At 53.7% G+C, this 57,671-nt stretch carries 42 protein-coding genes (1 of these 42 only partly in view); 18 read left to right on the forward strand and 24 right to left on the reverse strand.

Annotated elements, in window-relative coordinates:
- Positions 1 to 81 precede the first annotated feature (81 nt).
- The 4 genes from JMJ16_RS23700 to JMJ16_RS23715 all read right to left on the reverse strand — a co-directional run bounded on the left by JMJ16_RS23700 (position 82) and on the right by JMJ16_RS23715 (position 5,004).
- Positions 82 to 1,074, reverse strand: coding sequence for an MBL fold metallo-hydrolase (locus JMJ16_RS23700; protein ID WP_201385506.1), 993 nt, complete (start codon positions 1,072 to 1,074; stop codon positions 82 to 84).
- Between the two features lie 18 nt (positions 1,075 to 1,092).
- Positions 1,093 to 2,271, reverse strand: a complete 1,179-nt coding sequence (locus JMJ16_RS23705) for a PAS domain-containing sensor histidine kinase (protein WP_201385507.1) — start codon at positions 2,269 to 2,271, stop codon at positions 1,093 to 1,095.
- Positions 2,226 to 2,432 carry a hypothetical protein gene (locus JMJ16_RS23710; RefSeq protein WP_201385509.1) on the reverse strand — a complete coding sequence of 69 codons (207 nt, stop codon included), beginning with the start codon at positions 2,430 to 2,432 and terminating at the stop codon, positions 2,226 to 2,228. The genes JMJ16_RS23705 and JMJ16_RS23710 overlap by 46 nt, the downstream gene beginning before the upstream one ends.
- Positions 2,433 to 2,763: 331 nt before the next feature.
- Positions 2,764 to 5,004: an ATP-dependent Clp protease ATP-binding subunit gene (locus tag JMJ16_RS23715; RefSeq protein WP_201385511.1), complete on the reverse strand. Its 2,241-nt coding sequence runs from the start codon at positions 5,002 to 5,004 to the stop codon at positions 2,764 to 2,766.
- Positions 5,005 to 5,610: 606 nt separating this feature from the next.
- Between JMJ16_RS23715 and JMJ16_RS23720 the strand changes: the two genes are divergently transcribed.
- Complete coding sequence (locus JMJ16_RS23720; RefSeq protein WP_201385513.1) at positions 5,611 to 6,822, forward strand: acyl-CoA dehydrogenase family protein; 1,212 nt, start codon at positions 5,611 to 5,613, stop codon at positions 6,820 to 6,822.
- 32 nt (positions 6,823 to 6,854) lie between these two features.
- Positions 6,855 to 7,562 (forward strand): histidine phosphatase family protein, encoded by a 708-nt coding sequence (locus tag JMJ16_RS23725; RefSeq protein ID WP_201385515.1) that lies wholly within the window; start codon positions 6,855 to 6,857, stop codon positions 7,560 to 7,562.
- A gap of 1,406 nt (positions 7,563 to 8,968) precedes the next feature.
- Here the strand turns inward: JMJ16_RS23725 and JMJ16_RS56090 are convergent.
- The gene (locus JMJ16_RS56090; protein WP_255552902.1) at positions 8,969 to 9,100 is read right to left on the reverse strand and encodes a hypothetical protein; all 132 of its coding nucleotides are present in this window, start codon (positions 9,098 to 9,100) and stop codon (positions 8,969 to 8,971) included.
- Positions 9,101 to 9,271: 171 nt separating this feature from the next.
- Between JMJ16_RS56090 and prfA the strand changes: the two genes are divergently transcribed.
- Positions 9,272 to 10,348 carry a peptide chain release factor 1 gene (prfA, locus tag JMJ16_RS23730; RefSeq protein WP_201369417.1) on the forward strand — a complete coding sequence of 359 codons (1,077 nt, stop codon included), beginning with the start codon at positions 9,272 to 9,274 and terminating at the stop codon, positions 10,346 to 10,348.
- 101 nt (positions 10,349 to 10,449) lie between these two features.
- Here prfA and JMJ16_RS23735 read toward each other — a convergent pair whose 3' ends face one another.
- From JMJ16_RS23735 to JMJ16_RS23755, 5 genes are all read right to left on the reverse strand, one after another.
- Positions 10,450 to 11,535 (reverse strand): ABC transporter ATP-binding protein, encoded by a 1,086-nt coding sequence (locus JMJ16_RS23735; RefSeq protein ID WP_201385518.1) that lies wholly within the window; start codon positions 11,533 to 11,535, stop codon positions 10,450 to 10,452.
- Positions 11,535 to 12,701 carry an ABC transporter ATP-binding protein gene (locus tag JMJ16_RS56095; protein WP_201385520.1) on the reverse strand — a complete coding sequence of 389 codons (1,167 nt, stop codon included), beginning with the start codon at positions 12,699 to 12,701 and terminating at the stop codon, positions 11,535 to 11,537. Before JMJ16_RS56095 ends, JMJ16_RS23735 begins: the two co-directional genes overlap by 1 nt.
- On the reverse strand, positions 12,701 to 13,747 hold the full coding sequence (locus tag JMJ16_RS23745; protein ID WP_201385522.1) for an ABC transporter permease: 1,047 nt from the start codon (positions 13,745 to 13,747) through the stop codon (positions 12,701 to 12,703). Before JMJ16_RS23745 ends, JMJ16_RS56095 begins: the two co-directional genes overlap by 1 nt.
- Positions 13,748 to 13,750: 3 nt before the next feature.
- On the reverse strand, positions 13,751 to 14,746 hold the full coding sequence (locus tag JMJ16_RS23750; RefSeq protein WP_201385524.1) for an ABC transporter permease: 996 nt from the start codon (positions 14,744 to 14,746) through the stop codon (positions 13,751 to 13,753).
- Positions 14,747 to 15,041: 295 nt separating this feature from the next.
- A complete protein-coding gene (locus JMJ16_RS23755; RefSeq protein WP_236601665.1) occupies positions 15,042 to 16,742 on the reverse strand; it encodes an ABC transporter substrate-binding protein in 1,701 nt (566 codons plus the stop codon).
- 769 nt (positions 16,743 to 17,511) lie between these two features.
- On the opposite strand from JMJ16_RS23755, the gene JMJ16_RS23760 reads away from it, so the two are divergent.
- Positions 17,512 to 18,546, forward strand: coding sequence for an SIS domain-containing protein (locus JMJ16_RS23760; RefSeq protein ID WP_201385526.1), 1,035 nt, complete (start codon positions 17,512 to 17,514; stop codon positions 18,544 to 18,546).
- Positions 18,547 to 18,605: 59 nt separating this feature from the next.
- On the opposite strand, the gene nagA is transcribed toward JMJ16_RS23760, so the two are convergent.
- Positions 18,606 to 19,814: an N-acetylglucosamine-6-phosphate deacetylase gene (gene nagA / locus JMJ16_RS23765; RefSeq protein ID WP_201385528.1), complete on the reverse strand. Its 1,209-nt coding sequence runs from the start codon at positions 19,812 to 19,814 to the stop codon at positions 18,606 to 18,608.
- A gap of 457 nt (positions 19,815 to 20,271) precedes the next feature.
- Between nagA and JMJ16_RS23770 the strand changes: the two genes are divergently transcribed.
- Both JMJ16_RS23770 and JMJ16_RS23775 read left to right on the forward strand, forming a co-directional pair.
- On the forward strand, positions 20,272 to 21,012 hold the full coding sequence (locus JMJ16_RS23770) for a GntR family transcriptional regulator (protein WP_201385529.1): 741 nt from the start codon (positions 20,272 to 20,274) through the stop codon (positions 21,010 to 21,012).
- Between the two features lie 35 nt (positions 21,013 to 21,047).
- Entirely contained in the window at positions 21,048 to 21,998 is a 951-nt protein-coding gene (locus tag JMJ16_RS23775) for a BadF/BadG/BcrA/BcrD ATPase family protein (RefSeq protein WP_201385530.1), read from the forward strand.
- A 159-nt stretch (positions 21,999 to 22,157) separates the two neighbouring features.
- Here JMJ16_RS23775 and JMJ16_RS23780 read toward each other — a convergent pair whose 3' ends face one another.
- Positions 22,158 to 22,940 carry a sugar isomerase domain-containing protein gene (locus JMJ16_RS23780; RefSeq protein WP_201383142.1) on the reverse strand — a complete coding sequence of 261 codons (783 nt, stop codon included), beginning with the start codon at positions 22,938 to 22,940 and terminating at the stop codon, positions 22,158 to 22,160.
- A gap of 255 nt (positions 22,941 to 23,195) precedes the next feature.
- Between JMJ16_RS23780 and JMJ16_RS23785 the strand changes: the two genes are divergently transcribed.
- Complete coding sequence (locus JMJ16_RS23785) at positions 23,196 to 24,062, forward strand: DUF1206 domain-containing protein (RefSeq protein ID WP_201385531.1); 867 nt, start codon at positions 23,196 to 23,198, stop codon at positions 24,060 to 24,062.
- Positions 24,063 to 24,157: 95 nt separating this feature from the next.
- Here the strand turns inward: JMJ16_RS23785 and JMJ16_RS23790 are convergent, their stop codons facing one another.
- Both JMJ16_RS23790 and JMJ16_RS23795 read right to left on the reverse strand, forming a co-directional pair.
- Positions 24,158 to 25,072, reverse strand: a complete 915-nt coding sequence (locus tag JMJ16_RS23790) for a hypothetical protein (RefSeq protein ID WP_201385532.1) — start codon at positions 25,070 to 25,072, stop codon at positions 24,158 to 24,160.
- A gap of 20 nt (positions 25,073 to 25,092) precedes the next feature.
- Entirely contained in the window at positions 25,093 to 27,477 is a 2,385-nt protein-coding gene (locus JMJ16_RS23795) for a hypothetical protein (RefSeq protein ID WP_201385533.1), read from the reverse strand.
- Positions 27,478 to 27,766: 289 nt separating this feature from the next.
- Here JMJ16_RS23795 and JMJ16_RS23800 point away from each other — a divergent pair, with 289 nt between their 5' ends.
- Positions 27,767 to 29,344, forward strand: coding sequence for an acyl--CoA ligase family protein (locus tag JMJ16_RS23800; RefSeq protein ID WP_201385534.1), 1,578 nt, complete (start codon positions 27,767 to 27,769; stop codon positions 29,342 to 29,344).
- A 130-nt stretch (positions 29,345 to 29,474) separates the two neighbouring features.
- Here JMJ16_RS23800 and JMJ16_RS23805 read toward each other — a convergent pair whose 3' ends face one another.
- The 3 genes from JMJ16_RS23805 to JMJ16_RS23815 form a co-directional block, all read right to left on the reverse strand.
- Positions 29,475 to 30,506: a hypothetical protein gene (locus JMJ16_RS23805; RefSeq protein ID WP_201385535.1), complete on the reverse strand. Its 1,032-nt coding sequence runs from the start codon at positions 30,504 to 30,506 to the stop codon at positions 29,475 to 29,477.
- A 221-nt stretch (positions 30,507 to 30,727) separates the two neighbouring features.
- On the reverse strand, positions 30,728 to 32,476 hold the full coding sequence (locus JMJ16_RS23810; RefSeq protein WP_236601666.1) for an AMP-binding protein: 1,749 nt from the start codon (positions 32,474 to 32,476) through the stop codon (positions 30,728 to 30,730).
- 243 nt (positions 32,477 to 32,719) lie between these two features.
- A complete protein-coding gene (locus JMJ16_RS23815) occupies positions 32,720 to 33,955 on the reverse strand; it encodes a hybrid sensor histidine kinase/response regulator (protein ID WP_201385536.1) in 1,236 nt (411 codons plus the stop codon).
- Positions 33,956 to 34,633: 678 nt separating this feature from the next.
- Here JMJ16_RS23815 and pdhA point away from each other — a divergent pair.
- The 5 genes from pdhA (at position 34,634) to JMJ16_RS23840 (ending at position 39,388) form a co-directional block, all read left to right on the forward strand.
- Positions 34,634 to 35,689, forward strand: coding sequence for a pyruvate dehydrogenase (acetyl-transferring) E1 component subunit alpha (gene pdhA / locus JMJ16_RS23820; RefSeq protein ID WP_201383127.1), 1,056 nt, complete (start codon positions 34,634 to 34,636; stop codon positions 35,687 to 35,689).
- 24 nt (positions 35,690 to 35,713) lie between these two features.
- Positions 35,714 to 36,706, forward strand: a complete 993-nt coding sequence (locus tag JMJ16_RS23825; RefSeq protein WP_201385537.1) for an alpha-ketoacid dehydrogenase subunit beta — start codon at positions 35,714 to 35,716, stop codon at positions 36,704 to 36,706.
- A gap of 6 nt (positions 36,707 to 36,712) precedes the next feature.
- Positions 36,713 to 38,026, forward strand: a complete 1,314-nt coding sequence (locus JMJ16_RS23830; protein ID WP_201385538.1) for a dihydrolipoamide acetyltransferase family protein — start codon at positions 36,713 to 36,715, stop codon at positions 38,024 to 38,026.
- A gap of 222 nt (positions 38,027 to 38,248) precedes the next feature.
- Entirely contained in the window at positions 38,249 to 38,641 is a 393-nt protein-coding gene (locus tag JMJ16_RS23835) for a phage holin, LLH family (RefSeq protein WP_201385539.1), read from the forward strand.
- Positions 38,642 to 38,782: 141 nt separating this feature from the next.
- Complete coding sequence (locus JMJ16_RS23840) at positions 38,783 to 39,388, forward strand: DUF4870 domain-containing protein (RefSeq protein ID WP_201385540.1); 606 nt, start codon at positions 38,783 to 38,785, stop codon at positions 39,386 to 39,388.
- Between the two features lie 103 nt (positions 39,389 to 39,491).
- Here the strand turns inward: JMJ16_RS23840 and JMJ16_RS23845 are convergent, their stop codons facing one another.
- From JMJ16_RS23845 to JMJ16_RS23855, 3 genes are all read right to left on the reverse strand, one after another.
- Complete coding sequence (locus JMJ16_RS23845; protein ID WP_201385541.1) at positions 39,492 to 41,159, reverse strand: serine/threonine-protein kinase; 1,668 nt, start codon at positions 41,157 to 41,159, stop codon at positions 39,492 to 39,494.
- A 460-nt stretch (positions 41,160 to 41,619) separates the two neighbouring features.
- Positions 41,620 to 43,125, reverse strand: a complete 1,506-nt coding sequence (locus JMJ16_RS23850) for an aldehyde dehydrogenase family protein (RefSeq protein ID WP_201385542.1) — start codon at positions 43,123 to 43,125, stop codon at positions 41,620 to 41,622.
- 76 nt (positions 43,126 to 43,201) lie between these two features.
- Entirely contained in the window at positions 43,202 to 44,281 is a 1,080-nt protein-coding gene (locus tag JMJ16_RS23855; RefSeq protein WP_201385543.1) for a phosphotransferase family protein, read from the reverse strand.
- A 506-nt stretch (positions 44,282 to 44,787) separates the two neighbouring features.
- Between JMJ16_RS23855 and JMJ16_RS23860 the strand changes: the two genes are divergently transcribed.
- The 4 genes from JMJ16_RS23860 to JMJ16_RS23875 all read left to right on the forward strand — a co-directional run bounded on the left by JMJ16_RS23860 (position 44,788) and on the right by JMJ16_RS23875 (position 50,392).
- Positions 44,788 to 47,037: a protease pro-enzyme activation domain-containing protein gene (locus JMJ16_RS23860; protein ID WP_201385544.1), complete on the forward strand. Its 2,250-nt coding sequence runs from the start codon at positions 44,788 to 44,790 to the stop codon at positions 47,035 to 47,037.
- A 220-nt stretch (positions 47,038 to 47,257) separates the two neighbouring features.
- Positions 47,258 to 48,376, forward strand: a complete 1,119-nt coding sequence (locus JMJ16_RS23865; protein ID WP_201385545.1) for an NADH:flavin oxidoreductase/NADH oxidase — start codon at positions 47,258 to 47,260, stop codon at positions 48,374 to 48,376.
- A 123-nt stretch (positions 48,377 to 48,499) separates the two neighbouring features.
- Positions 48,500 to 49,327, forward strand: a complete 828-nt coding sequence (locus JMJ16_RS23870) for an aminoglycoside N(3)-acetyltransferase (RefSeq protein WP_305068163.1) — start codon at positions 48,500 to 48,502, stop codon at positions 49,325 to 49,327.
- Positions 49,328 to 49,393: 66 nt separating this feature from the next.
- Positions 49,394 to 50,392 carry a D-2-hydroxyacid dehydrogenase gene (locus JMJ16_RS23875; RefSeq protein WP_201385547.1) on the forward strand — a complete coding sequence of 333 codons (999 nt, stop codon included), beginning with the start codon at positions 49,394 to 49,396 and terminating at the stop codon, positions 50,390 to 50,392.
- Positions 50,393 to 50,455: 63 nt separating this feature from the next.
- Here the strand turns inward: JMJ16_RS23875 and JMJ16_RS23880 are convergent, their stop codons facing one another.
- Complete coding sequence (locus JMJ16_RS23880; protein ID WP_201385548.1) at positions 50,456 to 52,432, reverse strand: hypothetical protein; 1,977 nt, start codon at positions 52,430 to 52,432, stop codon at positions 50,456 to 50,458.
- 427 nt (positions 52,433 to 52,859) lie between these two features.
- On the opposite strand from JMJ16_RS23880, the gene JMJ16_RS23885 reads away from it, so the two are divergent.
- Positions 52,860 to 53,462, forward strand: a complete 603-nt coding sequence (locus JMJ16_RS23885) for a sulfite oxidase-like oxidoreductase (protein ID WP_201385549.1) — start codon at positions 52,860 to 52,862, stop codon at positions 53,460 to 53,462.
- A gap of 133 nt (positions 53,463 to 53,595) precedes the next feature.
- On the opposite strand, the gene JMJ16_RS23890 is transcribed toward JMJ16_RS23885, so the two are convergent.
- The 3 genes from JMJ16_RS23890 to JMJ16_RS23900 all read right to left on the reverse strand — a co-directional run.
- Complete coding sequence (locus tag JMJ16_RS23890) at positions 53,596 to 55,041, reverse strand: SpoVR family protein (protein ID WP_201385550.1); 1,446 nt, start codon at positions 55,039 to 55,041, stop codon at positions 53,596 to 53,598.
- A gap of 14 nt (positions 55,042 to 55,055) precedes the next feature.
- Positions 55,056 to 56,198 (reverse strand): sporulation protein YhbH, encoded by a 1,143-nt coding sequence (yhbH, locus tag JMJ16_RS23895; RefSeq protein ID WP_201385557.1) that lies wholly within the window; start codon positions 56,196 to 56,198, stop codon positions 55,056 to 55,058.
- 206 nt (positions 56,199 to 56,404) lie between these two features.
- Positions 56,405 to 57,671 carry the 3' portion of a PrkA family serine protein kinase gene (locus tag JMJ16_RS23900; protein ID WP_201369445.1) on the reverse strand. It continues 629 nt past the right edge of the window, so only the last 1,267 of its 1,896 coding nucleotides appear in the window; the start codon falls outside the window, past its right edge; it ends in the stop codon at positions 56,405 to 56,407.

Below are 57,671 nucleotides of genomic sequence, written 5' to 3' on the forward strand. Positions count from 1 at the left end.
TATCCCTATTGGAACGCCTCTGCTCTTCTCAATTATCAACTTCTGAAAGTCATTTTCCAGGAGTTGGACTGCGTTGCTTTATTATATCCTTGCCAGGCGCTCATTTTCTACCTGCATACTTGCCTCTTGCATGCGCGCATCGTGCATCGCAATTAAAGGTACCTCTGGATGAGAACGTGCAAAGTGATGAAGCTCTAACAATGTCTGTAAGGCTGTAGCTTTATCGCTCGTCACACCATTCCAGAAGAGCGGGTGGGGCGTCGTTGGATAGAGGTAATTTTCGGCCACATGTGCGGCATCGCCCAGGAAAAAGAGGCGAGCACCATTGGCACGATTGATGAACATACCGGTATTGCCAGGAGTGTGGCCTGGCAATGAGATGAGCACGATAGAGCCATCGCCAAACACATCCAGACTGGAACGGAAACCTTCATACGAGGGCCCCTCCAGGTCAAAGCAGGTAAGGGGGCTACCCTCCATCAGACGCCATACCAGACCCTTATGGAGGGGAATCACACCTTGTTTGGCTGCATCAAACTCGACGCGATTGACGCGCAGCGGCACACCTACGATATCGGGAACACCGCTGACATGATCCCAGTGCAGGTGCGAGAGCAACACAAAGTCCAGGTCTTCCGGTTTTAGGTCCTGCTCATGTAAGGCCCCACGCAGTGTCTGTTCTACTTTGAAGCGGGCCAGCGTCTGGCGAAAAGTCAATGGCTGATCCTTCAGGTGCTGATAGATATCGCCACTCAAGCCTGTATCGTAGAGGAAGGTACCCTGGGGGTGCCGGACCAGGACCGAACTGTAAGCAATCTTTCTCGGCTTAAGCGAGAGCGAACCACGAACCATGACCAGCTCGGGCCAGAAGACGCTTCCACAGCGCAAAATATGAACATCCACGTCTGGTAGCTGCTGGTCCCGCTGTTGCTTCTCAGTACCACTCTCTCCGGCGGGCAACAATTGCATGTTAAAACGAGGAGGCATCAAACTTTTGATCGCCGCCCCAACACCGAGCGCTGTCAGCGATACTGCTCCCCAGGCTAACCACTTATTCACTCGCTTTGGCTGCATTCTTTTCTCCTGGCATAGCTAGATTAACTCCTGGTGTGCCAGTGGAAGCTCAAACCAGAACGTTGATCCTTGACCGGGAATACTCTCTACACCTACATGCCCATGATGGTGTTCTATAACTGTCTGGCTGATGTAGAGTCCCAGTCCCAGCCCAACGCCAGAACCACCTAACACCCGGATCTTTGGACATTGATAGAAACACTCCCAGACACGCTGCTGCTCTTCCACAGTAAGACCCTGCCCTTGATCGCGCACCTCCAGGCGCACGCACGCTCCTGCTCGCTGAAGAGATAGAGTAATCTCCTTGTCGGCAGCCGAATACTTTAAGGCATTGCGTAGATAGCTATTTATTACCTGGGAGATTCTTCCCGCGTCAGCAATAACTGTCAGGGTATCGTCTGAAGAGAGTTCTTTATGTATTGTACGTTCAGAGTTGACCTTTTGTTGCTCACTAACAACCTGCTCCACTATTACGCGCACATCGCATTCATCTTGCCGCAGGTAGGACGCAAAGCGCCCAGACTGAATCCGCGAGATATCTACCATGTCACTTACCAGGTTGGAAAGCACACCGATCTGGCGCTCGGCACGCTCCATCAGGTCGCTGGCCATCTTAATCTTATCAAATGTCTCTGCCTCATGTACATTCAACTGTTTCATAGCCGTCTTGAGGCGTCGCATCGCCAGTTGAACGTTGACTTTAATCGCAGTCAATGGAGTACGTAACTCGTGGCTGGCGACACCAATGAACTCTTCCAGGCGTTGGGTCGTGGCATGCAAAGTCACGACCTGATGCCGTGTCTCCTCACGCGTACGCAAGAGATACTGCCGCTCGCTAATCAGTGCAGACGTCTCTCGTGCCAGATCACTCTCTTGTATATCAGGAAGGGCAGACTCTACGCGCTGGGACATTTCTAACTCTTCACGCTTACGCTCATCAATGTCGGTGCCAATAAAGATCCACTCCCGCACCTTGCCATACTCACCCAGAACGGGAATGGCACGTACACCAAAGGGGTGGTAGATACCATCAAAGCGCTGGATACGATATGCAAGCTCATACGGCCTCCCGCTGAGAGAGGCGCATTGCCAGGCATGCTCCACCCACTGTCGATCCTCGGGATGAACCATCGCTTGCAGATCTTGATGGCTCAACCGCTTGCCGTACTGCCCGGTATAAGCATGCCAGGCTTCCATCTGGCGCTCCATAACCCTTCAGCATCCACTATCCACACCATTTGCGCTAATGCCGCGACCAGAGAACGATAGCGCGCTTCGCTCTCGCGGAGTTGCCGCTGCAAATCGTTTACTTCCACGCTTTTATATTGTCCCCGTTCAGGACTTTTGTCTGCCATCATACGATGCTGCCTTTATTCTTCAACTTCAAAAGTTTTGATATAGACATTTTTACCACCGCCCTGACCCGCTTATGGCCACCCTCACCTACTCCTCCAGGCACCTCCCAGGCCCAACAAAACCTCCCAATTTTATAGAGACGTACAGATTATCATGCCTAAATTTTCTGCCAAAAAAAGGGAAGTTTCTTTCACTTGCTCTTTACACGGCTGAGTTCTCAGAATAGATGCAAGCAACCTCTTTTCCCCAGGGATAGAACTCTGTGCCAAAAAGCCAGGCGACCGGGAATCCTCCCGGTCGCCTGGCTTTTTCTTATCTGCGGCTTCGCCTGTGCTAGGCGTTATTTTTCACCGCCTCGTAGGGGCGAACAACGATTTTCTTATCTTCCACATCGACGTATACCGCCTGGCCACTGACGATTTCACCTGCCAGCAAGGCGTCTGCCAGCGCGTCATCGACATAAGACTGGATGGCCCGACGCAATGGGCGAGCACCATACTCCTCGTCGAAGCCTTCCTCAAGCAGGAAGTCACGGGCGGCATCACTGACCACCAGCTCGATCCGCTGCTCGCTCAAGCGTGAGCGAACCTGGTCCAGCAAGAGTTCAACGATGCTGTAGAGCTCTTTCTTGGCCAGCGAGTTAAAGACAACGATCTGGTCGATACGGTTGATGAACTCAGGGCGGAAGACCCGCTTGAGACCCTCAAACGCCTTCGAGCGCATGGCCTCTTTCTGCTCCTCGCGCAGAGACTCACCCTTCTTGATGGTGAAGCCAATGTTCGCAGCCTTCTTCAGGTCTGAACCGCCTACGTTACTGGTCATGATCACAACAGTGTTCTTAAAGTCGACCGTGCGACCCTGACCATCGGTCAGGCGACCATCATCCATGATCTGCAACAGGGCATTGAAGACCTCAGGATGCGCCTTCTCAACCTCGTCAAAGAGGATGACACTGTAGGGGCGACGGCGTACCTGCTCCGTCAGCTGACCACCCTCGTCATGCCCCACATATCCGGGAGGGCTACCAAACAGGCGCGAGACGGTATGCGGCTCCATATACTCCGACATATCGAAGCGAATGATGTGGTCGGCACCACCGAAGAGTTCAGCGGCCAGAGCCTTCGCCAGCTCGGTCTTACCAACACCAGTTGGACCCAGGAAGAGGAAGGACCCAATCGGGCGCTTCGGATCTTTGAGGCCCGCACGCGAGCGGCGAATCGCACGCGCCACGGCTGAAATGGCCTCATCCTGGCCGATAACATGCTTGCGCAGGTCCTGCTCCAGGTGACGCAGATTCTGACGCTCGCTCTCCAGCATCTGGCTCACCGGGACGCCGGTCCAGGTCTCTACGACCCTGGCGATATGCTCGGGGGTCACGATGAGTGAGACTTCATCCTGAGACTTACCACGCGCCTCGCTCAGCTTCTCCAGCACCAGGAGTTCTTGCTGGCGCATCAAAGCCGCATGCTCGTAGTCTTCCGCGTTCGCCGCAGCCTCTTTCTGCGCCTGAATCTCTGCCAACTCCTTCTCCAGGTCAGCGATCAAAGTTGGACTCAAGATGCCCTTCTCGGTCGCCTCCAGGCGCAGGGCGGAACCGGCCTCGTCCATGACGTCGATAGCCTTATCAGGCAGGAAGCGATCATTGATATAGCGATCAGACAGCTTTACCGCGGCCTCGATAGCCTCATCTGATATACCGATGCCATGGTGGGCCTCATAATTGGCCCGCACGATATGCAGCATGTCGATAGCTTCCTCGACATTGGGCTCGCTCACCATAATTGGCTGGAAGCGGCGCTCCAGGGCAGCATCCTTCTCAATATGCTTGCGGTACTCGTCCAGGGTAGTGGCACCAATACAGCGCAACTCACCGCGTGCCAGGGCAGGCTTGATCATATCACCCGCGCCAACCGCGCCCTCAGCCGCGCCAGCACCAACAACAGTATGCAATTCATCAATAAAGACGATTGTATCGGGATTATCGCGCAGTTCTTCCAGAATAGATTTGATACGCTGTTCAAACTGACCACGGAACATCGCACCTGCGACCATACCGCCAATGTTGAGCGAGACGATGCGCTTGCCACTCAGATTGGGTGGAATATCGCCCGATTGAATACGGCGCGCCAGGCCCTCAACGATTGCGGTTTTACCAACACCTGGCTCACCAATCAGGACAGGATTATTCTTCTGCCTGCGACCCAGGACAGTAATCATGCGGCGTAGCTCTTTCGCACGCCCGGCGGCAGGATCAAGTTTCCCCTCAGCCGCTTCAGCCGTCAGATCGCGACCATATTGATCAAGCGTGGGAGTCTTGCTCTGCTTCGGCTGCCGTTCAGCCGTCGCAGTATTGACACTCCCCTGACCACCCGAAGCTTTCTGTGAACCGCCCGAGAAACCAAATGGGAAGGGAGCACCTGCAATATCCATATTGTCAATGCCACCCATCTGGCCCATCGCGTTCATCAGTTCGTCAACACACGACTGGCACAGGTAGTGCGATTCGCGTCGCCCGTCGACCATCTGATCTACACGAACACGCGCGGGATTCTTTCGACAACGCTCACATTTCATTATTTATATGCTCCTCATCTTTTCTCAAGATAGGGGGGATGATTCCCTTCGGTTAGTAGTTAGCAATTGGTTCGTCTGACTGCTAAAAGTATAGCATATTCTTTTTGCTCTGTCTAGCACTCTTGCGACTTGATTGCTAACTCACCATTTATAACAGCGGCTCCGTTGGTATTATTCCCGGTATAGCGTTCACTTCCAGCAATGTTCCTGACACGCTCTTTGGGATGCTATTTCAAGGTGTCGCAAAACATTTCACAGGTGTACCCACAATAACGCCAGACTTACTATGCTTATTCCCTTCCATGATGGCTCTCCGCACGTGCCCACCGCCAGATTCGTCTACTTCAGTAAAACGAGACCGATAAAAGTTACTTTCTTCTTTTACGAACATAGAGATGGAAAAGATACGCACCTATTCCCTCTAGTAAGAAAGACGCTGCTCACACCAAATATATGCGGCTGCTCCTGAGAGCTATTACATCAGAATATTATCGGCATATCTCTTTCCTTCAACATCCTACGCCCTTCTCACAAGAGACGCATAGGATGTGATATATTCAAAAAGTATGGTAATGTCGCCAAGCAAGACAAAGGAGATCAAGGGTTATGGATTTCGCCTATTCGGAGAAGGTCAACGCTCTACGACAGCGCCTGACTGACTTTATGGAACACGCTATTTATCCCAACCAGCAACGCTATAAAGAGCAGATCGCGGCCTCAGGCAATCCTCACCATCACGCGGAGATTGTTGATGAACTGAAAGAACGTGCGAAGGCAGAGGGTCTCTGGAACCTCTTTCTGCCCGATACTGAATACGGAGCTGGCCTGAGCAACCTGGAGTATGCGCCCCTGGCTGAGATTATGGGTCGTGTCACCTGGGCATCGGAGGTCTTCAATTGCGCGGCCCCTGATACTGGAAATATGGAAATTCTTGCTCAGTTTGGCACAGAGGAGCAACAACAACGCTGGCTGCGTCCCCTCCTTGATGGCGAGATTCGCTCGGCCTTTGCCATGACGGAGCCAGATGTGGCCAGCTCTGACGCGACCAATATTCAACTGACCATCATGCGCGATGGAGACGACTATGTACTCAATGGGCGCAAATGGTGGATCTCGGGGGCGGCTCGCGAACGCTGCAAAATCTTCATCGTCATGGGAAAGACCGATCCCCAGAATCCGGCCCGCCATAAGCAGCAAAGTATGATCCTGGTGCCACGCGACACCCCTGGACTGACCGTGGTTCGCAATCTGCCTGTCATGGGCTATATCGATAACGAAGGCCACTGCGAACTGCGTTTTGAGAACGTGCGCGTTCCTGCCAGCAACCTCCTCGGTGAGGAGGGGAGCGGCTTTGCTATCGCTCAGGCACGCCTGGGACCCGGTCGCATTCATCATTGTATGCGCTCCATTGGTACAGCCCAGTACGCGCTTGAACTCCTCTGCCAGCGCGCGACACAGCGCATCGCCTTTGGCAAACCGCTGGTCGAGCAGGGAGTTATTCAGGAATGGATCGCGCAGTCGCAGTTGGAGATCGAGCAGGCGCGGCTGCTCACGCTGAAAGCGGCCTGGCTCATCGATACCCAGGGCAAGAAGGCCGCGAAAGATGCCATTGCCATGATCAAAATCGTGGCACCCGAGGTACATACCAATGTCGTCAGCAGAGCCATGCAGGTCTTTGGGGCTGCAGGCTTCAGCGATGATTTTCCGCTGGCCTCCCTCTGGGCGCATGGACGCACGTTACACATTGTGGATGGGCCAGATGAGGTTCATAAGCGCACCCTGGCACGCTCCATCATCCAGCAGCTCACACAAGACTAATTTATCCATCTACACCGTAATAAAGGACCGTTATGGAGAGCAAAGTACAGCAAGACCCGTTTCTTGTCCATCGCCAGCACGCAGCAGAGCTCTTTCTGATCCGCCATGGGGATGCGATCCCCGAGGCGGACGAAATTATTCCCAGTGGCGTGTATGATAATCTGCCCTTGAGCAAGATCGGGCGTCAGCAGGCCCAGGCACTGGCCACCCGCCTGAAGAACAGCCATTTTGACGCGGCCTATAGCAGTCCTTTGCGCCGCTGCCAGGAGACTGGCGCGCCGCTTCTGGCTGAGCTAGGGCTACAGGCTACCATCGTAGAACAGCTCAAAGAGATTCGCCTCGACGACCTGGTTCCCATTCCAGAGATCCCCGAAGGGGCTGATCTCGCCATGCTGACCCAGGCACTACATGAGCGCCAGGACAAGATCGTGCGTATTGCAGGTTCCTCGGGCAACTGGGATGCCTTCGCGCACAGCGAGTCCTCAAAGGCCTTTCGCCAGCGCGTCGCCCAGGCACTTGACGAGATCGCGAGTCGCCATCTTGGGCAGCGCGTGCTCATCTTCGCCCATGGGGGCGTCATCAACGCCTACGTCGCCGAGGTCCTGGGACTGGAGAAAGAGTTCTTTTTCCCCTGCGCTAATACCTCGCTCACCCTCGTACGCGCCTCAGGAGACACACGTGTTCTCTACATAATGAACGACATTGCCCACCTGAGTCTCCCCTCCGCCCAAAACTCCTAGTAAAAATAACAACGCAAGAGCAACATAAAGAGGCTGCTGAGGAAATAGAACGTCACTTTGGGGAGGAAGAATAGCAGAGTTATATCGACACCTTAACCGATATCTGGCTACGTCCGATATCGGTTATTTTTGGATTCGCCAACAGTAATTCATGCGCCAGAAGCGCACCACTGCGCATGAAAAAGTGTTACACTGTACCCGAGAGAGGGCCATGTCAGAGATCGGATTGATACTCGCGCTACGAGCCGGACCAACAGTATGATTGAGGATGCCGCACAAGCACCACTGTCTGTCGCTCGCCGACCTCGGCGAAGCACGTATGGAAGAATTTGATCACGCTTGGCATCCCATCGCCCTCTCTCTAGATCTCATCCGATGGCGCCGACGCATCACCGGCCTCTTTCTTTTACCCTTTTTTCCCTCGTTTCGTTTCTTTCAGCACGTCACATCAGCGCACACTTTTTCATGGAAGCATCAGGATACATGTAAAATTCTATCACTAGGATCTCGCTTCTGATAGAATTTTACATGTATCCTGGCCTTACCTTAGAGGGACCTGTTGCAACCCAGATTATCCCGAGAACGAGAAGCGCGAGAAAACAGCCCGTCGAGGTCAGAAACCCTATGAGTGAGGGCCAGAAACCTATACCGAAATCACCTTCCAGGATACAGTTGCGAGGGTCATTTGCTACGCACAAGCTTGCCATTGCAACAGAAGCGAAGCTCAAATACACAAATACCAAGCATCCGAGTCCAGCAAAGATAAATCCCACGCAAGCCAAGATGACCCCTGAGAGATGCATCCGCAAGAAAGAGCGAGGCTGTTTTCTACGTTCTATGATCAATGCAACGCACGCTAGGATCGCGGAAACAAGAATGGTTGTGAGTATGAAGAGGGACAAATCTATTGCGAAACTAGACGGAGGATTTCCCCTCACGAAGATGAGCTGGGCCAGAGGGGCCCAATGCGAATCCGCTTCGATCGTGGTATGAGTGGTAGTATCGATAATCACGCTATATGGGAAAAAGAACCCAACGAGTTGGAGGACATCGCCTAGCAGCACCAGCAAACAGAGAAGACGCCAGATGAAGATACGAAACATAAGCAACTCCTTTCGCAAAACACCCCTCTCCCAAGGATTGTTTCCTTCATTCTCTTGTGACCTCCTCCAGTGTATTCGACAAGCAAGGATTGCGCTGTGACCCTGCTCACAGCCTGGCGCCCTATTCCTCAAAGGCTGTAACAAAAGAGTCGACGCGCTGGGCATGTGTAGATGAGATCTGTTTGGTATTGAAGAGGGAATAGGCTTGTGAGGCTCGTTTAGTGGGGTGGGTTGAATTGTGCATTTGGTTACTGCTATAATGAAGCTATGAAACCTGCCGTGCTTCACCATATACGCCTGTCGTTACCGACAACTCTTGCGCGTCATATTTGCCTGATTACCATTGAGCGTTACCTGCTTACAGCCGGGTAGCGACGCCTCATTCTGCCTTCCACCATGCCATGAGTAGAGAGCAATCGGGACCCCTGATTGCATGGCACACCCCTCATTGCAGACCTTAATAGAACCTATAATTATTAGCTGTCTTTTTCACGAAAAAACAAAGCATTTTACCTTCCCTGTCTGCGCATGACTTATGCCCCTGGCTGCAACGAGTATGCCAGGCGTACAGAGAAGAGATAGAGAAGCGAGAGGAACCCGGTCACTATGGATCTAATGGACAAATTGGCCACACTGGCTACACGCTACGAAGAACTAAACAATTTGATGGCACAGCCCGATGTGCTTACCGATATATCGCTCTTGCAGCGCTATGGTCGCGAGCAGTCTGAGCTGTCGACTGTGGTTGAAAAATACCACGAGCTGATTGATACGGATAAGCAGATCAAGGAAGCTCAGGAGATGTACGACAGCGAGGAAGGCGAGCTACGCGACATGGCATTTGAAGAGCTAGAGCAGCTCAAGGCCAGGAAAGAGCAACTCCTGGAGGATGTCCAGGTCGCCCTCCTCCCCAAAGATATCATGGACGAGAAGAACGCCGTCGTGACCATCCAGGGTGGAGCGGGTGGCGACGAAGCCGCGCTCTTTGCCGCGGACCTCTTCCGTATGTACAGTCGCTACGCCGATGGCCGTCGTTGGAAGATCGAGATTCTTGACGGGAACGATACTGAACAAGGCGGCTTCAAAGACATTACCTTTGTGATTAGAGGGAAGGGAGCCTATAGCCGGATGAAGTACGAGGGCGGCACCCATCGCGTGCAGCGCGTCCCCTCGACCGAGGCCAACGGCCGCATCCATACCTCAACGGCCAAGGTCATCGTCCTGCCAGAGGCCGACGATGATATCCAGATCGAGGTAAAGGACTCGGATATCCGCGTCGACGTCTATCGCTCCACAGGCCATGGTGGTCAGAGCGTCAACACCACCGACTCGGCGGTACGTATCACGCACCTGCCAACTGGCCTGGTTGTCACCTGTCAGGATGAAAAGTCGCAGTTGAAGAATAAGCAGAAAGCCCTCAACGTGCTGAAGTCACGCCTGTGGGACCTGGAAGAGGCCAAACGCCAGGAAGAGCTAGGAAAAGCACGCCGCTCACAGGTACAGACGGGCGACCGCAGCGAGAAGATTCGCACCTATAACTTCCCCCAGGACCGCGTCACGGACCACCGTATTGGCCTGACGCGCCACAACTTGCCGGGCATTCTCGATGGTAGCCTCGATGAATTCATCGATAATCTGATCACCGTCGACCAGGCCGAGAAGCTCCAGGGCATGTTCGTCTAAGTGGTAGTTCAGTAAAAAAGAGGGGAGGTGCAGGAGGGTTCCCTCCTGCACCTCCCCTCTTTTTTACTAAACACACTACTCTGTTGCGTAACGGGAAAGGCTTATTCCCCTCTGGCTGTGGTTCCCGTTGTGCCAGTATACGGTATCGGCTGAGCACCATCACCATAAAGGAAACAATTGGTCCAGTGACCATTCCCCAGGTCGGTGCGGCCAGGGAAGCGCTCCTTACAGACAGGCATGGCATGGGGACAACGTGGATGGAAGCGGCAGCCAGTCGGCGGGTTGATCAGGCTTGGAATCTCGCCACGTGCGGGGAGCTGACCCTTATCCTTGTTCTTCACGCGGGTAGGATCGGGCGCGGCCGAGAGCAGCAAGCGGGTATAGGGATGCTTGGGCTGCTGCGTGACCTCTTCGCTTGGCCCCCCCTCAACCATCTGGCCTGCGTACATCACCAGCGTCTCTTCGGCGAAGTAGCGGGCACTAGCTATATCATGCGTGATATAGAGGAGAGCCAGTTGCTCCTCATCCTTCAAGCGACGCAGGAGGTTAAGAATATCCAGGCGAATCGAGACATCAAGCATGGAGACAGGCTCGTCTGCCAGCAAGACCTCGGGCTGCACAGCCAGGGCGCGCGCGATGGCGATACGCTGACGCTGACCGCCGCTCAGTTGGTGCGGGAACTTCTCGATGAACTGCTCGGCAGGCGTCAGGTTGACGCGCCGCAGCAGAGACAAAATCTGCTCTGTCTCCTGGATGCGGTTGCGGGCATGACCGTAAATACGTAACGGGCGACTCAGGTGATAGCGCACGCTATGCACGGGGTTGAGCGAGGCAAAGGGATCCTGGAAGACCAGCTGCACATGGCTGCGATAGGCATTTAAATTGGCGCCTCGTCCCAGCTTTACCGCCTCACCACGGAAGCGCAAGGTGCCCGATGTGGGTTCATAGAGGCGCGCCAGCATACGCGCAATGGTCGTCTTCCCGCTACCGCTCTCACCCACCAGGGCCGTGGCCCGGCCAGGATAGAGCGAGAAAGAGGCATCTTCAACCGCGCGAACCGCCTGAGCGGCTCCAAAGACCTTTATCTGGCGCAAAGGGAATTCCTTGCGCAGGTGCTCTGCCTCCATAATCGGCTGAGCGCCAGCATCCCGAACTGGCTTCGATGCAGTGACGTTTGACAAGCTCATTACGCACGGCTCCCTTCTACCAGGCTCTCATAGGCACCCGCTATCTCGGCTGCAGATGGCGCCCCCTGAGGCCGGAACTTTCTATCATAGAGATGGCAAGCCACCAGTTGCTGCTGATTCTCAAGCGATGCGGGCTGAAGCTGAGGTACAACCGCGGAGCAGGCCTCAAAGGCCAGCGGGCAGCGCTCGCGGAAGGGGCAACCCGATGGGACGAAACGCAGATCTGGCGGTGAACCGGGGATACCGACCATCTTGCGAATGGGACCATGCAAGTTGGGGAAAGCATTGAGCAAGCCATGGCTATAGGGATGGCGGGGATGCTCGTAGATCGCCACGCTGCTCGCCTTCTCCACCATTTTACCAGCATACATGATCGCGATCTGGTCAGAGAGCTCCAGCAACAGCGACAGGTCATGCGTAATGAAGAGCAGGGCGGTATTAAACTCGCGGCAGAGATCACTGATCAGCTGCAAAATCTCGCGCTGCACCACAACGTCGAGCGCCGTCGTAGGCTCGTCCATAATGATCAGCTCGGGATTGAGGGCCAGCGCAATGGCGATGACGGCGCGCTGACGCATGCCACCACTTAACTCATGAGGATAACTATTCAGACGATCAGAGGCGATACCAACCAGATTGAGCAACTCAATAGCGCGCTTTTTGCGCTGATTGGGACCCATATCGGGGCGATGAGCCTTCAACACATCCACGATCTGGTCGCCAACCGACATCACGGGGTTAAGGGCGTTCATAGCACTCTGGAAGACAATAGAGACCTCGCTCCAGCGGAAGGCACGCAGTTCGGAGGGAGAGAGTTGCAACACATCGATGGCCTCGTCACCATTACTGCCTATCTGTCTGCCTTTTTTCGGCAATTTGCTCTGTACGGCAGCAGTTGCCCCACCTTCATGTCCTCGAGGGTAGTAGAGGACCTGGCCGCCAGTGATATAGGCGGGTGGGCGCAACAGGCGCGAGATAGCATAGGCCAGCGTCGATTTACCACAGCCACTCTCGCCCGCCAGGCCCAGAATTTCGCCTCGACGCAATACAAAGCTCACGTCTCGGACAGCGTGTACAGCGCCATTGGACGCGAAATAATCCACGCAGAGATTGTTCACCTCTAGCAAAAGGTCTTTTGACTGCTTCTTTACAGCCGTGTCCTGCATTATTTCACCACTTTCTTGTGCTTGATCTCTTTGGGTGCCGGCTCATTACGCAGGCGTGGATTGGCGACCTCATCAATACCGAAGTTGATCAGAGCCAGGCCAGCCCCCAGCGCCGCGATACAGATACCAGGCGGGATAAACCACCACCAGAGACCAAGAATCAGGGCGTTTGTCTTCTGCGCCCAGTAGAACATCCAACCCCAGCTTACGGAGTTGAGATCGCCCAGGCCCAGAAATTCTAGCGATGCTGAGTATAGAATAACATAAATTGTCGTACTTACAAAGTTCGCGGCAACAATAGAGATTTCATTGGGCAAAATCTCAAGGAAGATGATGCGCCAGCTTCTCTCACCACTTGCCTTTGCCGCAGTCACAAACTCACGGCTACGCATAGAAAGAGTTTGCGCACGCAGGACACGCGCGCCCCAGGCCCAGCTGGTGAAGGTCACAATCAGGGCCACCATCTGTGGGCCACGCGGAAAGTACGACGCCAGGACAATCGCCAGGGGTAATGCAGGAAGGACCAGAAAGATATTCGTCACTAACGAAAGAATATCATCAACGATGCCACCGAAGTAACCACCCACCAGGCCAACGACCACAGAGATGAAGGTCACAGCGAATCCCGTGAAAAAGGCCCACATAATCGAGGTACGCGTACCGTAGATGAGCTGGCTAAAGATATCCTGACCCGTCACAGTTGTACCCAGCCAGTGCTGGGCCGAGGGAGGAGACTTCGAGAGATCAGTGAGCAGCGTGGGATCTGTATGCACGAATAATGGGCCAAAGATCGCCACCAGGATAAAGAGGCCCACGATACTACTGCCTACCGTCACCTTCTTATTCACTGTGATGGCGTGCCAGAAGCCGCGCAAGCCATTCAACACCTGCACATGAAAGGGATTGCCCAGGGGCAACGCCACGGAGGTTGCCGTAGTCACATTTGTGCTGGCATGCGCGCCAACATCCACCGCTGCCGTCGCGGCGACAGGCTCATTCAAATTCTTAGGCGCTGGAGGCCATTGAGAAGAGGAGGTATTGGACATTGTTTACGCGCTCCTTTCCTGGCGGACACGTGGATCAAGCAGGGTATAGACCAGGTCGGCGAGGAAATTGGCAGCCAGAATAGCCAGAGCAATAATCAAAAAGATGCCCTGGATAAGTGCATAATCCTGGCCTTGCACCGCCTGCAAGAGGGTATAGCCAATACCCGGATACGAGAAGACAATCTCGGTAAGAAGCTGGCCGCCAACAATCGTACCCAGCGAGAGGGCGAAGCCCGCGACATTGGGCAGAATAGCATTGCGCGCGGCATAAGAGAACATCACACGCCTGGGCGCCAGGCCCTTAGCATTTGCCATCAAGACATAATCTTCAGAGAGCGTCGTAATCATCGAGTTACGCATCACCAGCAGCCAGCCGGAGACGGAGGAGAGCACGATTGTCAGGGCGGGCAGAATACCGTGGTAGAGCGCGCTAAAAATGAAGTCAGGCGACCAGCCTATATCCAGCGCTGTATCAAAGCCATCCGAGAAGGGGAACCAGCCAAGCGTGTACCCAAAGATATACACAATAATCAGGGCCAGCCAGAAATAGGGGATCGAAGACAGAAACGTCGTCGCCGGAGCCAGGAATGTATCCAGGAACGAGCCACGCTTCCAGGCCATAATAATACCGAGCAAACAGCCAAGGATAAAGCTGATGATGACCGCAATGCCGCCCAGGATCAGCGTCCACTGGATGCCTTGTGCGATAACATCTTTCACGGGGGTAGGATAGTTGGTAAGCGAGGTGCCCAGACGTCCCTGGAGCAGATCGCCCAGATACCTAAAGTATTGTACATACAGAGGATCGGTCGTATTGAGACCAAAGGCAGCCTGGAGCGCCTTCTCCGTCTCTGGCGCCAGATGCCCCTGCCGTTCGAAGCGTAGCATCATAGCCTCAGCGGGGTTACCGGGTGCCAGACGAGGGATAAAGAAATTGAGCGTGACCGAAGCCCAGAGAGCGACAAGATAAAACAGAATGCGACGTAACAGGTGACGCATAACGGTACTCCTTATAGCGTGCAAGCCAGTTCTACCAAGCCAGGGTAGAAGCTACAAATCCTGGGCTTATCTTTACCGGATCGTAATAGTAGCATAGCACGATAGAGATACAGAAAGAATGCAAACCAGTATCTGCCTATTCGGAAACCTGAGCGCGAAGCACTAGTCGCAGGAGCGGGCGCTGCGCCCCCAAATGGGGGTTGGTTTCCGCATAAGGTCTATAAGGCACTGGTGGAGGCAGGGAAAATGGAGATGGCCCTTGTGAGGCCATCTCCACCGGATTTCGGATAGAAACTTACGATGCAGGAGTCAGATTCAGTACAATCTGGAGGTTGTCAGGCGACGAGTAGGCGGCACCGACAGCGTAAGCATTGTCTTTGTCAGGCCAACCAGTGAAGTTCTTGCTGCTGTACTCATACCAGGCAGCGGCATTCACCAGAGGCACGACTGGCAGCTGTGTAGCGAAGATCTTCTCCAGAGCCTGGATGTCGCTCTTCTGCTTCGCCTGATCCGTTGTGGATGCATAGTCATTCAGCAAGGAATCACTCTGCTTATCATTCCACTTTTCCCAGTTGAAGCCATTGGGGGAGAGGTTTGCGCTATTCAAATGGGTGTTGTAGAGGTAGAAGGGATTCGGGCCACCGAAGAGGCCACCGATCAGCATCTGGTACTTGCCGTTGTTACGGGCATCGAAGTATGCAGTATCCTGAATGGCATTGATGTTGACATCGATACCGATATCTTTCAGGTTCTGCTTGATGACCTGGCACATCTGCTCCCAGTCTGTCCAACCGGAGACCACCGTCAGGTTGAAGGACATCTTCTTGCCACTCTTGTCTTTGAAGAAGCCATCGGAACCCTTGGTGTAACCGGCATCCTGAAGCAGCTTGGTGGCCTTATCGGCCTGGGCTGTCTTCTGCACGTCGGAGTAGGTGGGATCCAGGTAGTCTTTGTTGTTGGGTAGGATCAAGCCAGTGGTGCTGGCGGGCTCCACATAACCGCTCTCAGCCTGCTTCGACAACTGCTGGCGATCCAGCGCGGCACTGATAGCCTGGCGGACGGCGACATCATTGAAAGGCGCCTGGCCCAGGTTGAGGTAAAGCGCGAAGATGTCGGTTGGCGTCATCCAGTAGTGGTTGTGCGCGGGATCCTTGGCAACAAAGGTGCTGTCCAGGTCGGGAGCGAAGAAGCTACCCCAGTCGATCTGACCCTTGGCCAGCTCGAGCTGCAAGGTGGTGTTGTCCTTCACGGATGGGTAGTGCAGCTCATCAACCTTGACCTTGTCGGCCTGCCAGTAGCTGGAGCTCTTGGCGTAGACCAGCAACTGAGCTGAGAACTTCTTCAGGGTGTAGGGACCGGTACCAACCGGCTTCTCGTTCGCAAAGGTGGTAGGATCGCCCGCACCCTCAAAGATATGCTTGGGAACGATGAAGGTCTGGCCAGCAATATACCAGAACAGGGGAGGATAGGGCTTCGTGAAGTTGATAACAACGGTCTTGCTATCAGGCGCGGTCACGCTCTGTAAATAACCACCTGTCCACAGGCCCTGCGCATCGGCAGCTTTGTACTGCTTGAGCATGTTGAACGTGAAGGCTACGTCATCGGCGCTAAAGTCTTTACCATCGTTCCACTTGACGCCATCGCGAATGGTAAAGGTAAGCTGTTTGCTGTCGCTGCTCCACTTGTAATCTGTGGCCAGCCAGGGCTTGTTGGTGTTATCAATTTTGTTGATGTAGTACAGCGTTTCATAAACCATGCCCTTGACACCCTCGTTAGCATTGGGGTTATAAGGGCTAAGCGCCTTGGTGAAATCGCCACCAACATGCGCACCAATGTTGAGTACCGCCTTTTTGCTGCTATTACCAGAGGATGTAGAGTTGCCGCCACAGGCGACCAGCAGCATAGTGAGGATGACCAGCAAGGAACAGAGCCACATGCCGGCGCCCGTCTTTTTACGGAACATCACTGTCCGCAAGCTAGAAGAGACAGAAGACACGAAAGACCTCCTGACGCTGAAATGGCAAAGCATATGAAAATATCGAAAATATCGAAAATATCTATATACTTGCCTCTTCAATACACATAAAACGTTATTGGTTGAACAGGACCTCTCCAACGAGATACACAGACACCCATTGTCTGTCAGCGCGGGGGGATAGCGTCTAAATAATCAAGTCGTTTGCCTGGCGCGAAAGACAAGAACAGCAAGCATATACTATAGAACCTTCCACAGGGCAAACGGCGCCGAGCCTTCTTTAATGAGAGAAGGTCAACCCGACAAACTCATCTCTATGCAAGCTACCACTTAGCATAAGCGTAAAACGCTGCTTCTTCTCCTTTGCTCCTTTCTCCTCAGAGGACGCTACTAGACTTGAATTCTCCCAGACCCTCAATACAAGCAATCCAACTAATGGGTCTTTTTGGGAGTGAAGACTTGAATATCTTAGTAGTACTTTAACTCTTCTTTCTACAAATGTCAAGTCATCTAGACCACTAGACCAAAAATTCTGTTAATTCCTGTAAAATTCTCCTTTGCACTTCTGGGCCTGACTCTTTGTTAGCTGTTTCTTCGCTGTAATCAATACTACGTTCGATTACCGGACAAAATCTCATCCTTTCCCTTACAAAGAAGCAAAGGAATCGTTCTCCAGCAGAGGCAATGCCTAGTCATCTAGACCTCTAGACCATATTGTATGTTATAGTTAAAAGGACTGGAAAGTCGGTCTGTTTATTCACCGCAAGGCTACTCAACGAAGGAGTTCTCAATGTCCTCGCTACTCGAACAAGAAATATACAGCCAGCCCGAGGTCATCACCCACTTACTCGAGCAAGAGACAGAGCATATTACGAACGTGGTTGCCCAGTTGCCACCATTTGATTATGTTCTGATCGCGGCCCGCGGCTCGTCTGATCATGCTGCAACATACGCCAAGTACGCCTGGCCGATCATGGCTGGCTATCCTATTGCGCTCGCGGCCCCTTCGCTCCATACGCTCTATCATAAAGCCCCTCATATGCGCAACGCCCTGATAGTTGGTATTTCGCAATCGGGACAGTCACCCGACATTGTCGCCGTGCTTGAAGAGGGGAAACGCCAGGGACGTCCCACGCTTGCCATCACAAACGACGGTAGCTCTCCCCTGGCCGCTACTGCCGATCATGTCATCGAATTGCACGCGGGCCGTGAGCGTAGCGTGGCCGCGACAAAAACCTATACCGCGCAGCTCGCGGTGATGATGCTCTTCGCCGCGGCTTGGAGCGGGAACCCTCAGCGCATGACGGAGCTACAACGCCTGCCAGAGATCATGCGCCAAACACTTGAGATGTCTGCCCCCCTGGCCCAGCGTGCTGAGCGCTATCGCTACATGGACCAGTGTGTGGTTATTGGTCGCGGCTATAACTATGCTACTGCGTTTGAGTTCGGCCTCAAGCTGAAGGAGCTGACCTACGTCATGGCCACATCATACTCCTCGGCTGACTTCCGCCATGGCCCAATCGCCACCGTGGATACTGGCCTACCCGTCTTCCTGGTGGCCCCCAGAGACGCCACGTATGATGACATGCTTGATCTCGCCAGAGATTTAAAGCAACGCGGAGCCGAACTCCTGGTGATCTCAGAGGAGCAGGAAATTCTCTCCCAGGCGACAACACCACTGGCGCTTCCACCAGCGGTGCCTGAGTGGCTCAGCCCCATCACCGCCATCCTGCCTGGACAGGTCCTGGCGCTTCATCTTACGCTGGCAAAGGGGCTGGATCCCGATGTTCCGCGCGGCTTACAGAAAGTGACGCGCACGCTGTAAAGTCACATGCGTGAGTGCTGTTTCAGGCTCGCAACGAAACGGAGAGGGAGGCGCTTCGTTTAAAGCGCCTCTTCTTGCTGCTTCAAGAGGGCTAAACGCTCCTCCCAGGCTGGCTGATTATAGATGACGCGCCCCTGGCGCACCGTGGCTTGCAGTTCCAGCGCCTGGTTGAGGATGACAAAGTCGGCATCATAGCCTGGTCGCAGAAGCCCCTTATGATCCGCGACCTTGATCGAGCGTGCGGCGTTATAGGACAGCATGCCAGACGCCTCTTGCAGGTTCACCGGCGTCATCTCCAGAATATTTCTCAACCCCTGGTCAAGTGTCAGGATACTCCCCGCCAGTGTGCCATCCTCAAGGCGTGCCGCGCCACAGATCGCACGCGCGACCTGGCCCGCGAACTCAAAGGTGCTATCCGGAACGCCCGCCCCCGCCTGGGCATCCGTAATCACGATGGTGCGCTGGGGACCCAGCAACTTCACCAGCACATACATCATTGAGGGATGCACATGTACACCATCGGCAATCAACTCGCCCATGACATGCTCAAGAGGGGCGATAGCGGCCAGTGGACCAGGGTTGCGGTGGTGCAGGGGTTGCATGGCATTAAAGCAGTGCGTCACATGCGAGACGCCGTGTTTGACCGCCTCCAGCGTCTGCTCATAGCTGGCCTCGGTATGGCCCATGCTAATAGTCACTCCCTCAGCCAGCAGGCGCGCCATCATCTCATTGGCCCCCACCAGTTCCGGGGCAAGCGTAACCAGCTTTAAATAGCCTTCAGTCAGCTCAAGAACCCGCTCAGTCTCTTCCAGGCTAGGCCTGCGTAACCAGATGGGAGGATGGGCGCCTCGCTTCTTCTCATTGATATACGGTCCCTCAAGAAATATCCCCAGGGGTTGAGCACCCTCGGACCTGTGTTGCCAGTCCTTAATCGCTGACACTGCGGTTTGCAGCTGCGCCTCTGGCATACAGTTTGGCGTGCCGACCACGGTAACCAGGTATGATGTCACCCCGGTGGAGGCGACCCAGCGATTATAGGCCAGGATCTCCTCTAGCTTAGTGGTATGGAGATTATGACCACCACCGCCATGGGTGTGAACATCAATAAAGCCGGGCAAAATAATCGCGTCCGTGGCATCAATCACCACTTCAGGCTGGCTATCAGCCTGATTCACCGTTTGAATTGTCCCCTGGGCAATAGTCATATTGCCCTCAGCTACATCCATTGTAGCATCGACTAAGCGAGCACCACTAAGTGTAAAACGCATTGACCTCTCCTTCAAGGCGAAACCTAAAAAATACGATAACGACGTAACATCTTTTGTACGGCTTCCCCTGCTATTGATACGTAACACACAGCACGGTTAAATTGTACAATTTTCTTTCTGGACATGTACGTACCTTGTATATCCAGATCTGCTTTATTGCTAGCTTCACCGTCCTTCATTTCTCATTGTCTTCCCAGTCTCTCCCTTGACGCCATCCTGCATTTATGAGATTATGACAGTGCAAGCTGGTATATACAACATACCAATTATACCATCTCTCTTTTCACAGCAGAAGAATAGCAAGCAAACTGGCACAAATACGTCATAGAGAAGGTCTCACTTCGGGGCAGAAAAGGCTAGCCACTGCCCTATAGAACGCTGTACCATTTAGCAATGTCGCTAGCATCGTGCTTGTACGCTGGAGAGCATCCACGGAAAGAGGTATGGAACCTATTTTATGCAAAGCCGAAAAAGCCCCCTACCACGTTACTATCAACTCAAGGAGATCATGCGCGAGAAGGTAACTTCTGGCGATTGGAAGCCAGGTGATCTCATTCCTTCTGAGCGCGAGCTTGGCGAACAATATGGCATTAGTCGTATGACCGCGCGCCAGGCGCTCACCGAACTGGTGAACGAGGGTCTCTTTTATCGCGAACAGGGCAAAGGCACCTTTGTCAGTCGCAACAAGATTACACAGCAGTTAATTCGCCTGACTGGCTTTACCGAGGATATCAGTGCGCGGGGTCAGGCCCCGGCAACACGCGTCCTCAGCATGCATATGATTCCCGCCACAGAAGACCTTGCCGAACGCCTGCGCCTGCACGTTGGTCAACCTATCTTCCGCCTGCAACGCCTGCGGCTCGCCGACAACGAGCCGCTCGCAATTGAGCGCTCCCACCTCTCATTTATTGGCTGTGAAAGGCTGCTGGATGAGGACCTGGAGACACAATCGCTCTACCGCATTCTGGAAAGCAGGTATGGCATCCAACTCATCCAGGCAGAACAGGAACTTGAGGCGGGTCTCACCAATGAAGAAGATGCAAAGCTGCTGAATCTTCCCATGGGAAGCCCCGCCCTCTATACGCGTCGCACCACCTATACCAATCGTGATCTACCCATTGAGTATGCACGCTCGGTCTACTGTGGGCATAAATACACATTCTACACCCATATGCTACGGAATCAGTTAGTTCCATAAGTGTGCACAGGGTATATGTCTCGCAAGGAGCAAGTATGACAGAAGAACAGACCCTTTCAGCTCCCCTCGGCTTTCTGGGCATCGATGGTGGTGGAAGCAAAACGCTGGCCATCCTGATTGATGAACAGGGTCGCGAACTTGGGCGTGGGCAGGCTGGCAGCGCGAACTATGCCAATGTCGGGCTTGAGCAAGCCAAAGCAAGCATCTACCAGGCTGCGGCAGCGGCTCGTGCCCAGGCGCTAGGTCCAGTTGAGGTGCGCAACGCCTGGATTGGGCTCGCGGGCATCGATACCCCCCAGGCGCGCCACGACTTCACACCTCACCTGCGCGCACTGGCTCCCCACGTGCTCCTGACCAACGATGCTGAGTTGGGGCTAAGTGCCCTGCCTCAGGCCGTTGGCATCGTCCTCATCGCTGGTACAGGCTCCATCGCGCTTGGACGTGACCTGCATGGCAACATACAACGTAGTGGGGGCTGGGGGCACATCCTTGGAGATGAAGGGAGCGGTTACGCGCTGGGGCAGCAAGCTCTACAGGCCGCTGTACGCGCCGCAGACGGGCGTGGACCCGCCACCACCTTAATGCACCGCGTCCTGGAGCACTGGCAACTCACCAATCCCTATGATCTGATTTCCCACATTTACCCTCTGAGTGATAAAGCCATGATTGCTCAACTCTCTACCTGTGTCCTGCAAGCTGCACGCGAAGGAGATGCCGTGGCCAACGAGATCGTTCACCACGCCGCTGAAGAACTCGCGCTGGCAGTTAGTGCTGTCTATAGGAAAATGAATTTCGCGGGACAGCCGCTGGCCCTAGCCCTGTGTGGTGGCTTACTTATACACGAAGGGGCATTTCGGCAGCAGGTCATAGAGCAGCTCGACCGATGCCTCACGCTTGGTGAGATCGCGCTTGTGGATGAGCCTGCACGCAGCGCGGCTCAGGGGGCAAGTAATCTTACGAGCATCACTCATTGGCAACAGGCCTAAATGCTGAGTAGCGTGGCCAACGCTGCTAAATGGTGGATTCTCGTAGCTTTTAGTCTTTTAAAACGGCAGGTGTGAGCTGGTTTTCTCAACCGTTTGTGCTCACCGCATTGTGCTACGGACTACGTGAATTCACCATTTAGCAGCGTCGCCTACCTAGCTCTATACTGGGCGGATACGGTCGGCGTAGTACTGGACCAGGCGGTTATTGCGTTCCATTCCTCCTGGTACATTGGCGGAGAGATAGACTGGGGCCTCCAGTCCTTGTTCAAGCAAGAGGGCAATAATACCTGCGGTCAACATCTGGGCGATAAGCGCACCCGTGACAGAAGAAATAGCGCAGGCGGTACTGCCATCGGGTAAGGCCAGCAAGGCATCGCCGAAGGGTGCCTGATTATCGATGACGAGGTCGGCAAGCTCATAGAGCTTCTTGCCAGAGGGATGACGAGCTGGGGACTGATGCGTATGGGCCAGCGAGGTGACTGCCAGCAAGGTGTGGCCTCGCTGCTTCACCTGTTGCGCCACTTCAACAATAGCGGCATTCCCACCAGAATTTGAACAAATAAGAAATAGATCCTCAGGCTCAATATGGTAACATCCAAGCAACTCTTTTCCAGCCTGGAGATCGCGCTCAATATCAGGATGCATCACCACCGCAGGGGACCACCCCGCGCGCAAGGCCAGGTCCTCCAGGTCCAGCCGATTCACAGGGACCAGCCCCCCAGCCCGGCCAGCCAGTTCCATAGCAAAGGCGCGTGAATGACCCGTGCCATAGGTATGTATCACGCCACCACGCGCCAGGCAGGCGGCACACAGGCGCGCCGCCTCCCGCAAACCCTCCATCTGCGTTTGCTGTAAGCGTGTAACAGTCCGCATCGCCTCCTGCCAGTAACGCTCCATGCTCACGCCAGTCAAAGCATCATTGACTTCTCTCTGTTGACTCATACATTGTCCTTCTCTTCCGTGTAGTAAGGGAACCTACAGCATACTGCTCTCAGTATACGTCATCCTTCCCAGCTTAGCGCATCCTTTCGCGCTGCTAGCACGTGGTAAGAGTAGCGTAATAGATTGCACTTGCCTTAGAAGGAATACTTTCAACATTTAGACATCAATGTATCTTTTCAGAAATTCTCGCTTATAAACATTTCCCTTAGGCATAGAGAGAACTTATGAAATGATATTAATAAAGGAGTGACTCTCATGACACAGATGAAGGGGCATATCAACCAGGCAAGCCAGGATATGGGTGACGCCGCCAAAGACGTGGCCTACAGCAAAAGCATGACTATCTTCGCCCGTATTGGCTACGCCGTGCGCGGTATTGTGTATGTCTTGATTGGCCTACTTGCCATTGAGCTGTCGGTTGGACACGGTGGCAAAACAACTGATCAGACAGGAGCTCTTCAAACCATCAACCAGCAGCCATTTGGCGGATTCTTGCTGGCGGTGGTTGCCATCGGCCTCTTTGGTTATGCCATCTGGTCTCTCTTTCAGGCCATTCTAGACACAGAGCACAAAGGGAAAAAGACCATGGGCATCATTGGCCGCATTGGCTACGCCATTACCGGCATCTCGTATGGCCTGCTTGCCTACGGCGGGATCCAGACAGTAATGAGCGGATCCAGCCACCAGTCCAGCTCTACCAAGAACACCCAGGACTGGACAGCGCGCCTGCTGCATACAAGCTTTGGCGTGCCTCTGCTCGTGCTTGTTGGTATCATTGTGATAGGCCTGGGAGGGTACCTCTGTTTCAGGGCCTATAAAGCGGATTTCGTCAAACATCTCTCGCTCTACGAAATTCAGCCAAATATCCGCAAAATGGCGGTGTTCGCGGGGCGCTTTGGCTATGCCGCGCTGGGTATTGTCTTTGTGATTATCGGCATCTTCTTATTCGTCGCCGCGGTCCAGCATAACGCCTACGAGGCCAAAGGTCTGGATGGGGCCTTACAGGTACTCTCTCAGCAACCATTTGGCGCCTTTATGCTGGGTGTTGTCGCGCTGGGCATGCTCTCCTATGGCGTCTATTCCTTTGTTGAAGCACGCTATCGCCGCATTGGCGTAAGGTAAGCCACCAAACCAACGCTGCAAAAGCACACGTCTACATATAACTATCATATGTAGACGTGTGCTTTTGCAGCATCGTACCTAGTATGCCCTCCAGGTTAGAGATCTGGATGCACCAGTGCGCCCACAGCCCCTTCATAGCTCGCCAAAAGCTGGGACAAATCCTGCAATAAGCGTCCCACCCGGTTCATTTGTGCAATGATTTCACTCCGCTTCTGCAAATCATTGCGCAAATTTTCTTCGAGAAATTTTAAAAAGACCATTGCATCCTTAACATGCAAATAGAGCACACCTTTTTTAGCATTCATTTGCAGGTGCTTCTCATACACCTGGGCCAGTTGTGCCAATTGTGGGCTGGCGGGTAATCTGGGCATGGCTTCAATGTTCTCCATGGTATCCTGTCGTGGAAGCGAGGAGAGTTCTTCGGTGTGGGACTGAGGCTCATGCATCTCCAGGGTTTCAGATAAGGCGCGCACAAACTCCAGAAACATATAATATAGGTCGGCAATAAAGCCACGAACGCGATGAAGCGCATCCTCGACAGAGTGCTGCTGGTTCTGGGGCAGTTGCCCCTCTGCTTCTGGGTCAGTGGCAGCCTGGATTTCATCCAGCGTTGCCATAACCTCATTGAAGCGTACCACGAATGCATCGAGAGTATTGCCATTGCCCATATGCAAATATGTGCTATATACGCGATAGAGCGCCTCCAGGTGAGGTTGCGCTCTGGCAGCCGTAAACGCTCCCTGGTTCTGCTGGGCAGGGATCTCCAAAGAAGGTGCCGTCATTTGAGGCGAGACAGGCATTGTGCTTGTATCCTGCTCCTTTGGTGCGTGGGTTGCGGCCAGTGGACCCCGCAAAAACTGGAGCGTCTTCTCAATATCCGAAGCCAGTTCCACACGCTGCTCCTCTCGCAAGACAGCGTTGTATTTCACCATACTGAGGCACGCCAGGACTGTCGCGATTGCGTGCTCCAATTGTGACATTGGGGGCTGCGGTAAATTATCCCGCATCATGCAATGCTGCCCTCCCTTTTTTAACCCAGAACATTTAAGACAATAGTAATAACCTGTGGACTGCCTTTGATGCTGGCGCCGTTGCTGTCATAAGCTGTCAACGTCACATGTCCCCGGTAGGTGCCTAAGATTTTTCCCGCAGAATTCACTTCTATACTTAGCTCGTTTCCGCCACTCGTATTACTTCCCGTCGTAGAAGAGAGCGAAATCCAGGATGCATCAGTACTCGCGTTCCAGGTCCCACCACAAGCACCTGTACTGGCGAGAGCAATCTCCTGTGCCTGCGGAGTCGTATCTAACAAGGTGGCCTGGAATGTCAGTGTGCTCGGCGAGGCACTAAACGTGCAGGGTTGCGCTGTTTGCTGGGCAACGATGAGATTGATCGCGACCGTTTGTGGGCCACTCATCACGGCCTGGCCAGTGCTATCCGTCGCCGTGACCTGGACCTGGGTAGTATAGCTACCAGCGGCAAGACCCGCAGCGGTAACACGGACAGGAATATCGACAGAGCCACCTCCATCTAATGCGCCCTGAAGTGTCTGTATTAGCAGCCAGGATGCGCCACCAGTGATTTGCCAGGAGAGGCCCGCTTGCCCAGCATTAGCCAGGCTAATACTCTGTCGCGTACTACTGGCCTGACCCGGTGAAAGCGTAAACGAGAGATGGGTCGGCGTGACTGCCAAGCTGGATGTTGTCTGTGACCCCGTGGGCAGAACTGTCGCTTGCACACTGATCATCTGACTTAATTGCGCGGTCTTCAGCACAAAGGAGCCTGTATACAGGCCGGGTGCCAGCTTCGTGGCATCCACGGTCAATGCTATATCTGTCGAGCTCTGCACATCTAGAGTTCCCTGCGCCGGGCTGATCGTCAGCCAGTTGCTCTGCGAGCTGGCCTGCCAGGACAATTTCTCATGACAGCCAGTGGGGACATGTAGGCTCAACTGGTGCGGAAGAGTCATCTGTTGTCCAGCGCTCACACGCGCCATGATACTTGTCACGCTGGGCCGCACTTCACAGGGTGGGCGCACCACCAGGGAGAGCGCGATAGATTGCGGGCTGTTCAACGCCTTCTGGTCCGCCTGGAAGGAGATAATGCCGCTATAGACGTCGGTAAAGAGCGCCTGACTATGCATAGACAGGTGAACAATTTCGGCTTTACCGGGTGCGATATTCCCCATCCTTGGGTCTACATGCAACCACTCTATACGCTGCTGAAAACCAGACTCCTCAGAGAGCGAGGCCAGTTGCACCTGGCTAGCAAGCGACCAGTGAAGCGGTTTATTGCCTGTATTGGTAATCTTCAGGGTGTCTTCCACTACATCAGGCGCGCCATCAAAGGTGCTGGCTGCAATCGCTGGCGGAGATACCGTCAACACAGGACCCGGGTCGCCAGGCAGGGACTTTACCGTCATTTGCACCGTTACCTTTTGCGTGCCACCTGTACTGGCCATAATCAGCAGCGATCCCTTATATTCGCCAGGCTGTAGACCTGCACGAGAGACGGCCAGGAAGATAGTCTGGCCATCACTAAAGGTTCCAAAGGTCGGTGTAGTAAACAGCCAGGCTGGCTTGACATTGCCAATCGTCCACGAGATGGTTCCCCCACCTGTATTACGTAGACGCAGGGATTGAATAGAGTTTGAGCCTTGTAAGCTCGCTCCCATATCAAGCGTAGTCTGGCTCAGTTGCAGACTAGGTGGCTGAACCGCACCAACCACATGCAATGTGGCATAGGCAACATTACGCGTGGTGGCATCCTCAGCCTGTACAATATGCTCTCCCGCCTCCCAGTTTGCATCAATCTGCAAGTGCACCCTCGCCTTCCCGGCTTCATCGAGTTGCACATAGTTATCGGATTGATTGTGAGAGAGCGCTGGTGTCTGAAGCAGGCGCACCGCGACCTGTACATCACGCGTGATACGCACATGAGCACGAGGCGTAAAGCTGCTCAGGCGCAACTCGATTGTCTCTCCATGCGCGACCACGCTCTTCTCCAGAACCAATGCAGGCTGGGCACTTCCTCCCTGGCCCAGCCGAAAATAGAAAAAGGCCAGTGCCCCATCAGCAAGTGCCAGCAGCAGCAAGACGACTGCAATGATTTTCCAATGTCTGCGCACCCATATGCGTCGGTATGCGGGACGAGGCGTTGTCGGAACCAGGCTAGAAGGGAACATATGCTCCGCGGAGATCGGCGACAGCTCTGACAACACAGGTGTCACTGGTAGCTTCGGTAGTGCAGATACTGGCGGCTTCGCGGGCGAAAGAACATGCCCTTGTGTACCAGCCGAGAAGAATGTAGATGAACGCTCCTGCCCTGGAGAACTCTCCAGGAGAGCGATCTGGCATTTTTGACAGAACGCGACATCATTCGCACATGGATTGTTACATCGGAGACATTGATGCATCAAAACACTCCTGAAAAGGCACTATAACCACCAACCCCAATCAAGGTCTCACCTGGAAGCTCTCCGTTTTCTTGAGAGCGTGAGCAGCTTATTTTTTAATATGCAAGATAATTGCTCTTCCCTATTCTACATTGGTTAAGTGTAATTCTCGAATTTTTACCCCATTAGTCACGTTCTTGCATATGCAGTTCTACAAGATCCCTACATGCAAATATATAACATTACCTGTTACACAATGTATACTTAGAATAGTCTATTTTTGTCTGTATCGCCAGCGAAGGAGCTATATATGACAGAGAAGGTCTATCGCACAGAGTTGACACCTGTCAGTTTCCTGGAGCGTAGCGCGCTCATTTTCCCTGAAAAAGTAGCCGTTATTCATGGTCAGCGTCACTACTCCTACCTGCAATTTGCGCAGCGTGTTTACCGCCTGGCCGCGCAATTACGGGCGCATGGCCTCCATAAGCACGACCGCGTTGCCTTCTTATGTCCAAATATTCCACCCCTACTGGAGGCGCATTATGCCGTACCAGCCGCAGGCGGTATTCTTGTCGCGATCAATACGCGCCTGAGTTCCAATGAGATCAATTTTATCCTGCAACATTCTGGCGCCAGCTTTCTCTTTGTGGATGATGAGCTCTATCATCTCGTGGAGCAACTCAACCTCGACGCACTCCAGGTGATACGTATCGCCGATGATGGCACTGACGACGATCCATACGAGCAATTTCTGGCCCAGGGCGATCCACACCCCCTGCATAGCTGGCTGGCTGATGAAGAGGAGACTATCTCCATCAACTATACCTCCGGGACAACCGGCAACCCCAAAGGCGTGATGTACACCTACCGGGGCGTCTATCTCAACGCGCTTGGCGAAGTCATCGAAACAGGCTTGAATAGCGAGAGCGTCTACCTCTGGACACTGCCTATGTTTCACTGCAATGGCTGGTGCTTTACCTGGGCGGTGACAGCCGTGGGGGCCACTCATGTCTGCCTACGCAAGGTAGAGCCAGGACAGGTATGGGACCTCCTGGAGAGCCAGGGCATCACTCACTATAATGGCGCACCTACCGTCCAGATCTTTCTGGCCAACCATCCCAAAGCCCATCCGCTCTCGCATCCTGTAACGGCGACTATCGCGGGCGCGCCTCCCTCGCCCACCTTACTGGGGCAGCTCAAAAGCCTGAATATTCGCCCACTTCATGTCTATGGCCTGACCGAAACCTATGGCCCCTACACCGTCTGTGAATGGCACGAAGAATGGAATACGCGCTCAGAAGAGGAACAGGCAGCCCTCCTGGCGCGACAGGGACAGGGCTATGTGACCGCGGAGCAAGCGCGTATCGTCAATCCAAATCTGGAGGACCTGCCCAAAAATGGGAGTACCATGGGTGAAGTCGTCATGCGTGGCAATAACGTTGCCAAGGGCTACTATGGCAACGAACTGGCCACAGAGAAGGCCTTTGCTGGTGGTTGGTTCCACTCGGGAGATATCGGCGTCTGGCATGAAGATAACTATATTGAATTGCGTGATCGCGCCAAGGATGTGATTATCTCAGGCGGCGAGAATATCTCCACCATCGAGGTCGAGCAATTCATCGCCCGTCATCCAGCGGTACTTGAATGTGCAGTGGTTGCGATCCCCGACGCCACCTGGGGCGAGCGTCCCAAGGCCTTTGTAACGCTTAAACCTGAAAGAGAGGCCACAGAGGAGGAGATCATGGCCTTTTGCCGGGAACGCCTGGCCCATTTCAAATGCCCCACTGCCGTAGAATTTGGGCTCCTCCCCAAAACCTCAACTGGCAAGGTGCAGAAATATGTGCTACGCGAGAAAGCATGGCAAGGGCATAAGAAACGCATCAATTGATTAGCATATGCATGTTTTTTGGCTTGCCCCCTCGCGCCTGCGGCGCTCACGTTGGGGAGTAGTGTGAAGAGTGCTGATAGCCGCAGGCTATCAGCACTCTTCACACTACTCCCCAAAAATGATTTACTCGCTATTCAACCTGGAGAGGATGATATCCATCTTGCATCATATTGAGATCTACCGCCAACGCAAAGAGTTCTTGCTCAAGTTGGCTCCAGACGAGTGCCTCCGCTTTCCGTATATCCAGGTTCTCACCGCTACGCATGCTGGTCAGCATCACCTCGGCGACCCGCTGGCGGAAATTGAAGAGCACCTTCTCCTGATTGCTTGAGTGCGGCATAATTTGCAGGCTAATCTGCTCTAGTGGATAAAACTCTTCATAGTCGAAGACCAGCGAGAGTAGTTCGGCATACTGTTCTATCAGCTTAAGTCGGGGAGGCAGAAAATAGTTGGTGACAGCGCTTGAGACCAGGAAGCATCCAGCCACCTTTGACTCGCGGTAGATAGGATAGGCAGCCGCGCTCTTCTCCAGTTGGTCCCAATGCACAGGGCGCACCCCCTGCTGCTCCTTAGAACGATTCTGCAACACACTGGATTGGCAGGTCCCTACTACATAGCCTGAAAGCGATTCCATACCCAGAAAAATAGCATGCGGCTCCAGATTTGCGGGCCAGGGCGAATTCCCAAACCCTATACGTTCACGCAGGCTACACACCTTGCCATTTTGAGACGGTGGCATACACTGAATAAGGATCACGGCCATGCCCTGCTTTTGTGAATCCAGCTGGTCAAGGGCGTGACGTAGAATCAAGTTTGTGATACTCCAGGAGCGCTGTATGTGCGGCATAATGGTATATGTATTGAAAACCTGTGCATACAATGCTGAAGAAATAAGATCCTGTTCCTCCCCTTGCTTACTCAATTCTAAGCCCAAAGAAAAATCGGGGAATTCGACTACAATGAGTTCTTGCAATTCGGCGCGATATTGCGGCAATACAGAAAGCAGGCGACGCAGATGCTGGTAACGTGGATTTGAGGCATTGCCTGCCCAGCGCCCCAGAGTCACAACATTGACACCCAACAAACCCGCAATCCGCTGTCGCTCCTGCATATCTTGAATGATACTGCCAAGTAGTTCACGCCAAGAGGTATATTTCTCCACGTTCCTACCTTAAATCAGAGCTTTTGTAGCTACATTTTTATCATTATATCTTTCAAAATAATAACAGCCTTCGCACTATTACGTCAATTGCTTGTGTTGCTTTTGCTGTTTTTTTTAACAAAATTCTAATATGCGCTTGCTCGCATGAAGAAGAGAAAGATGTTGCATTTATGCAAAAGTGCAAATGCAACATCTTTCTCTGAAAAAGTTGGCGTGTGTGCTTATGCAGTCTCGATAGAGGCTGCGCCCTGTAAACCTAGTTCAGCGATGGCCTGCTGGCGCATTAAGTACTTCTGAATTTTACCGGAGATGGTCATAGGGTAGGCATCGACAAACTTAATATAGCGCGGGATTTTGTAGTGCGCGATCTTTCCCAGGCAGAAGGCACGCAGATCCTCTTGACTGACGGACTCGCCCGGCTTTAGCTTAATCCAGGCCGCGATCTCTTCGCCATAGAGCTCATCGGGAACCCCAATGACCTGCACATCACTAACCCGGGGATGGGTATACAAAAATTCCTCGATCTCACGGGGATAGATGTTCTCCCCTCCCCGAATGATCATATCTTTGATGCGCCCGACGATATTAATATAGCCCTCTTCATCCATCGTTGCCAGGTCACCTGTATGCATCCAGCGCGCCTGGTCAATGGCAGCCTGCGTTGCCTCGGGATTATCCCAGTAGCCCAGCATAACGCTATAACCGCGCGTACACAATTCTCCTGGTATGCCCTGAGACACAATCTGACCGCTTTCAGGATTGACAATCTTAATTTCGAGATGCGGATGAATCTGGCCCACTGTGGCAACGCGCTTCTCAAATGGCGAATCGAGCCTGCTCTGCACCGAAACGGGTGCCGTTTCTGTCATGCCGTAACAGATCTCTACTTGTGACATATGCATGCGGTTAATCACGTTGCGCATGACTTCAATGGGGCAGGGAGAGCCAGCCATGACTCCGGTCCGCAGGCTAGCCAGGTCAAAGGTATGAAAATCTGGATGCTCCAATTCGGCGATAAACATGGTCGGCACACCATAAAGCGCTGTGCACTGCTCCTCTTGCACAGCCTGTAATACGGCCAGGGGATCAAAGCTCTCGGAGGGGTAGACCATAGTTGCGCCATGCGTCACGCAGCCCAGGTTGCCCATAACCATACCAAAGCAATGGTAGAGCGGCACAGGAATACATAGTTTGTCTTCATGGGTAAAACTTTGCAGACGAGCTACAAAATAGCCATTATTGAGAATGTTGTGATGGCTCAGCGTCGCCCCCTTGGGGAATCCGGTCGTACCACTGGTATATTGCACATTGATCGGATCATCAAATTCAAGCGTGCGCTGACGAGCGTACAGTTGATCAATACCAACCTGCTCAGCTCGCTTGAGCAGCATCTCCCAACTAAACATTCCCTCAGTCGCGTCTTTTCCCATACAGATAACTGTATGTAGCGCTGGTAACCGGGCTGATTGCAACGCTCCTGGCTCACAGCTCGCAAGCTCAGGGACAAGCGCTGTAACCATTTCAGGATAGTTTGAACTCTTGAACGCGGGAGAAATAACCAGCGCGCTACAACCGGATTGCTTGAGCGCATACTCCAGTTCATGCAGGCGATAGGCTGGATTAATATTGACGAGGATAGCGCCAATTTTGGCGGTTGCGAACTGGGTCACACACCATTCGGCACGGTTGAGCGACCAGATGCCGACGCGGTCTCCCTTTTCAATTCCCAGGCTCATCAGACCCCTGGCACAGCGCTCTACCTGCTCATGCAATTCGCGATACGTCCAGCGTATCTGCTGAGCACGCGCAATCAACGCCAGGTGATCCGGATAGCTGGCAACTGTCTGGTCAAACATATCGCCAATGGTGAGCCCCAGGAGGGAAATATCACTGATGCCACTGGTATAGCTCCACTTTTGCACTACCTCCTCAGACGTTGCCTGAGGGACTGCTGTCTTACTCTCCGTCATGGCTTGCTCCTCTTAATACAACCGTTACGAATCAGGATCTCATCTTCATGAGATAACTGCCAATGCTATATCTTCATCATGTGTACAGAGAATTAGTAAAAAATCCTGAAAATTGCCATCTCTGTCCCTACAAGCCTTCTTGTCGCGATATTAGCTAAAGATTAACTCATGACGCATAAAAATACAACTCTACACAAAAGAGGGATGGACAACGTTGCCCATCCCTCTTTTGTGTATCTCTTCCTAATGAGTGAGCGTCCAGGTGGCCAGAGTGTGTCGTGCTAAATTCTCTGAATTTTGGTCGGTCGCTTCCTGATCAATAGAGATCGGCAGGATCACGGTAAAGGTGCTTCCCTGTCCGAGCGCGCTCTCTACATCCAGGCGCCCACTGTGTCGCTCTACAATTTTGCGCGCGATATACAAACCCAGACCCAGGCCGGTTTGCTCACCTGACTGCACCTCGATCCCTGGCGCGCGATAGAATTGCTCAAAGATATGTTGTTGCTCCTCCTGAGGAATGCCCACGCCCTGGTCCTCCACCTGGATCCACGCCTCATAACCAACCTGCTGTAAACGTATTGTGATAGTGCTGGGGCTGATCGAATATTTGCGTGCGTTGGAGAGCAGGTTGATGAGGACCTGGCAGATACGCTCGGCATCAATCTCTGCTTCAACCATTTCAGCAACGATCTCACTTGTGACGTCAGGCCCTGCGCCAGCTGTATATTCGCTCAGCACACGCTGGCAGAGTTGCACCAGGTTACAGCGTTTGCGATGAAGCACAAACATATTGGTATCCATCATGGAAGTATCCAGCAAGTCCTGTACCAGCACTTCAGTGCGGTCGATTGCGTGTGACATATCCTCCAATCCCTGCTTAAAGACCTGCTTGTTGACCTCTTCATCCAGTTGTTTGTAGAGGAACTGTGTCATCCCCTTCAGACCTGAGAGAGGAGCCTTCAGCTCATGGGAGACGATACGGAGAAACTTGTCTTTGAGTTCATTGGCGTTCACCAGTTCACTGGTGCGTTTCTGCACCTGCCATTCAAGCGAGCGGGCATGTTGTGAGAGAGCAATATGCTGTTCAAGCACCTGGCGGCGCAATTGATAGGCTTGAATGGCACGTTGGAGCGCCGCGACAAAGGAGTCTCGATCTATTGGCTTGAGGATATAGTCATAGGCCCCACCACGCAAGGCACGTATGGCCAGGTCATACTCGCCATGGCCTGTGATAAGCAGTGTGGGGGTCTCAGGGCGCAGCCCCTGAATACGTGCCAGGAGTTCCAGGCCATCCATCCCCGGCATCTTAATATCGCTTATAATAGCATCGTAATCATGCTCTCGAATCATAGCAAGGCCACGTTCGGCGGAATCGCATGTATCAACGTGAATATCGTCCATGCGCAGATACAGGGTTTGTGGCAAAGCGCGCAAGAGGGCGGTATCATCGTCAACGATGAGAATAGAAGGCGTTGTCATGTCTTTTGGCTACTCCCAACCCCAGATTTTAAGGAAATTCGATAGAAGTTGCTTCTGGTACGACAGCACCAACCAGGATGGATTCAAGGCGAGAGTTTTCTCCCATACACCATAGTGAGTGATCTATTCTCATTCATCTGGTACTCCTCTTTCCCTTCCACACACAAAATACGACGAAAGTAGAGAGAAAAAGCAACTGCCAATAACTTTCTTAAAAACACTATTTAATCCGATTGGCACAATGGAAAGAGGGAGGAGGGAAACGCCACCACCAGGTGGGATCGCGAGCGTGCCATAGTACTTCCCTAGTACTCCTGGTATGTGCTGGTATCTCTGGAGAGAGGGGACAGAAGGGCAGAAGAAGCTCAACTGAGCGAGCGCTAGCTCATATTCCTTGCTCTTCAGGCAAAAACCTTAAATTCTACCCTCACGTATAGACATAACCATGCATATCTTTTGTATAATAATCCTTGGACTGTCATCGGATAGATACGTTACAACCAGTTAGCACGGAGGCGTACAATCAGTTGAACGTTGAGCATACTTTCTAGGAATTTTCCAGATAGCACACCGCCATGTTTTCCACATGTAGCCTTTTCTTGTGCTACCTATCTTGCTGTTTGAAATATAGCGCCTCCCACGTTACAATCATGTAAAAAAAAGAAACCAGGAGCCGTCATGAACACGGAACAGAAAAAGCGGTCGAAGGCCTCTGAGCTTGCTGACAGTAGCAGACCAGACGCCGCGATCATCGCAAACGAAGACAAGGACACCTTACTCAAGTATTACTATGAGATGGTGCTCATCCGCCGCTTCGAAGAGAAATCGGGCGAAATGTACAACAAAGCCCGTATTGGCGGTTATTGTCACCTGAATTTGGGCGAGGAAGCCACCGTCGTCGGCTTCTGCCACGGTCTTAGTCCAGAAGACTATATCTATGCCAACTATCGAGAGCATGGATATGCCCTCAGCCGTGGCATCTCCGCGAAGGCAGTTATGGCCGAGCTATTTGGAAAGTCTACAGGCATCACCAAGGGTCGTGGCGGTTCAATGCACCTTTTCGATATCAATAGTCGCTTTATGGGTGGCTATGGCATCGTGGGTGGGCAGGTGCCCCTGGCGGTGGGTGCCGCTTATGCGATTAAATATCGCGAGGGCAAGGAGGTCGTCGCGTGTCAGATGGGCGATGGCGCGACCAATGGTGGTCCCTTCTATGAGTCACTCAACCTGGCTAAGATTTACCAGTTGCCCGTTATCTTCTTCGTCGTCAATAACCAGTATGGCATGGGCACACGTGTGGAGGCTGGTTCAGCCGTCGCTGAACTGCATCGCAAAGGCAACGCCTTCGATATGAACAATATCCGCGTCGATGGCAACGATGTCCTCGCGGTACGCGACGCCATGCGTTCGGCCGTTAAGCTGGCGCGCGAGAAGAGCGAACCGACCCTGATCGAGGCGGTCAGCTTCCGCTTCCGTGGGCACTCGGTTGTTGACCCTGACCGCTATCGCGACAGAGACGAGGTTCAGCGCTTGCGCGGTATCAATGATCCTATCGCCAAATATACCGCACGACTCAAGGATGCGGGTCTGCTAGATGACACCAGGATCAACGAGATTGCTGAGCAGGTTGAGCGGGAGGTTGAAGAGGCTGTTAACTTCGCGGAAGAGAGTCCCTTCCCCTCGCTAGATACGCTCTATGACTATATCTACGCTGATGACACAGCCGCTCACTAAGGTTCAGGGAAGGGATTGTATTCCATGGCAGAGATGACATTTAGACAGACTCTTCATGACACCTTGCGCGACGAAATGCTGCGCGACAAGGATGTCTTCTTACTTGGAGAAGAGATTGGAATCTTCGAAGGCTCCTACAAGATTACCGCGGGTCTGCTCAAAGAGTTTGGCTCCAAGCGCGTGCTCGATACACCTATCGCCGAGAATGGCTTCGTAGGTATGGCCGTTGGCGCCGCTATGCTTGGCTTGCGCCCAGTCGTCGAGATCATGACCATCAACTTTATCTTGCTCGCCATTGACGAGATCGTCAACCACGCAGCCAAGATTCACTATATGTTTGGCGGCCAGACGGCTGTGCCAATGGTCATTCGTACCCCCGGTGGTGGTGGTCAGCAGCTCTCGGCAACCCACTCCCAGAACCTGGAAGTCTGGTTCGCACATGTACCAGGCCTCAAAGTCGTCGCGCCTTCAACGCCTGAAGATGCGCGTGGCTTGCTACGCACCTCCATCCGCGACAACAACCCGGTCCTCTTCCTGGAGAACCTGGCGCTGTACAATACCAAAGGCAATGTTCCTGAGGGCGACTATACTGTCCCCTTCGGTAAGGCTCGCATCGCTAAAGAGGGGCATGATCTGACCGTCATCAGCTACTCACGCATGGCCTCCATCGCGCTTGAAGTCGCCACCCGCATGGAGCAGGAGAGCGGCCTGAGCATCGAGGTCATCGACCTGCGCTCACTGCGCCCCCTGGATACCGAAACCATTGTCAAATCGGTGCAGAAGACCAATCGCGCCGTTATCTTTGAGGAGGACTGGCGCACCTATGGCGTTGGAGCCGAAATCGCCGCCACGCTTCAGGAAGAGGCGTTCGACTACCTGGATGCTCCTATCAAGCGTGTCGCCAGCATTGAGGTTCCTCTCCCCTATTCCAAACCACTCGAACTGGCCGCGCTCACAGGAGCGAAACAGTTGATCGAGGCCATCAACGAACTCGCACCTCGCCGCAAAAGGAGATAAGATACCATGTCCGACGTAAGCATGCCCCGACTCAGCGATACCATGCAGGAAGGTACCATTACCCGCTGGCTCAAAAAGCCCGGTGATGAAATCAAACGGGGCGATATCATCGCCGAAGTCGAGACCGACAAGGCCAATATGGAGATCGAGGCCTACGACAACGGCATTCTCGAACAAATTCTCACCAAGGAGGGCGAGGTTGCCCCCATTGGTCAAACCATCGCCGTCATCGGCACGGGCGCGGGTGCAAGCAAAGGCGCAACGACCAGCGTAGCCGCGAGTGCGGAGAGCAAAGTGACTGCGAGCGCCAATGGGGCCAGCGCGCCTCAACAGGAAAGCAAACCAGAAGTCGTCGTGGCTTCAACTGTATCTACCAGCGAGGTGTCTACTACGGTCGAGGGTCGTGTCAAAGCCTCTCCCCTGGCACGCCGCATCGCTGAAGAGCATGGTATTGACCTGGGTCAAATCAAGGGCACAGGCCCCAGCGGGCGCATCGTGCGTGATGATCTGGAGGATTACCTCTCCCAGCAGCACGCGACGACCCCAGTGGCCTCGGTAGCGGCTCCTGCTCAGCCAACCCAGGCGGCTCCGCAATTCCAGGCGCCAGCCTTTGCCCAGGCAGCAATTCCTGAGGATTCCGAGGTCGTAACCATCTCGTCTGTGCAGAAGAGGATCGCCAATCGCCTGCTTGAATCCAAGCAGTTTGTGCCCCACTTCTATGTCAGCAACGAGATTGATATGACCGATGCCCTGGCACTACGCCAGGTGCTCAATAGTGCAGCTGGCGAAGAGGGCACCAAGGTCAGCGTCAATGACCTGATCATTAAGGCCTGTGCCCTGGCGCTGGAGAAATTCCCTGATGTCAATGGCTCATATCGCGATGGGCAATTCATTCGCCATAAGCACATCAATATCGGCGTAGCTGTCGATGTACCCAATGCCCTCGTCGTCCCCGTGATCAAGGATGCCAATATTAAGGGGGTACGCACAATCGCCCGCGAGGTGCGCGAGCTGATCCAGAAGGCACGCAACAATAAGCTCTCGGTCGCGGACCTGAGCGGTGGCACCTTCTCAATCTCGAACCTGGGTATGATGGACGTCAGCGGTTTCTCGGCGATTATCAATCCACCTGAAGCCGCGATCCTGGCTGTGGCCTCCACGCGCAAGACGTTTGTTCCCGTCGATGGGCAACCCGTCATTCGCGATATCATGCCACTCACACTCTCAGCCGATCATCGTATTCTCTACGGCGCAATGGTCGCGCGCTTCCTCCAGGAAGTCAAACGGCTCTTGCAAAATCCCTATGCCTTGCTCGGCTAAGATCTTATTCCGAAACCCAACGTCACTTATGTGACTAGCGCTTCCCTCATTCGGGGACAAGCGCACTAGGGTGGTTCGGAGAAGAAGTAATCTACAAAAGGAAGAAGGCGCTGGCACGTTGCCAGTGCCTTCTTCCTTTACTCTAACTCTATCACCAAAAATACTGCAGTATGAGCGTTTCTATAGTGGAACGATGTTTTTAGTTGACAGGAGGTTTCACCTATGAAAGATGCAAATTTTTATCAACTTTTAATCGTCCTCTTGCCCATCGTTTTACCACCGCTCATCTCGGTGTCCAGCGTGCTCTACAAAAAGCTTATACAAAATCTGCCTGAGCAGCGTCGCTCGATGGTCGAGCAGGTCGTCAACTCCGTAGTTTCAGCTATCGAGCAGACCGCCAACGATGTGACGACCAGCGCGGATAAAAAGCAGGCGGCTGTGACTCTGGTGCAGCAGGTGCTTAAAGAGTTAGGCATACCCGCCTCGCCCACAACCATCTCGGTCATGATCGAGGCGGCAGTATACGCGCTAAACCAGGCGCCGACCGCATCTACTCCCGGTAACAATGGCTATACGCAAGAGGGCTATGCCCCAGGATACCAACAGGCATCCTAACGTCCTATATTGTCAGAAGGAAGGGTGGCTTGGGGCGAACGCCCCCAAGCCACCCTTCCTTCTGACAATATAACCTTTTTTTGCCTGTAGCGTAATAGATGGTATAAGCATCCTTGCATAATGAATAAAGAGGAAGACTTCATGGGCACACCATCAAATCAAGATCCTAATTCCTATGGGGGCTATAGTGGCTCCACGCCGCCTTCACAACCACCATATAATCCTGACGATCCCTATGGAGCAACATTACAATCACCGTCCTCTGGTGGCTATGAGCAAAGCTATGGGGGTCAGCAGCAGCAGCAACAACAACAGCAGCAATATCAGAGTTCGACCTCCTACCAGCCACCCCGTAGCGCGGTTGAACGCCAGCAGGCTTATGGTCAAACATCGACAGGTATGAGCGCCCGCAAGGCCGCCATCTGGAGCTATGCATTGGGACCTCTGAGCGGCATCTACTTTCTCTTTCGCGAGCGTCAGAATCGTTTTGTGCGCTTCTCAGCGGCGCAGTCCACGCTCTTCTCGCTGGCAGTCCTTGCATTCATTGTAATCCTCGGCTTGCTTAAGTCTCTCCCCGTTCTCGGCTTTATTATTGGACTTTTTGGGTGCGTGTTCAACATTGTCGTTGTGGCGCTGGTCCTCGTCTGGATCTTTCTGATGCTTCAGGCATGGCGTGGAGTCAAATTCAAGATTCCCTATATCGGGGATTTTGCCGAGCGCCTCTCAGGCACACGCGGACAACCCTAACGCGCGAGGCTACTAAAGTACGCGTCTACATATCATGGTATGGCATGATATGTAGACGCGTACTTTAGTAGCCTCGCGCCCGTCCTCTTGTTGCTCTCTACACTCAGACACAATAGTTGCGAAATGCCTCGGCGAAATGTAATACCGATGCAAAACGCTCTTCAGGCCGTTTGGCTAGCGCTTTGAGCAAGACCATATTTACGGATGTCGATAAAGCGACGTTGTACGAGCTTGGCGGCTGAGGCGGCATGTTGAGATGCATATGTTTCATCGTCTGCTCAGCGGCTTTCTGGAAGGGGGGACGGCCCGTCAATAGCTCATACATCATGGCGGCCAGTCCATACTGGTCCGAGGCAGGCAGGACCCGGCCCGACCAGCGCTCAGGAGCCACATAGAGATAAGCATCCTGAGAATGAGAGAAGAACGAGCCATCCTGCGTCACGGCAAAATCTCCGAGCAAGAGATGGAGGTCGCTCAGCGTCTTCCCTTTCTTTTGTATCAATAAATTGGAGAACTTAAAGTTCTGATAGATCACGTTATTCTCATGTGCGAACTGTAGGGCCTCAGCCAGTTGCATAAGGACTGGGGCCACATCGCGTGGTGTAAAGAGCTTATTCTTCCGCTCTCGTATCCACTCATTCAGCGAGCCTTCAGAACACAATGGCATGGTTTTGAAGATAAAAGGAACGCCACTGATATAAGACTTTCCCGTATTCAAAACCGGCAGGATGTGCGCGTGCTTCACCGATTCCAGCAAGCGAAATTCTAGTTGAAAGATATTATCCTCTTCCAATGTCCTGTCCATAAGCGCGTAGGGAATGGCATCGGTTGGATAGGCTTTCAGGGCAATATCGCTCTCACGCATACGATCATAAGTACGATACACATGTTTACTAAGCGGAATACTCACACGATAGCGCCCCAGTTCCTGACCTTCTAATGAGGGCAGTTGAAGTTCAGGAGCCCGTTTGGCAGGAGAGGGCGTTTGCTCACGTGGCCAGCCCGTATTCCCGGTTTTCAAGGCGGCATCGGTATTGGTTGGCAAGGCTGGATAGGATTGAGAAGGGAAATCACGCTGAGGAACCTGAGTTATTGGCGCTTCCCTGCCAGGTCCAGGTAGTGTAGAGGGTGACTGGTGGGGAGGCACTTGCCTCTCAGCGGGAGTCTGTGTCTTACGCTCATTACCTTCCAACCAGGAGGTGCTAAAAGGCGAGAAAGGCCGAGAAATTGGTGCCTGCGGTGCAGGGGTCGTGGGTGTAGAGGCGGGAGCGTCTGGGTAGTTCAGAGGCGGTAACGTATAGGAAGGCGGGTTTGTTGTAGGCCGTGTATTCCTCTGCATACCCGTCTCCGGCCAGTTTAAAGAAGGCTTGTTAGTGGTAACATCACGTGCTTGAGAGAGCAAACGAATAATCACGACATGCTGCTGCTTCGTCTGGGTCAGAAGGCGTTGCAGAAAGAAGCGGTCATTTGTTTCTGCATGGCCAAGCACAACAGCAAATGGCAGGATGGTCCCCTGTAAAATAAGCGTAAAAGCATCTAAGGCACTGGTCGTCACCATTGACGGATACCCACTCGTTGCAAGAAGATGCTTGATGTAGCGTGAACGATTCTCATTCGGGTCAATAATGAGAACATGTTGTGGACGCATTGACATCCCGGTCGCGGTCTGTCCCTGCTTCTCAGCTTGCTGCAAAATATTCAAAAGCGGGACGCGAATGTACTCAGGTTGCTCAAACGAAAATGGTAGTTCATACCTGTCAACGTTCACCATAACACCAGCTCCTAAATCTGCGGTGACTCACAAAAAAACATGCTTTCCCCCATCCCTAGAGTACTACAAAATCCCCTCTATGAAAAGAGCTTTTATACGCTGTTTTAGCTATAAAATAACTAATTTTAATAATTTCTTTATACGCCAATGTAATAATCTATGCCCTCTGGTGTGGCTTCGCAAGAGCACTGAATATATTTTCATTTACACAAATGTCTAAAAATGCATCTTTTGTTAGCATATGTAATCACCAAAAACCGTTTTTGCTATACCATGCTATTCTTGTTTTTAACGAATCGGTACAGCCCAGCCATTTAAGGGATAGGAGGGTACAAAATTGAAGAGGGATCAAAACTGTATCCGCTAAAAACGAACGCAGGCGCGTTCTATTTGTCAGGTAAACGATAGAGTAAGGGACCGGGGGATTGTTAAGAGGGCCTTACTCTATCGTAGCACCTTCTTAGCGCAGGCCCATCCAGACGGTTTTTGTTTGTGTATACGCGTCCAGGACCGCGTGCCCCATCTCTCGGCCATACCCACTTTGTTTATACCCTCCAAAGGGGGCTGCGGCATCGAACATATTATAAGTATTAACCCAGACCACACCCGCCTTCAGGGTCGATGCCATTTTGTGCGCGATCTTCACATCGTTTGTCCAGACGCCTGCCGCCAGACCATATATGGAGGCGTTGGCACGCGCCGCCACCTCTTCGACGTTCTCAAAGGGGAGCGCCACCACTACGGGACCAAAAATCTCTTCGCGCGCGATACGCATCTCGTCCTGCACACTATCAAAAACGGTTGGACGCATAAAGTAGCCCGCCAGGTCCTGTGTGGCTACGCGCTCGCCACCAGTCACGACGCTGGCCCCCTCGTGCTTGCCGCTCTCGACATAGCCCAACACGCGCTCCAACTGTTCCTGCGACACCAGCGGTCCCAGATCGCTTGCCGGATCGATGCCCGCGCCAATCTTCATTTTCTGCGCATACTCGGCCAGGCCACTTACCACCTGCTCATAGACCGATTGATGCACAAAGAGACGGCTGCCAGCGGTGCAGACCTGGCCCTGGTTAAAGAAGATAGCGTTCATCGCTCCCCGCACGGCATATTTGAGATCGGCATCGGGGAAGATAATGTTCGGCGACTTGCCTCCCAACTCCAGCGTGACCTTCTTCAGGTTGCCCGCGCTCGCCTGGACAATCTTACGGCCAACTTCGGTCGAACCTGTAAAGGCAATCTTATCGACATCGGGGTGCGCCGCCAGGGCCGCGCCAGCCGTTTCGCCAAAGCCGGGAACAATATTGACGACACCATCGGGGAAGCCAGCCTCACAGATAAGCTCGCCCAGGCGCAGGGCCGTGAGTGGTGTCTGTTCCGCTGGTTTGAGCACAACTGTGTTGCCACAGGCCAGGGCAGGCGCAAGCTTCCAGGAGGCCATCTGAAGGGGGAAGTTCCAGGGGATGATCTGTCCCACCACGCCCAGGGGTTCGCGCAAGGTATAGGTAAACATATTGGGGATGGAGACCGGGATGGTCTCGCCCTCCAGTTTGGAGGCCCAACCCGCGAAGTAGCGGAAGTGGTCGACTGTCAGGGGGACATCCCCACCCTTCGCGTATTTGATCGGCTTGCCGTTATCAAGCGTCTCCAACGCGGCGAACTCTTCGGCATGCGCCTCCAGCAGGTCGGCCAGCTTCCAGAGCAGGCGCCCCCGTTGCGAGGGCGTCATCTTCGGCCAGGGACCACTCTCGAAGGCTTTACGGGCCGCGGCGACCGCGCGATTGATGTCTTCGCTCTCCCCCTCGGCGACCTGCGCCAGTACCTCTGTCGTGGCTGGATTTATGGTGGCAAAGGTCTTGCCACTGGCCGACTCCACCCATTGTCCGCCAATGAGCATCTTCACTGGCTGCTGGCGCAGAAACGTACTCTGAAAATCATTCGGAACCGAATTTGCGGTGTTTGTCGTCATTAGTGTGAACCTCTCTGTTCCTAATGAATCATGATAAACATCCTATGTGAGACCGTGAACACGTGGCGATGAATCTCTAAGTCAGTTGCCCTTGTTGAGATACAGCGTAGGCGTGCTGAATAAGAGTATAAACACGCTTGCCAAATCCAGCGAAGCGCGCATCTTGCGTCTGGCCTCGCTTCCAGCGAACATAGATCTGTTGCAAGATAATGGCCAGCTTAAAGTAGGCGAATGTCATATAAAAATGCATATCACTGAGATCACGACCACTCTTGCGCGCGTAGAGCTCAAGAAACTCGTTGCGCTCATAGAAACCCGGCAGGACCGTCACTGTGGGAAGAATGCTGTGCAATTCGGGGGGATCGCTCGGACGCACCCAGTAGCTGAGCGAGATAGCCAGGTCGAAGAGAGGGTCGCCCAGCGTCGCCATCTCCCAGTCCAGAACCGCCACCGGGCGCGCCGGATCATCCTCGGCGAACAGCATGTTATTCAACTTGAAGTCATTATGAATCAAGCTGGCAGTGGAACTGGTTGGGATGTGCGTACTGAGCCAGCGCAACAATGGCTCAACCTCGGGGATCTCATCGGTCTGCGCGCGTTGATAACGCTCGATCCAGCTCTTGACCTGCCGCTCTAGAAAACCTAGCGGATAGCCAAAGTGCTCCAGGCCCGCCTGCTGCCAATCGATAGCGTGGATATCCACCAGCGTCTCCACAACCGCCCGCGAGAGACGTCGTCCCAGTTCCTCTGTGCCCTCGATACCAGAAGGCAGGGCGCTATCCAGGACGATCCCTTGCCTGCGCTCCATAACATAGAAAGGCACACCCAGAATCGCCGGGTCGTCACAGAAGCAGTATGGTTCGGGAGCAAGAGGAAAGACAGGATGGATCTGGCGTAAGAGTCCAGACTCACGACCCATATCATGCGCTTTGGGTGGCACCGGTCCTAGAGGTGGGCGCCGCAAGACTCCCTCCCAGGTACCCACCTTCAGCAAGTACGTCAAATTGGAGGCCCCGGATGGAAACTGGCGTACCTCCAGTGATCCTTCAGACTGAGCGCGCACCTCGGCTATCTGCGCGCGTAAATAGTCTTCTACCACGTGAGGATCAAAGGCCTCGCCGCTGCGTACAGCAATCGTATCCTGGTCGATATTCACACACAAACCTCCCTGTAGCATTGCAATCTCAGCTTGCCTGTCCAAAGCCTCTTCGCTCCAGACAATCTATGCCATAGCATATCACACAAGCATGATGGCCTGGCCTATGCGCCTCCAATCGCCTCTTTTACATCACCTTCATTCTGTTCAGCAACGGACAGGCCAAATTCACACGTATAGGACCATTATCTTACATCTTCACCTGCCTCAGTAAAGATTTCTCAACCCTAAATGGTACTTTTCTATCTGTTTATTTAAAATGCATGGCATATCAGCATGTTTCACTATAAGCTTTGTCCTAAAGGCTGCTACACAAGTAGTACGCGGACAGCATTCAGCCACGACATGTTCTCGTGAACGCCTTTTTGCTTGCCATCTATTACTCCTTATGCGAAAACCAACCCCCATTCGGGGGCGCAGCGCCTGCTCTCGCGGCTAGCGCTCACGCGCTCAGGTTTTCGATGAGGCACTTGTAGAAAGCAAGGCATTGTATCAAAGGAGCTTACATGCAGGTTTCAAAACGTACATGGTCTCTCCCCCTGGCACTGCTCGCCCTGGTTCTCCTCATCGGGGCGATTGTAGTGGCCCAGGTGGAGGGGAACCATCTCGCGGCCTCGGCGAGTGGCCCCTACCAGGGGCGCCTGGCTGGTCAGCGCTACAAATTGCTGGGGCATATCGCACCAGCCATGAAGAGATATACCCCCATGCACGCCTCCAATGGGCAGCAAGAGATGCGCCTGGCGGTCTCGCTCAATTTGCGCAACCAGGCCCAGTTGGACGCCTTGCTCGCCGCGCAGAACAATCCCCAATCCGCGCTCTATCACCACTACCTGACCCCGCAGGATTTTATGCGTCGCTTCGCGCCAACGCAAGAGGACGTAGAGCGGGTCTCGACATATTTGCGCAGCAATGGATTGCAAATTGTCGATGTATCAACAAACAGGCAGATCATCAATGTACGTGGATCGATGGACCACGTAGAGAAGGCGTTCAGCGTCTCCATCTCGGATTACAATATCGATGACCGCGTCGCCTATGCACCTCTCAATGATCCCTCGGTGCCAGCAGACATGGCGGGTATGATCTCCAATGTGGCAGGGCTGGAGAGCGTGGCACGCTATCACCACCATGCCCAATTACAGCCCAATCCTAAGAAACCGCGCCAGGGTCCCCAGGGCGGCTTTACTCCGACTGACCTGCGCACTGCCTATGATGTGAACCCATTGCTCCAGGCAGGCAACAACGGGACCAATCAAACGGTCGCCCTCTTTGAGCTGGATGGGTACACTCCTACTGACGTTAATACATACCTACAGCAGTATAACCTCGGCGCACCTCGCTACTCCAATGTCCTGGTCGATGGCGCGACCAATACAGCGGGGCAGGGCGCAATCGAGGTTGAACTCGATATGGAGGTGGTCTCGGCCATCGCTCCTGGCGCCAACCAGAAAATCTACATCGGCCCTAATAGTAACGCTGGGGTCATCGATACTTATAATAAGATTGTTACCGATAATACCGCCAAAGTGGTCAGTATCAGTTGGGGCCTCTGTGAGACAAGCTCAGGCAATTCTATGCTTGACAGCTTGAGCAACATCTTTAAGCAGGGTGCGGCCCAGGGGCAGGCCTTTTTCGCGGCCTCGGGTGATTCGGGGGCCTATGATTGCAACGACAATCAACTGGCGGTGGACTCCCCGGCAAGCGATCCTAATGTCGTAGGCGTCGGTGGTACCGCCCTCCAGGTAGACACGAATGGGGCCTACCAGAGCGAGTCAGTCTGGAGCAATCCCAACGCTCAGGGACGTGGCCCGAAGGGTGTTGGTGGTGGTGGCGGCATCAGCAACCACTTTACTCGTCCCGCCTATCAGAATGGCGTACAGAAGAACGCCAATCGCACAGTTCCAGATGTCTCTGCCGATGCCGATCCCAATACTGGCTACTCCGTGTTTGTCACCGGGCAATGGGGAGTCGTTGGAGGCACCAGCGCGGCAGCTCCGCTCTGGGCTGGCATCGCCACGGACATCAACCAGTCTCTACAGGGACAGAATAAACCCACACTAGGCAGTGCCCACACCGCGCTCTATAGCCTCTTTACGGCGCAGCAGGCCCTGCCTCCCTACCATGACATCACAACTGGCAATAACCTACATTATCAAGCGACCCAGGGCTATGACCTTGCCAGCGGCATGGGAACGCCCGATGCCGGAAATATCGCCCAGGACCTGGCCAATGGCAACACTGGCGGCGGGGGAGGGACTGGCGGTGGTGGTGGCACCGGCGGCACCACGACACCACTCCTGAATAACGGTGACTTTGAAAAGGGTCAGACCAGCTGGCAGGAGAGTTCCACGGGAGGCTTTCAGCTCATCGATAGTACACACGTGCATGGTGGGAGTGCCAGTGGCTACCTCTGCGGCTACAACAACTGTACCGACCAGCTTTCCCAGACCATCACGCTTCCAGGCAACGTCAAGAGTATGACGCTGAGCTTCTGGCTTAGTAGCGCCACGCGCGAGAGCGCAGGCTGCAATGATACACTGACCGCCCAGATCAGTGATGCCAGGGGACAGATCATTACTAAAGTCACCACCAGTTGTAGCGCCAACAGCGACTGGCAACAGATCAGCAAGGATGTCAGCAAGGCCCTGCTTCCCTTTAAGGGCCAGCAGGTGCAGGTCGTCTGGAAAAGCCAAGGCAACGCCAGCGCTCCGAGTGCCTTTTTCATCGACGATGCGGCCTTCACTGTCTCATCCTAGCATACACCCTTCCACCACTTCCTCCGTGGACTGAATGTGCCTTCCTGTACTACACGGAAGCCTCTTCCCTGATAGGGGAGAGGCTTCTTTTCATAGCCAGGGAATAACCATTGGCAACTTCTCTGTTTGTATTCATGAGTAATTTACTCTAAACAAACCATGCAAGCTCGTTTTCTCTACTCGCTTCACATAGATTCGTTGTCAAGGAGTTGTTGTATCTATGCATATAGCTGAAGAAGCTACGCTAACGCCTGGTCAAGAGAGCAGCATTCCCCCCCTTTTCCATCCCCTTCAGCTTCGTGGCATCACGCTGCGCAACCGTGTCATGGTCGCGCCTATGTGCCAGTACTCGGCTGAAGATGGCTTCGCCAATGACTGGCACCTCGTCAACCTGGGCAGCTTTGCCGTTGGTGGAGCCGCGCTGGTCATGACGGAGGCGGCCGCGGTCGAGGCGCGGGGACGTATCTCGCCCCAGGATCTGGGTATTTATCGCGACGAGCATATCGCGCCCCTGGCACGCATTACCCGCTTTATCAAAGAGCAGGGAGCCTCGCCGGCGATCCAGTTAGCTCACGCTGGGAGAAAAGCCTCGACATATAGGCCCTGGAGTGGAAGCGGGGAGCTGGCCTCAGAAGATGGCCGCTGGCAAACCATTGGTCCCAGCGAGGTGCGCTTCTCAGAGAACTATCCCCTCCCCCAGGAGCTGACACACGAAGAAATCCAGCAGGTCGTCACCAGCTTTAAGATCGCGGCCGAGCGGGCCTTAAAGGCGGGATTTGAGATCGTCGAGATCCACGGTGCTCATGGCTATCTTGCCCACGAGTTCCTCTCGCCTCTCTCCAATAAGCGCACAGATGAGTATGGTGGCTCGCTAGAGAACCGCATGCGCTTCCTACTGGAGGTCACTGATGCCATACGCCAGGTCTGGCCCGAGCACCTGCCCCTGCTCGTACGCCTCTCCGCCAGCGACTGGACCGAGAGTGGGCTCACCATTGAGGAGACGGTTGAGGTTTCCAGGGCGCTCAAAGCGCATGGTGTCGACTTAGTCGACGTCTCCTCTGGAGGCAATGCCCTAGCAAAAATTCCGCTCAAGCCAGGCTACCAGGTCCCCTTCGCCCAGCAGGTACGGCGCGAAGCTGGCGTTCCCACCGCCGCTGTTGGCTTAATTACAGAGCCTACACATGCCAATGAGATTGTAGCCAGCGGAGAGGCGGATGTGATTGCCCTGGCGCGTGAGTTGCTACGCGATCCCCACTGGCCACTGCGCGCCGCGCATGAGCTGGGCCATGATATCGCCTGGCCCCGCCAGTATGAGCGTGCCAAGCTCCCCCTCAAATAGCCTGTGGGTCATAGAAATGGATGATGAAGGCGATTGCAGGCCATAGCTTGCAATCGCCTTCATCATCCATTTCTATGTATAATACCAAGCAGAGAGACGCAACAATGCAAAGGATATTTTCTCGTGAGCGAACACACAATAGTTCAAGAGACACCCGAGCCACGCACGCGCCAAAGCCTGGCGCACGATCTGCGCCAGCTAGGTGTACAGCCAGGCATGACGCTTCTGGTCCATTCCTCCCTTAGCTCGCTTGGCTGGGTCTGTGGCGGGGCTGTGGCAGTCGTACAGGCCTTGATGGACGTCCTGACTAGCGAGGGCACACTGGTCATGCCTACCCAGAGTGGAGACCTCTCCGACCCGACCCACTGGCAACGCCCGCCCGTACCTCGCGAATGGTGGCCAATCATTCAGGAGACGATGCCTGCCTATGACCCACATCTTACCCCGACGCGCGGCATGGGCGCGATCGTAGAGGTCTTTCGCGCCCCCCCTGACACGCTGCGTAGCGCGCACCCCAATGTCTCCTTCGCGGCCTGGGGCAAGCACGCGGAACGTATCATCGCGCATCACAGCCTGAATTACGGCTTGGGCGAGGGCTCTCCGCTGGCTCGCATGTACGAGTTGGATAGCTCCATCCTACTCCTGGGTGTAGGCTATGATAGTTGCACAACGCTACACCTGGCCGAGTATCGCGCCCCCGGAGGGAGTGAGATCGAGCGGGCCGCGCCCATTATTGAAAATGGCCAGCGGATCTGGAAAACCTATCGAGATATTGATATCGACTCCGACATCTTTCCCGAACTGGGAGCGGATTTTGAGCTTTCAAGAGCCGCTATCATCGGTCAGGTTGGCTCGGCCACGTGCCGCCTCCTGCGCCAACGCCCTCTCGTTGATTTCGGCGTCGAATGGCTCACCCACCGGCGCCAGACAAACGTCTCTACCGCCGAATAACTCTAAAACATATGTAGATGTAGGGTCCATGCTGGCATGGACCCTAAAAATTAAGGATGGTATTATATGACAGCTTATCCCCCGATTGTTAGCCGCTTTGGCTTTAGTCAGGCCTCATTGGAGAAGTTACGCGCTGCGGCGCAGACCGATATTCACGTCATAGAGGATAGAGAAGAGTTTAACCGTAGCGTTAAAGAGGCCGAAATTATCTGCGGCTTCCTGCCAAAAAACTGGCGCGAGTTGGCTCCAAAGCTTCGCTGGCTCCAGTCGCCTGCCGCTGGCATCGATAGCCTGCGCGAGAACAGCATTCTCGCCCCTGACAGTGGCGTTATCGTCACCACTGGCTCGGGTATTCATGTCACGAACATCAGCGAGTATGTCTTTGGCAGCATGATCATGTTTAATCGAGCCTGGCCTCAACTGGTCGATATGCAGAGGCGGCATGCCTGGCCGCGCAATATAGAACAGTATTTTCCCGAGACCTACCAGGTGCCTTTCCGCGAGCGTGAACTCCATGGGCAGACGCTCGCCATCATCGGCATGGGCAATATTGGGCGTCGCATCGCCCAGGTGGCGCGCGCCTTTGGCATGCGTGTACTGGCAACCCGCCACTCGGCTAAAGATGGAGAGCAAGACCCCGATGTCGATCAGCTCTTCCCCCAGAGCCGCATGCTTGAGGTATTGCAGCAGAGTGACTATATCGTCATTGCCGTTCCCCTTACTCAGGGCACAGAGAAACTGATCGGCGAGCGCGAGCTACGCGCCATGCAGGCTCATGCCTACCTGGTCAACATCGCCCGTGGCAAAGTCATTGATGAGGAGGTCTTGCTGCGCGCGCTCCAGGAGGGCTGGATCGCTGGCGCGGGCCTGGATGTCACCGCCACGGAACCCCTGCCCGCCGAAAGCCTACTCTACGATCTCCCCAACGTGATTCTGACCCCGCATATCTCTGGCGCCACCGAGCATTACGAGGCTCGCCTGGCCGATCTCTTCGCCGACAATCTGCGTCGTTACCGCGCTGATCAGCCACTGCGCAATGTCTACGAGCATCAGCGAGGCTATTAGCGGCATAATGGGTCCCGGTAGCCTGTGGCTACCGGGACCCATTATGCTACCTGCCCGGTAGGCTTATTTCTTAGGTGACGTCGTTGATGTTGGGGTTAATACTGGCGTTGGGCTGGAAGTCGGAGTCGAGGCTGGCCCGCTCTGCCCCAGGTTAATGCTGGTATCGTCAAAGGTCTTGAAGTTTACTACCTGGTTATCTGTCTTCTCAAAAGTTCCAGTGACCGTGTCACCAGGTTGGACCAGTGGTAGCTTTGACGAAAGCGAGAGATTAGCGGTAAAGATATACGGCTGCCCCTCAAGCTGGATATAGTACACGGTATTACTTCCCTGCTGCACCGCTGAGGCGCGCAAGACCTTGCCCGTGACCGTCTGTGTTTGCCCTGTGGCAGGTACATTGCCTCCACCGCCAGACTGTGTCAGCCACTGCTGATAGTCCTGCAAAGCCTGCGAGAGCGAGGTATCAAACTGCACATTGCTCCCGTTCAGGTTCCTGGCATCAACGATACCTACCGCTTGAAAGATCGCGCCCGTGGTCTGTGATCCCACATTGCTATTACCACTATTCGAGGTATCACTGATGGAAGGGCCAGTATCCTGCACATAGATCGCGACCCAGGTGGGCCTGTCATAGATCTGGTATAGCTGCACGCTTGCCACGCTATAGTTGCGAATGTTGGAGCGCGTCGACTGGAAGGTCTTAATGACGTTATCACCGATGCCAACGCCCTGTAAGGGATAGAAGGTTGCCTGATTCTTATGCGTATCAAAGAGGAAGACACCCGTGCTCGAATTATCGCTACTTGAAGACGAGGTCATTGGCACAAGCCAGACGGGACTATCCACTCTATTGTAGAGTAACTCAGGATCGCCCGCGGTCACCTGCTGACCGGCACCCGATGGGTTAAACCAGGGCGCAGCATGATAGCGTCCCCACCAGGAGAGATACTGTTGTACAGTATCGGAGGGCATGACCCGGTCCACCCAGGCCGGAACCTTGTTGGGTGCATACTTCGTAATCACCCCGGTATGCGCATCCACCAGGAGCACCTCGGAGAGGACATCACCCACATAGCCACGAATAGGCTGCATCAACGAGACCGTCCAGTACGGGTGATAGTTATCGTCCAGCTCCAACGTCGGATCGACCAGCTTGCCATAAGTATAGCCATTCAAGTAGACATGGCGCAGGAGATCCTGGTTCAGCAACGCGCCAGGCAGGTAGGCCAGCGAGGTACCTGACTGGACCTGTTCGGTGTACAGCTTAGGTACAGCCTGGGGATTCTCGGCGTCCACGACAACAAAGCCGGGCGTCCGCGGATTCGAGAGATTTACAAAGATGTTATTGTAGCTCAACGGAGCCACGTAGTAGAGGTGACCCTTGATAGACTGAAGCGTATAGCTATCTGCATCAATGCCGTAAGCGGACCCCAGGTTCTGCCCATTCGAGCCCAGCACCTGCTGCCCTTTATAGGCCGCGACACTCTTGCTCGCCAGCACGATATGATTCTGATCGGTTGGCGGCAGCTTATCGCTGGTCTGTATCGTGACCTGGGGGATTGCCGCCAGGGCCTTCGTATTGACATCAAACCAGGTTGTAAAAATGGTGATGAGCGCGGGCGCGGCGATACCAATAACGCCAACCACCACCAGGCCTAGGATGCCCGCCGCGATGGTGCCACGCGAGACACCACGAGTCGCGGCCCGCCCAATAGAGGACTGCTGAAAATTGATGCGCACACCACCCGCAGCACTCGACGCGGCCTCCATCACCGGGGCAGCAAAAGTAAAGAGGTTACCCAGGCTACTCAAAAACAGGGGCCAGAGCACCCATTGCCAGCCCCAGAAGGGACCCGTCAAGGCTGGAAGCGAGAAGTACAGGATCAAGAGGCTCAACAGAAAGTTGAAGATAGTATACCCAATGAACCAGCGCGTAAACTTACCGCGCTCAAACTTCTCGCGCCGGCCAAACACCAGGCGCCCAAGCGTTAAAATCACCATCACGATGACCGTGCCAATGAGCGCCAGCAGGAAGATAACCATAATTAGTTCTCCTAATAAAGACGATATCTGCTAACGTAGCAAAAATCTCTCTCAAATCTCTCTCTATATACGTGCTATGCTATGTGTAAGGTGCAAATAGCTTCCACTATTTCAAACGAAGAATCAAGCCTTTGCCCCAACAGTTTTATGGTTGCTCAATAAATCTTGATACAAGCCTCTCTTTATAAGGTACTCTCAACGTCTGCGACGCCTTTTAAGGGTAAGGTGATGTTGGTGGCGAGATCTAGAGGAAATAATTGCTGTTATAAAAACGTTAAAAAAGGTGACCTGAATTGACAATGCGAGTTCGTCATTCTTAGACGACATAGAGAGAAGGAAACTTCGCAGATATTTTGTCTACATAGATTGTACAAGCCAGTCATCTTTCACGATGAAAGAAGCACAGCCCAGCAAGGAGTCGTTATCAATGAATCTCTTCGGTCGCAAAACAGTCACAGAGAAGCTCCCAGATGGCAAGGATCGCTTACCATCTGGTCAATATCTCACAAAAAAATGGCCCGTACTCAGCTATGAGCGTACGCCAGCGAGCTTGCCCCCGGACTGGCGCTTTAAGGTCACGGGCCTGGTCGAAGAGCCATTTGAGCTAACATGGGAGGAGTTTCTCCAGTTGCCGCGCACGACGCTGGCCGCTGATTTTCACTGCGTGACCACCTGGAGTCGCTATGACAATACCTGGGAGGGCGTACATATCCGCGAGATTCTGCAACGCGCCCGTCCACTCGCCAGCGCGCACTATGTGATGGCCCACTCCTGGACTGGATATACCACCAATATGCCGCTTGAAGCGCTCGATGATGACGATGTTCTTATCGCGCTCAAACATGATGGGAAAGATCTGGCTGGCGATCATGGTGGCCCTATACGCCTGATTGTTCCCAAGCTCTATGCCTACAAGAGCGCCAAGTGGCTGGATGGGCTGGAGTTTATGGAGCAGGACCGCCCTGGCTTCTGGGAGGTTCGTGGCTATCACAATCATGCCGATCCCTGGGAAGAGGAGCGCTACTGGTAACCAGTAGCAGATAAGAGAGAGCGCGAGAGGCGGCACAATTATCCTCTCCAACCTCCACTTTCTCTCAAAAAGGGTCCCCTCCACGGCTGTTTTTGTGGAGGGGACTCTTTCATGCTCTGCTAGAGAACAAGCTCTACTTCTCTAACGTACTCTTACTGCTGCGCTCACCATCGTAAGAGAGCAGGATACGCTTGCCATCAAAGATGGTCTCAAGATGGACCGGGCGTCCCCACAGAACATACACATGCTGCAGGGTCTTCTCCGCGTAGTTGAGGTCGAGATCCTGGCCCTCATGCATATGTTTGATGTAGAGTTCGCGATTACCGCGATAATCGCCGTTATCCACCACCAGGTAGGGATAGCCAAAGTTGGTCAGGCTGCCAACAATCGAGTCGCGCACCTTCTGCCAGTTTTTCTCGACAACGACCCACTCATCGCCCTCTTTCTTGTAGAGATAGAGGTCCAGATCCTTGATGAGATCCTCGGTCAGGTAGTTGCGCAAGAATGAGACATCGTTATCCAGCTCACGCACCTCGAAGATTTTCTCGCGGCCCGCCCCTGGCTTGCGCCCAAACTTGTCCTGCTCCTCCTTGTTGGGAGTGTTCCAGCGCTGCTCGATATCCTCAAAGACCTTGAAACCGATATAGTAGGGGTTGAGTGAGGTCTTCGAGGGCGAGAGCACGCCTGAGTGCAGCTGCGCAAACTCGATTGTCTCCGAATCGGTAATCACGCTTCTATCGCCCAGTTCGCGCATGATACGCGAGTGCCAGATGCTGGCCCAGCCCTCGTTCATGACCTTGGTCTGCATCTGGGGGAAAAAGTAGAGCATCTCGCTGCGCACGATTTCGATAATGTCGCGCTGCCAGGTCTCCAGGTGGGGCGAATGCTGCATGAGGAAGAGGAGGATGTCCTTCTCCGGCTTCTCGGGAAACTTGACAGGCTTATTCGCACGCTCTTCATGTTCCTCTGTCGCCTGCTTCAGACGCGTGTCCAGTTCCCAGAGATCGTCGTAATCAGTCGACTGCTTGACGAACTTGCTTTCCTTGGACTCCTGATCGTGATGCAGCAGCAGATTGTAGTCGATATGTTCCTGAATGGAGAGGGCCGCATCCAGGAAACGCTCCACCTCTTGCTTACCATGATCGAATTCGTACTTGGCGATTCGCTCGGCATGAATACTGACCTTGTCGATCATGCGCCTGGACGTATGCTGAAAGTAGGCGTTATTTTTGAAAAAGTCGGTATGACCAAAGACGTGGGCTGCTACAAAGGTATTTTGTAGCATGTCATTCATCTCCATGAGAAAGGCATAGCTAGGATTGGTGTTAACCACCATCTCATAGATTTTGCTTAAGCCCAGGTCATACTGCATCTTCTGGCGATAATACGCCTTACCATGCGTCCAATGACTAAAACGTCCCGGCAGGCCATAGGAGGCGAACTCGTACATGATTGCGGCTGGAACGAGTTCAAAGTGTGTCGGGAAGGGGTCCAGGCCAAACTCGTGGGCGATCTCCCAGGCCCCTTCAATAGAATCACGCAAGCGCTCAAGGTCGCGATTGGATTCGATACCTGTCATACGAGTCCTCCTAACTACCTGGATGGCACCGGCTCTCGTTGGGCGAAGAATTTGCGCAACGCGGGATAGACCTCTTTCTTATCTGAGATGGTCACGGCGGTAAACTTCTTGTCGTTGATCTTGCCATAGGCCGACATCAAGGTACTGGGCGAGCGATAGTGGCCTTCGCGTATCTCGCCATAGCCAAAGATGTTGCACTGCTCCATCAGCTTATTTACCAGTTGGACACAACGGTCGTTATCCCACGGCAGGTTATCGCCATCGGAGAAATGGAAGGGGTAGATGTTCCAGTCATTCGGGTTATAGCGCTCCTGTATGATCTGGAGAGCCAGCTCATACGCCGAGGATACCTGTGTGCCACCACTCTCGCCCTTGTGGAAGAACTCCTCCTCCGTCACCTCCTTGGCCTCTGTATGGTGGCTGATAAAGACAATGTGCACATTGTTGTACCTTGTCCGCAGGAAACGCACCATCCAGAAGTAGAAACTTCTTGCAATGTATTTCTCGAATTCACCCATTGAACCGCTAACGTCCATCATTGCCAGTACTACCGCATTTGACTGGAATTTGATGGTCGGATCCCAGACTTTGAAGCGGAGGTCCTCGGATTTGATATCTTTGAAGCGAGCCTCGCCCTTGGAGGCGTTGCGCTTGATATTCTCCATGATTGTGCGCTTCTTATCCAGGTTGGGCATGGGACCCTTCTTGCGCACATCGGTGAAGCGAACCGCCTCGGTCTCCATCTCCTGCTGGCGCTTCTCTTCCAGGTTAGGTAGGCTCAGGTCCTCGAAGATGAGCGCGGCCAGTTCCTCCATCGAGACTTCGGCCTCGTAGTAGTCATAGCCCGCGTCCTTACCAGCATCCCCCTTCTTCCCCTTGCCAGGGCGCGGCTCCTGGGCGACGACATCGCCAACCTTGCTCTTTCCATTGCCCTGGCCCGAGTGTGTCTGGCGGCCGGGATCAAAGCGGAAGCGATATTCATCCAGGGAGCGCACGGGCACGCGTACAACTTTTTTGCCATCCGAAAGAATAATATTCTCTTCTGAGACGATCTCACCAAGGTTTTTTTTAATGGCGTCGCGTATCTTCTCCTTGTGGCGCTCCTGGTCTATTTGTCCTTTCCGGTGCAACGACCAATCGTGCTGTGAGACAGACATGGTACGTTCTCCTTACTATCGAGCAACCAGGGGAACACACTGTAGGTGATGGGAAAGGCGGGGTGACCCGGCCTCAGCAAGAAGAGGCGCGTGAAGGCATCTCTGCCCGGGTATGCCACTAGCTTGCGGCGCACGGCGCGAGCACAAGGCTCGCGCGTGCATCTACATTCCCTATATATGCCCTACTGCATCAGCCCGGTTCGTTACTATCGGTTCAAGAGACTGCCCGTATACCGGAGAATTTCGTTAGCGCAGACATGACAGTAGCCGTGCTCCGCCATCAAGCGGTTGACGACTTCGTTGATCTTGCGTAACTGTTCTTTATCGGGGGTACGAGTGGATGTGGTAATTTTGACAACGTCGCGCAGGTCCGCGAAGAGCTTTTTCTCAATTGCTTCTTTGAGACGCTCGTGACTGGTATAGTCAAAGGTCTGCCCCTTGCGTGCCAGTGACGAGATGCGAATGAGAATTTCTTCGCGGAAGGAGCGCTTCGCGTTCTCCGAGACGCCGATCTGTTCCTCGATAGAGCGCATCAGGTGCTCATCGGGCTCCATCTCCTCGTCGGTGATTGGATCGCGCAGGCGCGTCTTGTTGCAGTAGGCCTCGACGTTATCCAGGTAGTTGTTCAGCAGGGTGCGCGCCGACTCCTCATAGGAGTAGACGAAAGCCCGCTGGACCTCTTTCTTGGCCAGTTCATCGTACTCTTTGCGCGCCTCGCTGACGAAATTGAGGTAGCGCTCGCGCTCTTCACGCGTAATGCTGGTATGCTGATCCAGGCCATCACGGAGCGCGCGCAGAGCATCGATGGGATTAATACAGGTCACATTGTGCTTGACCAGCGCATTTGATAGGCGGTTAATGACATAGCGCGGCGAGATACCGTCCATGCCTTCGCGCACCGCCTCCTCTTGCAGTTCGCGCACATCCTTCTGCTTGAAGTCCTCCATATCCTCGCCATCATAGAGCTTCAGCTTCTTCATCAGGCTCATGCCAGCTTTCTTCGAAGGCTCCAGGCGGGTGAGTAGCGCAAAGACGCTTGCAATACGCAGCGTATAGGGAGCGATATGGACGTCTTTGAGGGCACTCTGTTTTAGCAGCTTCTCGTAGATCTTGACCTCGTCAGAGACACGCAGATTATAGGGGACCTTGACCAGGATAATGCGGTCCTGAAGCGCCTCCGACTTCTTATTGCCCACAAACGACTGATACTCATGCTCATTAGTATGACTGATTACAACTTCGTCGGCATAGATCATGCTGAAGCGCCCGGTCTTGATATTCTGCTCCTGACTCAGCGTCAACAGAACATAGAGAAATTTCTCATCCGTCTTCAACATTTCTACGAATTCCATTATTCCTCGATTTGAAATGTTTAACTCGCCATCGAAGCGGTAGGCGCGTGGATCGCTTTCGACGCCAACCTCGCCAATCGTTGACAGGTCGATACCACCAACCAGCTCGCTGATATCCTGG

Source organism: Ktedonobacter sp. SOSP1-52, assembly GCF_016587395.1.

Excerpts from the sequence above, each read along its gene's own strand:
- JMJ16_RS23700 (WP_201385506.1), bottom strand. The coding sequence starts at position 1,074 with ATGCAGCCAAAGCGAGTGAATAAGTGGTTAGCCTGGGGAGCAGTATCG.
- JMJ16_RS23705 (WP_201385507.1), bottom strand. The coding sequence starts at position 2,271 with ATGGAAGCCTGGCATGCTTATACCGGGCAGTACGGCAAGCGGTTGAGC.
- JMJ16_RS23710 (WP_201385509.1), bottom strand. The coding sequence starts at position 2,432 with ATGATGGCAGACAAAAGTCCTGAACGGGGACAATATAAAAGCGTGGAA.
- JMJ16_RS23715 (WP_201385511.1), bottom strand. The coding sequence starts at position 5,004 with ATGAAATGTGAGCGTTGTCGAAAGAATCCCGCGCGTGTTCGTGTAGAT.
- JMJ16_RS23720 (WP_201385513.1), top strand. The coding sequence starts at position 5,611 with ATGGATTTCGCCTATTCGGAGAAGGTCAACGCTCTACGACAGCGCCTG.
- JMJ16_RS23725 (WP_201385515.1), top strand. The coding sequence starts at position 6,855 with ATGGAGAGCAAAGTACAGCAAGACCCGTTTCTTGTCCATCGCCAGCAC.
- JMJ16_RS56090 (WP_255552902.1), bottom strand. The coding sequence starts at position 9,100 with ATGCAATCAGGGGTCCCGATTGCTCTCTACTCATGGCATGGTGGAAGG.
- prfA (WP_201369417.1), top strand. The coding sequence starts at position 9,272 with ATGGATCTAATGGACAAATTGGCCACACTGGCTACACGCTACGAAGAA.
- JMJ16_RS23735 (WP_201385518.1), bottom strand. The coding sequence starts at position 11,535 with ATGAGCTTGTCAAACGTCACTGCATCGAAGCCAGTTCGGGATGCTGGC.
- JMJ16_RS56095 (WP_201385520.1), bottom strand. The coding sequence starts at position 12,701 with ATGCAGGACACGGCTGTAAAGAAGCAGTCAAAAGACCTTTTGCTAGAG.
- JMJ16_RS23745 (WP_201385522.1), bottom strand. The coding sequence starts at position 13,747 with ATGTCCAATACCTCCTCTTCTCAATGGCCTCCAGCGCCTAAGAATTTG.
- JMJ16_RS23750 (WP_201385524.1), bottom strand. The coding sequence starts at position 14,746 with ATGCGTCACCTGTTACGTCGCATTCTGTTTTATCTTGTCGCTCTCTGG.
- JMJ16_RS23760 (WP_201385526.1), top strand. The coding sequence starts at position 17,512 with ATGTCCTCGCTACTCGAACAAGAAATATACAGCCAGCCCGAGGTCATC.
- nagA (WP_201385528.1), bottom strand. The coding sequence starts at position 19,814 with ATGCGTTTTACACTTAGTGGTGCTCGCTTAGTCGATGCTACAATGGAT.
- JMJ16_RS23770 (WP_201385529.1), top strand. The coding sequence starts at position 20,272 with ATGCAAAGCCGAAAAAGCCCCCTACCACGTTACTATCAACTCAAGGAG.
- JMJ16_RS23775 (WP_201385530.1), top strand. The coding sequence starts at position 21,048 with ATGACAGAAGAACAGACCCTTTCAGCTCCCCTCGGCTTTCTGGGCATC.
- JMJ16_RS23780 (WP_201383142.1), bottom strand. The coding sequence starts at position 22,940 with ATGAGTCAACAGAGAGAAGTCAATGATGCTTTGACTGGCGTGAGCATG.
- JMJ16_RS23785 (WP_201385531.1), top strand. The coding sequence starts at position 23,196 with ATGACACAGATGAAGGGGCATATCAACCAGGCAAGCCAGGATATGGGT.
- JMJ16_RS23790 (WP_201385532.1), bottom strand. The coding sequence starts at position 25,072 with ATGATGCGGGATAATTTACCGCAGCCCCCAATGTCACAATTGGAGCAC.
- JMJ16_RS23795 (WP_201385533.1), bottom strand. The coding sequence starts at position 27,477 with ATGCATCAATGTCTCCGATGTAACAATCCATGTGCGAATGATGTCGCG.
- JMJ16_RS23800 (WP_201385534.1), top strand. The coding sequence starts at position 27,767 with ATGACAGAGAAGGTCTATCGCACAGAGTTGACACCTGTCAGTTTCCTG.
- JMJ16_RS23810 (WP_236601666.1), bottom strand. The coding sequence starts at position 32,476 with ATGACGGAGAGTAAGACAGCAGTCCCTCAGGCAACGTCTGAGGAGGTA.
- JMJ16_RS23815 (WP_201385536.1), bottom strand. The coding sequence starts at position 33,955 with ATGACAACGCCTTCTATTCTCATCGTTGACGATGATACCGCCCTCTTG.
- pdhA (WP_201383127.1), top strand. The coding sequence starts at position 34,634 with ATGAACACGGAACAGAAAAAGCGGTCGAAGGCCTCTGAGCTTGCTGAC.
- JMJ16_RS23825 (WP_201385537.1), top strand. The coding sequence starts at position 35,714 with ATGGCAGAGATGACATTTAGACAGACTCTTCATGACACCTTGCGCGAC.
- JMJ16_RS23830 (WP_201385538.1), top strand. The coding sequence starts at position 36,713 with ATGTCCGACGTAAGCATGCCCCGACTCAGCGATACCATGCAGGAAGGT.
- JMJ16_RS23835 (WP_201385539.1), top strand. The coding sequence starts at position 38,249 with ATGAAAGATGCAAATTTTTATCAACTTTTAATCGTCCTCTTGCCCATC.
- JMJ16_RS23840 (WP_201385540.1), top strand. The coding sequence starts at position 38,783 with ATGGGCACACCATCAAATCAAGATCCTAATTCCTATGGGGGCTATAGT.
- JMJ16_RS23845 (WP_201385541.1), bottom strand. The coding sequence starts at position 41,159 with ATGGTGAACGTTGACAGGTATGAACTACCATTTTCGTTTGAGCAACCT.
- JMJ16_RS23850 (WP_201385542.1), bottom strand. The coding sequence starts at position 43,125 with ATGACGACAAACACCGCAAATTCGGTTCCGAATGATTTTCAGAGTACG.
- JMJ16_RS23860 (WP_201385544.1), top strand. The coding sequence starts at position 44,788 with ATGCAGGTTTCAAAACGTACATGGTCTCTCCCCCTGGCACTGCTCGCC.
- JMJ16_RS23865 (WP_201385545.1), top strand. The coding sequence starts at position 47,258 with ATGCATATAGCTGAAGAAGCTACGCTAACGCCTGGTCAAGAGAGCAGC.
- JMJ16_RS23875 (WP_201385547.1), top strand. The coding sequence starts at position 49,394 with ATGACAGCTTATCCCCCGATTGTTAGCCGCTTTGGCTTTAGTCAGGCC.
- JMJ16_RS23880 (WP_201385548.1), bottom strand. The coding sequence starts at position 52,432 with ATGGTTATCTTCCTGCTGGCGCTCATTGGCACGGTCATCGTGATGGTG.
- JMJ16_RS23885 (WP_201385549.1), top strand. The coding sequence starts at position 52,860 with ATGAATCTCTTCGGTCGCAAAACAGTCACAGAGAAGCTCCCAGATGGC.
- JMJ16_RS23890 (WP_201385550.1), bottom strand. The coding sequence starts at position 55,041 with ATGACAGGTATCGAATCCAATCGCGACCTTGAGCGCTTGCGTGATTCT.
- yhbH (WP_201385557.1), bottom strand. The coding sequence starts at position 56,198 with ATGTCTGTCTCACAGCACGATTGGTCGTTGCACCGGAAAGGACAAATA.